Annotated in this window: 44 protein-coding genes, 1 tRNA gene and 1 pseudogene (2 of these 46 only partly in view); 25 read left to right on the top strand and 21 right to left on the bottom strand. The window is 41.7% G+C overall.

What is annotated here, in order from left to right:
- The 8 genes from HWV58_RS09995 to HWV58_RS10030 all read left to right on the top strand — a co-directional run.
- Window positions 1-392, top strand: partial view of a fasciclin domain-containing protein gene (locus tag HWV58_RS09995; RefSeq protein WP_175633967.1) — the end only. It extends 1,801 nt beyond the left edge of the window; only the last 392 of its 2,193 coding nucleotides appear in the window; its start codon lies beyond the left edge, outside the window; the stop codon is at window positions 390-392.
- A 6-nt stretch (window positions 393-398) separates the two neighbouring features.
- Entirely contained in the window at window positions 399-3,650 is a 3,252-nt protein-coding gene (locus tag HWV58_RS10000; RefSeq protein WP_175633968.1) for a SusC/RagA family TonB-linked outer membrane protein, read from the top strand.
- An 11-nt stretch (window positions 3,651-3,661) separates the two neighbouring features.
- Complete coding sequence (locus HWV58_RS10005) at window positions 3,662-5,152, top strand: RagB/SusD family nutrient uptake outer membrane protein (RefSeq protein WP_175633969.1); 1,491 nt, start codon at window positions 3,662-3,664, stop codon at window positions 5,150-5,152.
- A gap of 7 nt (window positions 5,153-5,159) precedes the next feature.
- On the top strand, window positions 5,160-6,980 hold the full coding sequence (locus tag HWV58_RS10010) for a fasciclin domain-containing protein (protein WP_175633970.1): 1,821 nt from the start codon (window positions 5,160-5,162) through the stop codon (window positions 6,978-6,980).
- Between the two features lie 63 nt (window positions 6,981-7,043).
- Window positions 7,044-8,468 carry a fasciclin domain-containing protein gene (locus HWV58_RS10015; protein ID WP_175633971.1) on the top strand — a complete coding sequence of 475 codons (1,425 nt, stop codon included), beginning with the start codon at window positions 7,044-7,046 and terminating at the stop codon, window positions 8,466-8,468.
- Between the two features lie 26 nt (window positions 8,469-8,494).
- Complete coding sequence (locus HWV58_RS10020; RefSeq protein ID WP_175633972.1) at window positions 8,495-11,758, top strand: SusC/RagA family TonB-linked outer membrane protein; 3,264 nt, start codon at window positions 8,495-8,497, stop codon at window positions 11,756-11,758.
- Window positions 11,759-11,782: 24 nt separating this feature from the next.
- The gene (locus HWV58_RS10025) at window positions 11,783-13,531 is read left to right on the top strand and encodes a RagB/SusD family nutrient uptake outer membrane protein (RefSeq protein ID WP_175633973.1); all 1,749 of its coding nucleotides are present in this window, start codon (window positions 11,783-11,785) and stop codon (window positions 13,529-13,531) included.
- Window positions 13,532-13,702: 171 nt separating this feature from the next.
- Window positions 13,703-14,119, top strand: a complete 417-nt coding sequence (locus tag HWV58_RS10030; RefSeq protein WP_175633974.1) for a DUF805 domain-containing protein — start codon at window positions 13,703-13,705, stop codon at window positions 14,117-14,119.
- Window positions 14,120-14,174: 55 nt separating this feature from the next.
- Here the strand turns inward: HWV58_RS10030 and HWV58_RS10035 are convergent, their stop codons facing one another.
- Window positions 14,175-15,836 carry a GH39 family glycosyl hydrolase gene (locus HWV58_RS10035; RefSeq protein WP_175633975.1) on the bottom strand — a complete coding sequence of 554 codons (1,662 nt, stop codon included), beginning with the start codon at window positions 15,834-15,836 and terminating at the stop codon, window positions 14,175-14,177.
- A gap of 17 nt (window positions 15,837-15,853) precedes the next feature.
- On the bottom strand, window positions 15,854-18,823 hold the full coding sequence (locus tag HWV58_RS10040) for a glycoside hydrolase family 2 protein (protein ID WP_217706972.1): 2,970 nt from the start codon (window positions 18,821-18,823) through the stop codon (window positions 15,854-15,856).
- Between the two features lie 399 nt (window positions 18,824-19,222).
- Between HWV58_RS10040 and HWV58_RS10045 the strand changes: the two are divergent.
- Window positions 19,223-20,751 (top strand): annotated as a pseudogene (locus HWV58_RS10045) (glycosyl hydrolase family 28 protein).
- Window positions 20,752-21,069: 318 nt separating this feature from the next.
- Here HWV58_RS10045 and HWV58_RS10055 read toward each other — a convergent pair.
- The 5 genes from HWV58_RS10055 to HWV58_RS10075 form a co-directional block, all read right to left on the bottom strand.
- On the bottom strand, window positions 21,070-23,067 hold the full coding sequence (locus tag HWV58_RS10055; RefSeq protein ID WP_175633977.1) for a RagB/SusD family nutrient uptake outer membrane protein: 1,998 nt from the start codon (window positions 23,065-23,067) through the stop codon (window positions 21,070-21,072).
- Between the two features lie 19 nt (window positions 23,068-23,086).
- Window positions 23,087-26,284 (bottom strand): SusC/RagA family TonB-linked outer membrane protein, encoded by a 3,198-nt coding sequence (locus HWV58_RS10060; RefSeq protein WP_217706973.1) that lies wholly within the window; start codon window positions 26,282-26,284, stop codon window positions 23,087-23,089.
- A 556-nt stretch (window positions 26,285-26,840) separates the two neighbouring features.
- Complete coding sequence (locus tag HWV58_RS10065; RefSeq protein ID WP_175633978.1) at window positions 26,841-28,484, bottom strand: protein-disulfide reductase DsbD family protein; 1,644 nt, start codon at window positions 28,482-28,484, stop codon at window positions 26,841-26,843.
- 10 nt (window positions 28,485-28,494) lie between these two features.
- Complete coding sequence (locus HWV58_RS10070) at window positions 28,495-28,944, bottom strand: protein-disulfide reductase DsbD domain-containing protein (RefSeq protein WP_175633979.1); 450 nt, start codon at window positions 28,942-28,944, stop codon at window positions 28,495-28,497.
- Between the two features lie 70 nt (window positions 28,945-29,014).
- Window positions 29,015-30,070 (bottom strand): PLP-dependent cysteine synthase family protein, encoded by a 1,056-nt coding sequence (locus HWV58_RS10075; protein ID WP_175633980.1) that lies wholly within the window; start codon window positions 30,068-30,070, stop codon window positions 29,015-29,017.
- A 193-nt stretch (window positions 30,071-30,263) separates the two neighbouring features.
- Between HWV58_RS10075 and HWV58_RS10080 the strand changes: the two genes are divergently transcribed.
- The 5 genes from HWV58_RS10080 (at window position 30,264) to HWV58_RS10100 (ending at window position 33,992) form a co-directional block, all read left to right on the top strand.
- The gene (locus HWV58_RS10080; RefSeq protein ID WP_175633981.1) at window positions 30,264-30,731 is read left to right on the top strand and encodes an Lrp/AsnC family transcriptional regulator; all 468 of its coding nucleotides are present in this window, start codon (window positions 30,264-30,266) and stop codon (window positions 30,729-30,731) included.
- 229 nt (window positions 30,732-30,960) lie between these two features.
- Window positions 30,961-31,779, top strand: a complete 819-nt coding sequence (locus HWV58_RS10085; protein WP_175633982.1) for an endonuclease/exonuclease/phosphatase family protein — start codon at window positions 30,961-30,963, stop codon at window positions 31,777-31,779.
- A gap of 115 nt (window positions 31,780-31,894) precedes the next feature.
- The gene (locus tag HWV58_RS10090) at window positions 31,895-33,124 is read left to right on the top strand and encodes a helix-turn-helix domain-containing protein (RefSeq protein WP_175633983.1); all 1,230 of its coding nucleotides are present in this window, start codon (window positions 31,895-31,897) and stop codon (window positions 33,122-33,124) included.
- A gap of 68 nt (window positions 33,125-33,192) precedes the next feature.
- Window positions 33,193-33,420, top strand: a complete 228-nt coding sequence (locus HWV58_RS10095; RefSeq protein WP_175633984.1) for a hypothetical protein — start codon at window positions 33,193-33,195, stop codon at window positions 33,418-33,420.
- A gap of 287 nt (window positions 33,421-33,707) precedes the next feature.
- The gene (locus tag HWV58_RS10100; protein WP_175633985.1) at window positions 33,708-33,992 is read left to right on the top strand and encodes a hypothetical protein; all 285 of its coding nucleotides are present in this window, start codon (window positions 33,708-33,710) and stop codon (window positions 33,990-33,992) included.
- Between the two features lie 20 nt (window positions 33,993-34,012).
- On the opposite strand, the gene HWV58_RS10105 is transcribed toward HWV58_RS10100, so the two are convergent.
- The 6 genes from HWV58_RS10105 to HWV58_RS10130 form a co-directional block, all read right to left on the bottom strand.
- A complete protein-coding gene (locus HWV58_RS10105; protein ID WP_235972696.1) occupies window positions 34,013-34,723 on the bottom strand; it encodes an alpha/beta hydrolase family esterase in 711 nt (236 codons plus the stop codon).
- A gap of 177 nt (window positions 34,724-34,900) precedes the next feature.
- Entirely contained in the window at window positions 34,901-35,491 is a 591-nt protein-coding gene (locus HWV58_RS10110) for a DUF4833 domain-containing protein (RefSeq protein WP_175633987.1), read from the bottom strand.
- 276 nt (window positions 35,492-35,767) lie between these two features.
- Window positions 35,768-36,034 carry a hypothetical protein gene (locus HWV58_RS10115; RefSeq protein WP_175633988.1) on the bottom strand — a complete coding sequence of 89 codons (267 nt, stop codon included), beginning with the start codon at window positions 36,032-36,034 and terminating at the stop codon, window positions 35,768-35,770.
- Between the two features lie 56 nt (window positions 36,035-36,090).
- Window positions 36,091-36,627, bottom strand: coding sequence for a GNAT family N-acetyltransferase (locus HWV58_RS10120; RefSeq protein ID WP_175633989.1), 537 nt, complete (start codon window positions 36,625-36,627; stop codon window positions 36,091-36,093).
- A gap of 1 nt (window position 36,628) precedes the next feature.
- Window positions 36,629-37,255, bottom strand: a complete 627-nt coding sequence (locus tag HWV58_RS10125) for an FMN-binding negative transcriptional regulator (protein WP_175633990.1) — start codon at window positions 37,253-37,255, stop codon at window positions 36,629-36,631.
- Window positions 37,256-37,283: 28 nt separating this feature from the next.
- Window positions 37,284-38,174 (bottom strand): DMT family transporter, encoded by an 891-nt coding sequence (locus tag HWV58_RS10130; protein ID WP_175633991.1) that lies wholly within the window; start codon window positions 38,172-38,174, stop codon window positions 37,284-37,286.
- A 92-nt stretch (window positions 38,175-38,266) separates the two neighbouring features.
- Here HWV58_RS10130 and HWV58_RS10135 point away from each other — a divergent pair, with 92 nt between their 5' ends.
- Window positions 38,267-39,682 (top strand): aminotransferase-like domain-containing protein, encoded by a 1,416-nt coding sequence (locus HWV58_RS10135; protein ID WP_175633992.1) that lies wholly within the window; start codon window positions 38,267-38,269, stop codon window positions 39,680-39,682.
- 228 nt (window positions 39,683-39,910) lie between these two features.
- Window positions 39,911-41,494 carry a Na+/H+ antiporter gene (locus HWV58_RS10140; protein ID WP_175633993.1) on the top strand — a complete coding sequence of 528 codons (1,584 nt, stop codon included), beginning with the start codon at window positions 39,911-39,913 and terminating at the stop codon, window positions 41,492-41,494.
- A gap of 294 nt (window positions 41,495-41,788) precedes the next feature.
- Here the strand turns inward: HWV58_RS10140 and HWV58_RS10145 are convergent, their stop codons facing one another.
- Together HWV58_RS10145 and HWV58_RS10150 are read right to left on the bottom strand one after the other, a co-directional pair.
- Complete coding sequence (locus HWV58_RS10145) at window positions 41,789-42,586, bottom strand: alpha/beta fold hydrolase (protein ID WP_175633994.1); 798 nt, start codon at window positions 42,584-42,586, stop codon at window positions 41,789-41,791.
- Between the two features lie 42 nt (window positions 42,587-42,628).
- A complete protein-coding gene (locus HWV58_RS10150) occupies window positions 42,629-43,048 on the bottom strand; it encodes an OsmC family protein (RefSeq protein ID WP_175633995.1) in 420 nt (139 codons plus the stop codon).
- Window positions 43,049-43,171: 123 nt separating this feature from the next.
- Between HWV58_RS10150 and HWV58_RS10155 the strand changes: the two genes are divergently transcribed.
- From HWV58_RS10155 to HWV58_RS10165, 3 genes are all read left to right on the top strand, one after another.
- The gene (locus HWV58_RS10155) at window positions 43,172-44,140 is read left to right on the top strand and encodes a hydrogen peroxide-inducible genes activator (protein WP_175633996.1); all 969 of its coding nucleotides are present in this window, start codon (window positions 43,172-43,174) and stop codon (window positions 44,138-44,140) included.
- Between the two features lie 367 nt (window positions 44,141-44,507).
- Window positions 44,508-44,897 (top strand): GreA/GreB family elongation factor, encoded by a 390-nt coding sequence (locus tag HWV58_RS10160; RefSeq protein WP_175633997.1) that lies wholly within the window; start codon window positions 44,508-44,510, stop codon window positions 44,895-44,897.
- Between the two features lie 141 nt (window positions 44,898-45,038).
- Entirely contained in the window at window positions 45,039-45,326 is a 288-nt protein-coding gene (locus HWV58_RS10165) for a hypothetical protein (protein ID WP_175633998.1), read from the top strand.
- Window positions 45,327-45,364: 38 nt separating this feature from the next.
- On the opposite strand, the gene HWV58_RS10170 is transcribed toward HWV58_RS10165, so the two are convergent.
- Both HWV58_RS10170 and HWV58_RS10175 read right to left on the bottom strand, forming a co-directional pair.
- Window positions 45,365-45,607, bottom strand: coding sequence for a hypothetical protein (locus tag HWV58_RS10170; RefSeq protein WP_175633999.1), 243 nt, complete (start codon window positions 45,605-45,607; stop codon window positions 45,365-45,367).
- A gap of 292 nt (window positions 45,608-45,899) precedes the next feature.
- Complete coding sequence (locus HWV58_RS10175; RefSeq protein WP_175634000.1) at window positions 45,900-47,867, bottom strand: ATP-binding protein; 1,968 nt, start codon at window positions 47,865-47,867, stop codon at window positions 45,900-45,902.
- Between the two features lie 212 nt (window positions 47,868-48,079).
- On the opposite strand from HWV58_RS10175, the gene HWV58_RS10180 reads away from it, so the two are divergent.
- On the top strand, window positions 48,080-48,979 hold the full coding sequence (locus HWV58_RS10180; protein WP_175634001.1) for a metallophosphoesterase: 900 nt from the start codon (window positions 48,080-48,082) through the stop codon (window positions 48,977-48,979).
- Between the two features lie 183 nt (window positions 48,980-49,162).
- Here HWV58_RS10180 and HWV58_RS10185 read toward each other — a convergent pair.
- Window positions 49,163-49,234, bottom strand: a tRNA-Arg gene (locus HWV58_RS10185).
- A 292-nt stretch (window positions 49,235-49,526) separates the two neighbouring features.
- Here HWV58_RS10185 and mgtE point away from each other — a divergent pair.
- Both mgtE and HWV58_RS10195 read left to right on the top strand, forming a co-directional pair.
- Complete coding sequence (gene mgtE / locus HWV58_RS10190; protein WP_124562532.1) at window positions 49,527-50,903, top strand: magnesium transporter; 1,377 nt, start codon at window positions 49,527-49,529, stop codon at window positions 50,901-50,903.
- 11 nt (window positions 50,904-50,914) lie between these two features.
- Window positions 50,915-51,529: an HAD hydrolase-like protein gene (locus tag HWV58_RS10195; protein WP_175634002.1), complete on the top strand. Its 615-nt coding sequence runs from the start codon at window positions 50,915-50,917 to the stop codon at window positions 51,527-51,529.
- A gap of 206 nt (window positions 51,530-51,735) precedes the next feature.
- On the opposite strand, the gene ychF is transcribed toward HWV58_RS10195, so the two are convergent.
- On the bottom strand, window positions 51,736-52,836 hold the full coding sequence (gene ychF / locus HWV58_RS10200) for a redox-regulated ATPase YchF (protein ID WP_175634003.1): 1,101 nt from the start codon (window positions 52,834-52,836) through the stop codon (window positions 51,736-51,738).
- Window positions 52,837-53,092: 256 nt separating this feature from the next.
- Here ychF and HWV58_RS10205 point away from each other — a divergent pair, with 256 nt between their 5' ends.
- A complete protein-coding gene (locus HWV58_RS10205; RefSeq protein ID WP_175634004.1) occupies window positions 53,093-53,554 on the top strand; it encodes a DUF5362 family protein in 462 nt (153 codons plus the stop codon).
- A 74-nt stretch (window positions 53,555-53,628) separates the two neighbouring features.
- On the opposite strand, the gene HWV58_RS10210 is transcribed toward HWV58_RS10205, so the two are convergent.
- Window positions 53,629-53,952, bottom strand: coding sequence for a DUF3276 family protein (locus HWV58_RS10210; RefSeq protein ID WP_124561329.1), 324 nt, complete (start codon window positions 53,950-53,952; stop codon window positions 53,629-53,631).
- A gap of 79 nt (window positions 53,953-54,031) precedes the next feature.
- A complete protein-coding gene (locus HWV58_RS10215; RefSeq protein WP_175634005.1) occupies window positions 54,032-55,822 on the bottom strand; it encodes an ABC transporter ATP-binding protein in 1,791 nt (596 codons plus the stop codon).
- A gap of 196 nt (window positions 55,823-56,018) precedes the next feature.
- On the opposite strand from HWV58_RS10215, the gene HWV58_RS10220 reads away from it, so the two are divergent.
- Window positions 56,019-57,107 (top strand): Glu/Leu/Phe/Val family dehydrogenase, encoded by a 1,089-nt coding sequence (locus tag HWV58_RS10220; protein ID WP_175634006.1) that lies wholly within the window; start codon window positions 56,019-56,021, stop codon window positions 57,105-57,107.
- Between the two features lie 52 nt (window positions 57,108-57,159).
- Window positions 57,160-57,671 carry the 5' portion of a transcription antitermination factor NusB gene (nusB, locus tag HWV58_RS10225; RefSeq protein ID WP_175634007.1) on the top strand. 439 nt of this gene lie beyond the right edge of the window, so 512 of the gene's 951 nt are visible here — the first part of the coding sequence; its start codon is at window positions 57,160-57,162; the stop codon falls past the right edge of the window.

A 57,671-nucleotide genomic window follows, 5' to 3' on the forward strand; every position in this document is an offset into this window, starting at 1 on the left:
TTTTAATCCCTACCAATGCGGCAATTGTGCAGGCTGTAAAAGATGGCCTATTGCCTTCAATAGGTGCGGCTTCATTAGGTGTGCCCAATTTTGCCCCTACCGATGGTTTGGATGTAACCAAAGTAAGTAAGTTTATCCAGTACCACATTGTGAATAAGAACAGTTTTGCAAGCGATGGGCAAAAAATAGGGGAGTTCGAATCCCTGCTGAAAAATGATGGTGGTGACGCTGCTAAAATAACGGTAACCATTAACACCACTACCAGCTTAATGGTAAAAGATGTAACCAACCGTACAGTTAATGTACTGTTGGGGCCAACCGACCGGAGCAATGTGCTCTCCAACCGGGCAATAATCCATCAGATCAATAATTACTTAAAATATCAATTCTAACCGGATATGACTAAAAAATATACATTAGGCTTAGGTGCTTTGCTGTGCTTTTTACTGGCATCGTTTATGGCCAATGCGCAGCAAATTAATTACGTGCGGGGGAAAATCATCGATAAAAAGGATAAGCAGCCTATTATTGGTGCTTCGGTTGTAATTGTTGATAAAGACCGCCGGGTAATCAAAGGAGTGTCATCAGATATTGATGGAAATTACACCTTACCAGTAGCCGATAAATCTTACCGCATTTCAGTTTCCTATATCGGGTACAAATCAACCGCGCCTATTGCGATTGATAAGGCAACGATTAACTTTCAGTTAGAGTCGGCCGATAACCAGATGGATGAGGTGCAGATTGTTTCGAAAGCAAAAACCGATAACGGTAGCGGTATGAGCATCGATAAGCGCGATCAGACTTCGGCCATCGGTACCATTAATGCAAAAGAGCTCGAAGATATGCAGGCGGCCTCTATTGATCAGGCTTTACAGGGCAGGCTTGCAGGTTTGGATATTGCAGCGAGTAGCGGCGATCCGGGAGCACCAATGCAGATCCGGATCAGGGGTACATCTTCTATTAACGGCGCTGTAGATCCCTTAATTGTGGTAGATGGTATGCCTTACGATATTTCCATCCCATCTGATTTCAACTTTGCTACATCGGATGAAAACAACTATGGCCAGCTGTTAAATATAGCGCCATCCGATATTAAGGATATCAGTGTATTAAAGGATGCTGCCGCAACGGCAATCTGGGGTTCGAGGGCTGCCAATGGGGTACTGGTAATTAACACCAAACGCGGGGCAATGGGGCCACCGGCCATATCCTATAATTTTAAAGGTTCTTATTCGAAACAGCCAAGTGCCATACCCATGCTGAACGGTAATCAATACTCTACGTTAATTCTGGAAGAGTTTTACAATGCCGGCCGCCAGTTTTCTACTTCAGAGTTTGCTAAAGAATTTCAATACGACCCTAACGATCCTTACAACTTCTTTAATTACAGTAACAATACCGACTGGTTAAGTGCCATCACCCGGATCGGTTACCTGCAGGATCATAACCTGTCTATTTCCGGCGGTGGTGAAAAAGCCAAGTACAGGGCTTCGGTAAACTATTTCGATCAGCAGGGTACTACCCGAGGTACCAGTTTAGGACGTTTAAGTGCGCGTGTAAATCTGGATTATCAGGTGTCGAATAAAATCAGGTTCAGTGCCGATATCGTTTATACGCACGTTGATAACCAGAATTTGTATTCCAGATATGTCAGGGATATTGCCTATCAAAAAATGCCAAATCAAGCCGTTTATGAGTATGATGAATATGGCAATTTAACTTCAAATTACTTTAGTCCGCTTGCTACTGCACAAGGCACCTATCCGGGGACCTATAATCCATTGGCAATGGCAAATGCTGCCAGTAACCACCAAATCGGAGAAAGGATTATCCCAAAATTTGCTTTGCAGTATCAGATTATTCCGGAACTTTTAAGATTAAATGCAAATTTTCAGGTTGATATTAACAACTCTAAAACCAAAACCTTCCTGCCGCAAATAGCAACAGGCAGGCTGTTTACCGATGCGGTAGTAAATTCGGCTGGTGATGTTGATGGCGACGGATTTACAATGGCCACTAATTTAACCCTGGCTTATACCCCTAAGTTGGGCGCAAAACACGATCTGATTGCTTTTGCCAGGTTTGATAGTAATGATAGCCGCAGAACAGGCCAGGGGATGTTTGCTTCCAATACTGCTTCGTCTTATCTGGATGATCCCTCTATTGATGGACGTACAAATGCCGCAGGATCTGCCTATTCATCATTTGCGCAAAGCCGTTCGGTAGGTTTGCTACTAAATGCACAATACAAATTTTTAGACCGTTATATCATTAATGCCGGTATCAGGGGAGATGGTAACTCTAAGTTTGGCCCTAATAACCGTTATGGTGTATTTCCTTCCGCATCGGTAAGGTGGAGGGTATCGGGAGAGCCTTTTATGAAACGCACCGAAAGATATATTGATGATTTGAGTTTCAGGGCCAGTTACGGTATTGTAGGTAATGCCCCACGTTACGACTATACTTACTTAAATGCCTACCAGAATTATGGTTTCAGCTATTTGGGGATGGCTGGTGTGTACTCAAGCAATCTCGAATTATCTGATTTAAGATGGGAAAAGGTAGCACAATCAAATCTTGGGGTAACACTTAATATGTTCAAAAATGCCATAAACATGGATTTTGATATCTACCGCAAGCGTACTACTGATCTTTTTTATCCGGGCATTGCCATCCCAACCTACAATGGTTACTCAGGGGTAGATATGAATGTGGGTACGATGGATAACCAGGGCTGGGAGTTTAACATCAACAGCACCTTAATCAGAAAGAAAAATTTCAGGTGGGATTTCAGCTTTAATATCTCGCACAATGAGAATATCATCCGCGAAATTTCGCCACTATACCCGAGAGAGAACAAAGGTAAAGTAACCTCGAATAATGTTTATAAGGTTTATATTCAGGAGAATAACCCGTTTGGCTCGTTTTACGGATTTAAATTTAAAGGGGTTTATAAAGATTTAAATTCAACAGTTGCTTTGGATGATAAAGGCAATCAGATTATTGGCCCCAATGGTCAGAAAGTGTACATGCGTTTTGCGTACCCTTCTATTGATTATGTTTTCCAGCCGGGCGACGCCATGTACGAAGACATTAATCACGATGGTAATATCGACTATAAGGATATTGTGTATTTAGGTAATGGTAACCCGAAACTAACTGGTGGTTTCGGAACCGGAATCACCATCAACGGAAATATCCGTTTCGGAGCCAATTTCAGTTACCGTACCGGCTACCAGATTATCAATGGTACCAAAATCACCACCACCAATATGAATGCTTTCAGTAACCAGAGTACGGCTGTATTGAGAAGATGGCGCGCAGAAGGTGATGTAACCGATATGCCAAGAGCAGTTTATTCAGTTGGTTACAATTACTTAGGATCAGACCGCTACATAGAAGATGGTTCCTACCTGCGTTTGCGCAGCATTACCCTGAAATACGATTTCAGCAAAAATTTTATGAAAAGGATTGGCATGAAAAGCTTAAGTGCCAATTTGATGATGGAGAATGTGTTAACCTTTACCAAATATACCGGTCAGGATCCTGAGGTGCCGGTAAAATTAACCGCATTTTCTACTGTAATCGATAACTCTACTACGCCACCTATTAAAACGGTGACTTTAGGTTTAACTGCAAACTTTTAATCAGCCATAAAATGAAAAAGATAATATACAGCACAGGCATAATTATGATGCTGATCATGAGTAGCTCATGTAAAAAGTGGTTGGATTTACAGCCCCGGGATGGGATTACAAGGCAAGGCTTCTGGAAAACCAAAGAAGATATTCAGGCTGCAGTAGCAGGTTGTTATGCTTCTTTACTGGCCCCGCCTCCGGGTGTTGGCGATAAAGCCCTAACCGAGTACCTGTTTATGTATGGCGAAATGCGCGCCGATATGATTTCGATAGGTCCGGGTAGTACCATCGAAGAAAAAGATATTTTCGATAACAACCTGGTATCGAGCAATACGACCATCAAGTGGGATGCCTTTTACCGCACCATCAATTACTGCAATACGGTATTGGATTTTGCTCCCGGCGTAAAACAAAACGACCCTACGCTTACCGATGCACAATTAAATGCCTACCTCAGCGAAGCATTGGCACTGCGGAGCATGATGTATTTTTACCTGGTTAGGAATTATCGCGATGTACCGCTAAAACTTACTTCTTCATCAAAAGATACCGATTTAGAGGAATTACCTAAATCATCCGCTGCAGATATTTTGAACCGGATTATTGCAGATTTAAAAAAGGCCGAAGCAGGTGTTGTAAGTACTTACGGCAATACAGTATCGGATAAGGGCAGGATAACCAAATTTAGTGTAAATGCTTTACTGGCGGATGTGTATTTATGGATGGATAATTACAGTGCTTGTATTGCCGAATGTACTAAAGTAATCAGCTCGCAAAAATTTGCCATGCAAAATGCAAGCGGAAGCTGGTACAACAATGTATTTTACAATGGCAGCTCAACCGAAACTATATTCGAATTTAACAACCAGCAGGAAACAGGTGCTGTAAGCAATATTTTTTACAATTTATTAATTCAATCGAGAAGGCGTTTTGTAGCTTCTCCATTTCTGTTAACCGATCTTTTTGTACCCGATCCGATAGATCCGGCACGTAATTACGATATCCGCGGCGATGGAACTTTTTTCAGGGGCTCCGATTCGAATATCATTAAATATGGCACAGAAAACCCTTCGTATGTAAACTGGCAGGCCTATCGCATTACTGATGTACTGATGATGGAAGCAGAGGCCATGGCGTTAACACCAGGGAGAGAGCAGGAAGCTATTGATATTTTAAATACCATTGTTACCAAACGCAATGTAGGTACTGTAACACTTCCATCTTTAAACACAAGTGATCCCGATGGTATCTGCGATTTCATACTCGAAGAACGTGCACGCGAGTTTGCTTTCGAAGGAAAACGCTGGTACGATGTACTGAGAATGTCGAAACGAGATAATTACAGAAGGATTAGCATTTTATTGGATATGGTCTCCAGAACAGTTTCCTCGGCGGTACAGCAATCGGCCATGACCAAATTCAGAGATGTTAACAGCCACTATCTGCCAATAAACGATACCGAACTCTTTGCAGATTCAAAATTAGTTCAAAATCCATTTTACACTAAATAATTAAGCCATGAAAAATAATTTCAATGTTCGCAATCTTATGGTATTGGCAATTGTTTTTGCTTTCAGTATTGCGCTTATCGGTGCGTGTAAAAGAGAATCTTATACACAAACTACCAACGATGATGTAAACATTACTGGCTACCTGGATAAATTTCCGGCCAAATTCTCCTTAATGAAACAGATTGTTGAACAATCTGGTACTGCCGGATTTTTGGGTGCTTATGGAAAATATACACTGTTTACCCCAACCAACGATGCCGTAACGGCCTGGTTAAAAACCAAGGGTAAAAATTCGGTTTCTGATTTAAGCGTAGAGGAAGCCAAAGATATCGTTAAAATCCACTTATTGGCCGATACCGTAGCCACCAATAAATTTACCGATGGTAAATTGGCGCAGATTACGCTTTATGGTCAGTATTTACAAACCGGAATCAAAAACGAGGCCGGAGAAAGCAATTACATCGTTAATAAACTGGCCAAAATAACCCAATCAAATGTAAGGGTGGGGAATGGTATTATTCACGTTATCGATCATGTGCTAACTCCTGTTACTTTATCATCAGCAGCCATGATCGAAGCCAGCGGTCGTTATAAATATTTTACCCAGGCACTGAAAGAAACTGGTTTTTACGATTCGTTAAATGTTGCGCAAGCTGCGGTTACCGATACTACACGGCGGTTTCAAACCGTTGTGCTCGAGTCTGATTCGGCTTTAGTTGCTGCTGGTTATGCCAATTACGCAGCATTTAAGGCCCGTTATTCAAAAACAGGCAACCCCAAAAGCCATGCCGATAGTTTGTGGTTATACATGGCTTATCACGTTTCAACCGGACCAAGTTATACACCTGATATTATTACCAGTCCGGCCATTTATACCCTGGCACCAAAAGAAATTATCACCACCAAATTTGCTGGTCAGAAAATTTTATTAAACGAAGATGAATACAATGGGGTAGTAGAACCCGGTGTAGAAATTAACAGGACTTTTAGTGATGTTACTACTGCTAACGGGGTATTACACGAAGTTAAAAAGCCTTTCACCATAAAAGTGCGCTTGCAGATTCCGGTTTATTTTGATGTATGCGATCAACCAGAATTAAGGGCGAACCCTAAATGGAGAGGAGTGGCGGCCGGAACGATACCATTAATTGCCAATGGCGCCAGTGTTTTGAGTGGGTTGATTTTTAACAACCCCTCAAAAACCACTACACCTGAGAACTACGACTATGTAATTGTGCCGGGCAGCACCCGTAAATACAATGCCAACGATATGTTTAACCTATCGATGGGAACCAATACAGCCAGGGCACAATGGATTGAATTAAAAACGCCGATGCTGGTAAAAGGTAAATACAAAGTGTGGATTTGTTATGCCTCTAACAGCAGTGCCTGTGCTTACCAGGTTGGTGTAGATGTAGGCAGGGCAGGTGAGCAGATCTTACCGAATATCGTCGATTTCAGACAATCACTAGGTTCATCGGGTGTTTCCAGTAGTACCGCAGGTTTGGCTTCTGCCGATCCATTAATGCTAACTAATGGTTTTAAACGATACATGGCAACTACGGCCGAAAGTGTGGTGGTAAATGGCGCAACCATTAAAGGCGGATTGCAAATTAATACCACCGGATGGGATCTGAACGTGGGCAGGCTGGCTGGTACTGTTGATATTGGCACAACCGACAGGCATTGGATCAGGTTAACGGTAATTAGTACCGGTTTGGGTTCTAATAGTTTTACCTGGCTGGATATGATCCATTTCATTCCGGTAGATGCCGACCAAAATTATCCTCGCTTTTCAACGCAAGGCTATCAGTTCCCTAAACCATAGCAAAATTTTGCCAGGTGTTTAGTCCTGGCAAACTAATTTGTTTTTAACGTTAATAACTTTTAAATGAAAAAAAACATACTCCATATCCTGTTAGTGTTAGCCACAATAATTGGGTTAAACGGTTGTAAGAATGCCGTGGATGAACATAACGAAATTGTAAATGTTGATTTTAGTACCGATCTGCTGCAGAAAATTGCAGGTCAGGCTAACCTGAGCAAGTTTACCGAATATGTGAGAAGTACAGGCTACGATAAAGTACTGAGCTCATCGCAAACCTATACCGTTTGGGCACCTACCAACGATGCATTGGCTACGCTTGATGCGGCCATTGTAAGCGATCCAGTTAAACTGAAAGATTTCGTGGCCAATCACATTGGCTTAACCGCTACGCCCGCACCAAAAAGGGTAACCGATACCGTTAAAGTATTGCTGCAAAATAAAAAATATGCCACCATGGTAGGGCCAACTTTTGAAGAAGCCGCCGTGGTAGGGAATCCTGCTTTTCTAAAGAATGGTGCTTTATATATAATTGATAAAGCGGTACCTACCAAGCTAAATGTTTGGGATTTTATGCTCGGCAGTACCGATGCGCCCCTTCAAAGTAGTTTCATTGCTAATTTATCTATACAGGTTATCGATACGGCTAATGCTTCCATCATTGGTTACAATGCTCTGGGCAACCCCATATTTGCACCCAACCCGCCAATGGTACCCCGAAACTTTTACTGGAACAGTGTAGCCGATTTAAGGGTAGAAAGTCAGCAGTATACCTTTTTTATGTTACAGGATGCTACTTACACTAGTGAGCGCAACCGTTTAGAGCCTTTTTATCCTAACGGAAGTTCATTTGTACTGGTGCGCGATCTGGTAGCTAAAGGCTTGTACACGCCAGATAAATTGCCTGACACTTTGATTTCGACAAGAGGGGTGAAAATTCCGGTTAAAAAATCGGCCATCGTAAAATCGTACCGGGCCAGTAACGGAATGGTGTATGTGATGAATGCCTTGCCTTTCAGAACCAGGGATAAAGTGCCCACCTTTAAAATAGAGGGCGAATTACCCATTGGTTTCCGATCGGATAGGTCGGGTAATACCCTGTACCGGTTAAAGCTGGATGATAAAGGCATTGCCTACAAAGATATTGAGGTATATAACCATGGTGTTGCCGAATATTACATTAACTACCTGGCCTCGGTTGCGGCCGTTAAATATAAGGTTTACGCGAGGGCCATATCGGGTGCGCAGGGCGATTCGCAAGTAGCAAATTTTACACAACGCTACTTTGTTTACAACCCAACAACATTGGTTTACGATTTATTTGCCACGCAAATTGTAACCCCTTTAAATTACGCAGAAGTGTATCTGGGCGATTATACGCCGCAACAGTTCGGAACCCTGCAACTCCGCTTAATGGCAGCCAATACCGCAACCAAAGACCAGAATACGCTCATTTTAGATTACCTGCGCTTTGAACCTATTCTTCCTTAAACCGTAATCTGATTCAAAAAAAGACTATGCATAATTTTACCATCATAAAAAAAGGAATTTCGCTTGTATTGTTTGGGCTCATGTTCTCGGCAGTGGCTTTCGCACAGCAAACCGATACCAGCAGAAAAGATTCGGCGCAGTACAGTACTGATACAACCACTGTTAGGGTGAAACAAAAAAAACTGGTTGGCCAGAAAATAACAGGTATTGTGGTAGATGGGTACACCAATAAACCCATAACCGGGGTTAAATTAACCATTACCGATTTTTCGGGTGCCTTAACCGATAACAATGGCAAGTTTACCATTATTGTTCCCGATTATAACGCAACCTTGCTGGTTAGTTTTACCAATTACCACACCAAGTTATTACCGGTGCACAAAGGAAAACTGGCCACCATTAAAATTTATCCCAGCAATTACAATTCGTTGTTTACCGAAGTGGCTTTGCCTGCAAGTACACAAAACCTGGCACGCTCATCAGCGGCTTTAAGCTATTTAAACCCGCAGGGTGGCTGGGCAGTTAATTCTGAAACCCCCGATAGTTACTTACAAGGCCGTTTGGCGGGTGTTAATGCCACCAGGCGATCGGGTACACCAGGTATTGGCGCCGATGTATTTGTACGTGGCTTTACTTCATTGTATGCTACCAACCAACCTTTGTATGTAGTAGATGGCATGCCTTATGATGCCAATTCGTATGGTACTTCGCTAACCACCGGGCATCGCAATAACCCTTTACAGTTTATTGATGTACGCGATATCGAAAACGTTACGCTTATTAAAGATGCATCGGCCGCTGCGGTTTATGGTACCAAGGCCGCAAATGGGGTAATGCTCATTACCACCAGCCATGCCAAAGACCTTGCTACGCTCATCGATTTTTCGGCTTACACCGGCGTTAACTTAAGACCTAAAAACATCAATGTAATGGGGGTCGACGATTTTCGTAGCTACCTTTCGGATGTGTTGAAAAGCCAGGGATTAAGTGCCGGTGCAATCGCAGCCCAGCCTTATATGAACGATGACCCTAACCCTGCCAACAACCCAAATTATCCGATGTACCACCAAAATACAAACTGGCAGGATAAGGTTTTTAAGAACAGCATCGATCAGAGCTATTTTTTAAAGGTTAGTGGAGGAGATAACATTGCCAAATATGCACTTTCGGCAGGTTACTCGGCCGAGAAGGGTGTGATCGATTCAACGAACAACAACAAATACTCGATGCGTTTTAACAGTGATCTGAACTTAACCAAAAAACTGACCGGTAATACCAATTTATCGTTCACTTATACCGAGCAACGGTTAAAAGACCAGGGCTTAGCGCCCAATTCTAACCCCGTATTCTTATCGCTGGTAAAAGCACCATTTTTAGCTGTTAACGAAATCAGTTCAACAGGGGCGGTTTCACCTAACCTGGCCGATGCAGATACTTTAGGGGTAAGTAATCCACGGGCGTTAATAGAAAAAGGCCTGAACCAGAAAAAAGCCTACCGCTTTTTTGGTAACATTAATTTCGATTACGCTTTTAACAAAACATTTAAACTTTCTAACCTAACCGGGGTAACTTACGATAAAACGCAGGAAACTTTATTTATTCCACGCAAAGGCGTAACCAACGAAGTTTTGCCAACTACCATTGGCGATAGTAAACTGGGCACGCAAGTAATTCGTTATTTCAGTGTTTTCGATGATTTGCGTTTGAGTTTCGACCGCAGGTTTGGCAATGGCCATACTTTACATGCTGCATTGGGTACGCGCTATACTTCGGCCAAAAGCGAGCAAGACTATGCCATTGGTTACAACTCGGCTACCGATGTACTAATCAGTATAGGCAACAGTAACGCTGCTTTACGCTATTTTGGTGGCGATATTGGCAAATGGAGCAATTTAAACAGTTATTTAACGGCCGATTACAATTACAAGGACAAATATTACTTAAGTTTTAATGCTGCGGTAGATCAGTCGTCGAGGTTCGGTAGGAGGGATATTTCTTCGTCGGTACGATACATTGGCGGTTATGGTTTAGATATCCTGGGCAATAAATCGGCTATTCTGCCAGCCATAAGCGGAGCCTGGCTAATTTCTTCCGAAAGCTTTATGCGCGATTATAAATACATCGATTTATTGAAATTCAGGTTAGGCTACGGTTTGGTTGGAAACGATGATATTGGTAATTATAACAACAGGCAGTATTACATTTCTCAGAACCTTTTGGGTTTACAAGGGGTAGTTAGGGGCAACATTGCCAATCCGGCCATCCAATGGGAAAGTGTAGCTAAATTCAATACCGGTGTTGATGCTTCATTTTTTAACGAACGTTTAAGCTTTAGCCTCGATTATTACATCCATACCACAGGTAAAATGCTGGCATACGTACCGGTTGCTTCTGTAGGTGGCATTAATTCATATATCGATAACCAGGCAGGTATGCGCACTTCGGGTTTAGACTTTGGTTTAAACGGCCGCATTTTAAATAAAACCTTTAAATGGGATCTTGGTATAAACCTGGGCACCTATAAAAATAAAGTGAACAGTTTACCGGGTAGTACCGATATTTTAACCAATTATGCCAATGGTACTTATTTAACCCGTGTGGGTCAAACGGCTAATTTGTTTTATGGTCAGCGCACCGATGGCGTATATGCCAGCACGGCTGAGGCTACTGCTGCAGGCCTGTCTATCAGGAATAGCTCAGGTGTATTGGTGCCTTTTACCGGTGGCGACACTAAATTTATCGATACCAACGGTGATAAAATCATCAGTGATGCAGACCGCATGGTAATCGGTAATCCGAATCCCGATCTTTATGGCAGTATTAACAATACTTTCAGCTATAAAAACTGGAGTTTGGATGTACTTTTCTCTTTTGTTACCGGTAACGATATTTATAACTATACCCGTTCGGTACTCGAATCAGGAAACAGCTATTACAACCAAACCGATATTATGCGTAACCGCTGGCGGGGCGAAGGTCAGGTAACCAATGTACCTAAAGCCAGCTATGGCGACCCAATGGGGAACGCACAATTTTCTGATCGCTGGATTGAAGACGGCTCATACCTGCGTTTGCGCACTTTAAATTTAACCTACAACGTACCACTTAAAGCCAGGGCAATTAAATACGCAAAACTATATGCAACAGCCAATAATGTATTTACGCTAACTAACTATTTGGGCTACGATCCGGAGCTGAGCGCAACGGGCAGCATTTTTACACAAGGTGTAGATACCACTTTGGAGCCACAGTTCAGGTCGTTCCAGTTGGGTGTTAGAATTGGTTTATAATTGATAAAGTATAAAAAGATGAAGATGGATTTTAATAAAAAAGTTATTGCCCTTTTAGCAGTAGCCCTGCTTGCAACAGGTTCATGGTCGTGCAAAAAAATTACCGACGAGGTGCCCGAAGATAAACTCGATATTACCAATGCCTATCAGAACACGGCCGATGCTGATGCTGCGGTAATTGGTATTTATGGTCAGTTTTTAGGACTCGAAAAACTCTATATTTTACAAAACGAGGTACGTGCAGATTTGGTAGATGTAACCGGCAATGCCGATGCTTATTTAAAGCAGCTGGCTAACCATACCACTACCAAAGATAATCCTTATATCGATCCAAGGCCATATTACGCAGTGATATTAAACATCAACGATGCCTTAAAAAACTTCAATATCATGGTGGCCGATCATAAAATGAGTGTTGATGATTACAACAAGCATTACTCCGATCTGGGCGCGCTACGTAGCTGGATTTACTTACAGCTTGGGGCACAATATGGAAGTGTTCCATACATTACCGATCCGGTTGAGAATGTAGAAGATGTTAAAAATTTAAATTTATATCCCCGTATTTCTTTCGATGATTTGTTAACGCGACTGATCGATTTTACCGAAAAACTACCTTATAAGGAAGTATATGCTTATCCGGCAGGAAATTCGTTAATTGTAAGTATTGATGGGCAGAACACCCAGAAAATATTCATTTGTAAACCCTTCGTGCTGGGCGATTTATATTTGTGGAAAGGTAATTATTTAAAGGCGGCAGAAAATTACGCCAAAATAATGAATATAGAGAACAACAATACCAATATCAACATTCAGTTTGATGTGTATAAAGTTGTTGGCTACCTCAGTTCGGCCTATAACGACCTTACTGTGCGTTATACCAGAGCACAAGATGAAGGTGCTTTAATTACTGATGGTGGATGGCGCAATATGTTTATACAGCCCACCAATAATACCACCTGGAATTCTGAGTTTTTCTGGGGTATTCCGTATAATCCCAATTATAAACCGGGCAATCCCATGGTCGAAGTTTGCTCTTCATTGTATGGTAAATATTTAATTAAACCATCGCAGGTGGCTATCGATAACTGGAATTCGCAAAGGCAATACAGCGGTATCCCTTACGATGCCCGTGGAAAATTATCTTACGAAAATTCGGTTGCCGGCCCGGTAATTACCAAACTCACCGATAATAATACTCCTTTAAACAGTTTCAATAAGGGCGGAAAATGGGGCATATATAGAGCTGGTTTGTTACACCTGCGTTTTGCTGAAGCTGCAAACCGTGATGGACAAGGTAAATTGGGCTGGGCTTTTATGAATATCGGTATTCAGGATACTTATTATACCGGTACCTACGTAAGTGGCGCAAAATCTCCGGTTTCTACTGCCGAGATTAATACCATGCAAACACCTTATCCAACTACTTCGCCTTATTACTTTGATGCCAGAAGCAATTCAGATTATAAATCGCCCTGGTACCGGAATACAGGCATCAGAAACCGTGCGGGGGTAAGGGCTATTGATGTGAGTTTCCAAACCGATATGCTGGGTTTAGAAGGTAAGTTAATTGATGAAGATGCTTTGGAACTGGCTTTTGAAGGTAACCGCTGGCCAGATTTGGTGCGTGTTGCCCGCAGACAAAATAATCCGGCGTTTCTTGCAGAGCGTGTTTATCAGAAATTATTAAAAGCTGGCGATCCGAATGCAAGTGCCACCAGATCGAAACTGATGACACCAGCAAACTGGTATTTGCCGTTCGACTGGAAATAAGCGTTGTAAAAAAATAGAAGTGTAGTCGTTTTTTATGTAGTCGTTTTTTGACTACATAAAAAACGACTACTTTTTTGTGACAATTTTTTGGTCACAGAGGATTTGGTCACAAAAATTTGAAAGTTTAAAAAATAACCTATTTTAGCATCCACCAAATAATCAAACGCACTCATGTTTAAATCTGTTTTTTCTTTTGAAGGTCGCATCCGTCGTACCGAGTATGCCCTTTCCCGTATTTTTTGTTTAATACTAATCGTTTTTATTGTTGCTGCTGCCGAAGGTGGTTCAGAGGCTATGGGTATATTAATGTTAATTCCAGCTTACATTTTGATCGCGCAAAGTGCTAAACGTTGTCACGACAGAGGTAATTCTGGCTGGTGGATGTTAATCCCATTTTATGGTTGGGTTTTGTTTTTTGGCGATAGCGATTACGGACCTAACGAATATGGCGATAACCCTAAGGGAGAAGGTAACGATGATCCGTATTATGGAGCTGATTTTCAAAAGCTGTTTAATGTAGCGCCTGTTACTACCAATCAGCACCCGGGAGGAGAGGATAACGGGAGCACAGTTGGTCGTGATTTGTAATCGCGACCTGACGATAGCTATCGGGTCCGCTCGAAATGACCCTAGGGGTTATGAATTACCAATCCAGCTTCAAAAACGAAACTCCTTGTCTGGGTAATAAAATTCCTATCTCCTTTAAATTGCTTTGCTTTACCGGCTTCCCAACCATTTTAAGCTGACCTGCTTTTTCGAGTAGCGCAATCTGTTTTGAATCGGGATTTTGTGGCGAGCCCATTTTTTTCCAAATTTCGTAAGCATTGCTGTTATCGCCATCTATGCGGTATTCGGTTAGGGTAACTGTTTTAAGGGGTAAGTTGTTGAGCAAAACCCTTACCGAATCCTGGGTGCCTGTTTTGTCTTCATCGTGGTAATTCCACACCAACACCGAAGCTGATTTTTCTGCTTTTGCGGCCAGTGCGCCAATATCGGTTTGTGGTTTCCTGATACTCGAATCGAGTACCGACCTGAGCGCATACATGCGGTTACTTCTGGTTTCTACACGGTTGCCTTTCATCATCCCAAACATCCTGAAAACATTCAGCACAGGTTTATCAACTCCGTTGGTGGCTAAATCTCTAAAACCGGCAAACCAGGGCTGGTTTTCGAACTCGAACGACCAGGTTACTGCGCCCAGCAGGTTAATTTTATACAGATCGGTAAGTGCATACAAGCGGGCAAACGAAGCAGCGGTGTAGCTCGAGTACATGGTGCCATTGCGGTAAGCATTTTCGGGGTTGGTGGCCATACCACAGGCTGCACAGCCTTCAGGGTCTGACTCGCCGATAATAACCGGGATATTTTTAAGTTGCGGGTATTTGGCAATTACGCGGTAGTTCGATTCCATATTGCGCAGCTGGGCCCTGATATCCATCACTACTGTGCCGTTTATCACGCGGGGCGATCCTTTGGCATGAAAAAGAACAGCATCTAAAGGCGAACCGATTTTTCCTGTTAAATAATTGGTATCGCTTAAGCAGTGTTTAATAAAGGCATCAAGGTATTTGGAAGCTCCGCCGGTAACATTTGCACCACCAATTCTGGCTGTGGGGAGCGCACGTTTCAAACCATCGGCGGCATAATCATAAAGTTTAAAAAACTCAGCCTGTGTACCTTTCCAATAGGCACCATCCGGTTCGTTCCAAACTTCCCAGTACCAGCTTTCTACTTCGGCTTTGCCATAGCGGGCTACACTGTGTTTTACCCATTCGTAAACCAGGTTGCTCCATTTTTGGTAATCTTTGGGTGGGTAGGCCCATCCGGTTTCGATCACACTGTATTTTGCTCCTGGTTTCCATTGGTGCTGATAGGGAATAGGATTGGTTGATAAAGCCTCGGGCATAAAACCAATCTGCGCCAAAGGTTTCATGCCGCGTTTAACATAAGTATCGAAAATCTGGTCAACAATTTTCCAGTTGTATACGGGGTTGCCCTGGGCATCTTCGGTGTAGGCATTGGTTGAGCCCCATTTAAGTGCCGGTGTACCATCGCCCGAGGTGAGTAAATTATGTGCCCTTACATAAACCGGTACCGGACTGAGTTTCGAAATCTCCGTAAGCAGTTTCTGGCCATCCTTCATATACGTATAATTCGGCTCATCGTAACCAAACCAGGCCCAAACGGGTTTCATTGGCGCAATTGGCTGGTTAAAATTTACCTCAATACTGGTTTTGTTTTGGGCAAAGCTTGCTGAAACCATTAGGGTTTGAAGCAGCAGAATGGATATTTTTAATGCTTTCATAATAGTCATTGCTGTTTTTATGGGGTTTCAAAAATATCGGCTTCGATAATGCTTAAGCCACCTTTTAATTTGGTTTCTGCCCGGTTAACCCCATCATCCAGTTTTTTACCGTTAACTTCTACACCAATTGCTGCATTTTCTTTTTCTTTGCCCGAACCAAGCAATTGTATGGTTACGGTTTTTCCTTTTGTGGGTTTGCAGGTAGCGGTAAAATAACCTAAACTGGTTTTAGTTTCACCGTTAAACACTTCTTTACCATCAACACTAATGCGTAGCGGATAGGTTTTAGAACGGAAGCCATTTAATTTTAAAGCCACCTGGCTAACCGTACGCTCTTTCTCCAGGGTGTATTTAATCCAGGCCGTATTGATTTTTCCATCATTAACCCAATCGCTCAGTTCGTTGTCATCGTAACTCAATTGGGCTTTATCATTATTTGCGCCTGCTTCGGCGGCGATAATTTTAATCGTTTTACGCTGTACGGTAAATGAACTGCCTTTTGGCGTTTCGCCCTTGCTTAAATTCGGTTTTAACCCATCGGCCGGAAAGCTTGTTGCCAAACCGTTTTCTACCAGTACAGGAATGGTTTCTAAACCAATCGCAGCCGGTTTTAAACCATCGGCACTGGCGCTAAGGCTAATTTTACCAGCCTGCGTTAACGATCTGATTAAAACCCGGTTTACACCACCTTCTACGGGCAATACTTTCGATAAAATGAAATTATCAGGGCCTTGTGCCAATCCACCGCGCCATTCGGCAGGTCCGCTGAGCTCAAAATTAATGGTGTTTAAAGCTGTTGGGCACCTGTTTCCGTTTATATCTACCACTTCAACCTGAACCAGCGCTACATCGGCTCCATCGGCCTTAAAGCCTGCGGGGTTTTTAATGGCCGTAAGTTTTATAGCTACTGGTTTTCCGGCAGTTTTTAATTGTGTTTCGGCAAGTTTTTTGCCGGAAGCGTTGTACGACACCGCTTTTAGTGTACCCGGCTGATAAGCGATATGGTTAAAGGTAAACAAAAAGCCATCGCTCTTTTTACCAAAGCCTAAAGATTTGTTGTTCAGGATCAGTTCTACCTTATCGCCTGCGGCCACTACGTTTATATCCTTTTTAGTGCCGTTTTGGTAATTCCAGTGACCAATGATATAAATGCCTTCCTTTTTCGCATCTACCCAGCCATCCCACATCACTTTGTGTGCAAAAAAGCCATCTTTAGGTATGCGCATGGCATCTACCTCGCCACTGCGCCTGTAGTTTTCTTCGCCCCGGTGGTGGGTATTCGAATCAGAAAATATAATGTTTACCCCACCCGAACTTAGGCGGGTGCCCGTGCCTGGCCGTTCCTGGTAATATTCGTTCCAGCGGATTACATCTTCAATGGCATGGCTATTCATATTGCGGTTATAATCGCTGGCATCGGCTCCTTTATATTGCGGACCAGCACCATTTTTATGGTAAGGAGGCGAAAATTCATCCCAGTATTTGCGGAGGGCCTCATCGCGCGAGTACTCCATCGACCACAGTGGTTTGGTTGCACTTTTGTTAATGTAAAGCATCTCGCCACCATACTCGGCTTCGGGTATATCGAGCATTTCCCTCGATCCGATGGCCCGGTTGCCGTAGGGATCGTAGCTGTCGCGAATGGCTTTCATTTCTTTCATGTGTTCGGCACTGATCGATTCGTTTCCGCACTCGTAAAACAAAATGCTGGGGTTATTTCGGTTGTAAATAATCGCATCGCGCATTACGGCTTTTCTTTGGTCCCAGCGGGTGCCGGTTACATCTTTTTCCGAGTCGCCGGCAGGCATGGCCTGTATCAAACCTACGCGGTCGCACGATTCGATATCCTGTTTCCAGGGGGTAATGTGCATCCATCGAACCAGATTGGCATTGCTTTCTACCATGAGCTGGTTGCTGTAATCGCTTAGCCACGCCGGTACCGATAAACCAATGGCTGGCCATTCGTTGCTGCTCCGTTGTGCATAACCTTTCATCATCAATACCCGGTCGTTTAAGTACACCATGCCATTTTTAAACTCGGCCTTTCTAAAACCGGTTTGGGTGTTCAGTTCGTCGATAATGGTTCCGTTAACTTTTAATCGTGAGCTAACCGTATACAAATAGCCATAACCCCAGCTCCAGAAATGGAGTCCGTTAACCAATGATTCGGCCTTCAGTATTTTGGTTTCGCCTGGGGCAAGGCTTTGTGGGGCCGTTGCAAAAGTTTTAATCGTTTTCCCTTCGGTATCTTTTAATGCTACTTCGTAAACAACCATGCTGGCCTGACCGCTTTCGTTTTTTACTTCTGACTGCGATACGATGGTGGCCGATTTTTGACTGATGTTGAAATCTTTGGCATAAATGTAATTCCCGGTAGTTTGTAAAGTGGTGTAGAGTGGAAGCGTTTGATACACTTTACCGGTAACATGCAGTTTTACATTTTTCGAAATGCCGCCATAATTGGCATTAAAGTTTTTATCGTTCCATTGGTAGCCCGAATTGGTGGCTTTTTCCCGGTAGTTCCAGGCGTTATCTATTTTTACGGCGATTACATTTTCCTTATCTGCATTAATTAAATCGCTGATGTCGAAACCGAAAGCCATTACGCCGTTTTCGTGGCGGCCAATAAATTTGCCATTCAGGTAAAACTCGCCTGCTTGCCTGATACCTTCAAATTCCAGAAAAATTTTGTAGTTCTGGCTGTTTTGCGGCAGCTTAAAATGTTTGCGGTACCAGGCTATGCCGGTTGAGTGTTCTTCAATCGATTTTTTAAAGGCTTCATCTTCGTTCCAGGCGTGGGGCAGTGTGATGGCTTTCCAGCTTTGGTCGTTAAAATCAACCGATTCTGCACCTGGTATATCGCCTACGTATAGTTTCCATCCCGGATTAAAATTGTAGCTTGTTCTAACTGGTGGGCTTTGTTGTGAAAAAGCTTGCAGGCAGAAGATTATGCAAACCATAAGGGCGAGTAATTTTTTTTGGCTCATTTTTTAATTTTGATGATGGCTAGGAGCAATACTGGAATTATAAATCTTTGTAAGCGCTGATTGCGAAAAAAAGGTTAATAATGCCAGAAATATTTGGTTAAATGATGATACGATATTAACATATAAAATCTAACGATCCATCCTGTGCTATCCTGCAAAACCGGTATTAAAAACGTTACGGGTTTTGTTGTTGTAAAGCGGTAGATTGGTGGTTAAATGATCGTTTTCCGGTTTTTAATGCAGGACACTACAGGATGATTTATCAAATGGAATAAGATACTTTCGTTTAAACCAGCGCTTTTTTAACTTGATGATGTTATCTTGCTTTTGCCCTGGGCTAACCAAATCGTTTAAAATGCATAAGCCGTAAATTTATGCCATTAATCCCCGTAAAAATTTATGAGAATCTCATTAATTATCAGCGCATTTCTAGTTGTTTTTTCCTTACAGTGTTTTGCTGCTGTAGGGGAGCCGCTTAATCCGGTAGTAGCACCGGGTACGGTTTCGGCCAATTCGGCTACACTGGTATGGAATAAACCTGTTGCGTATCTCGATGTAATCCGCTATCACCTTATTTTAAATGGAAAAGAGATCGGCATTTCGGCTAAAACGAACTATACGCTTAAAAACCTAAGTCCTTTAAAAACCTATACCTGCACCATTAAGGCCGAAAATAAGGCTGGGGAACTGTCGGCAAGTAGTGCCGTATTGAAATTTACCACCAAAGCTACAGGTAAAATTTTAGCAGTAACGGCATTTGGTGCGAAGGGCGATGGTGTAACCCTGAATACAGCGAGTATACAGCAAGCGATTGATGCCTGCCCCAAAGGTGGTACTGTACGCATACCCAAAGGTATATTTTTAAGCGGTGCACTGTTTTTGAAAAGCAACATGACGCTGGAGATTGCCAAAGATGGCGTGTTAAAAGGCAGCGGCAATACCGACGATTACCTGCCATTTTATAACAACCGCTTTGAAGGCTGGGAGATGAAAACCTATGCCAGTTTATTAAATGCCGGTGTAATGAATAATAAAGGTGGTTTTGCTGTAACGCAGTTGGCCATAAAAGGAGAGGGGGCCATTAGTGGAGGCGGTGGAGCACTGGGCAAAGCCATGATTGATAAAAACGGGATCAGAAGCCGCGGACGTTTAATCTGTTTGATGAACTGCAAGGATGTTGAAATACAGGGTTTAACGATTAAAGATTCGCCCTGCTGGACCATTCATTACATTTACAGCAAAGGCATAAGCTGCCACGATTTAAACATCAGCAGCACTGCCCGTAACGGCGACGGTTTGGATCCGGATTCATCCGACGATAGCTATATTTTAACTGTACTTTTTCAACAGGCGACGATTGTATTGCCATTAAATCGGGCAAAAACCCCGAAGGTTTTACCATCGGAAAACCTACCAGAAATGTAAACATCAGCAATTGTGTGTTTACCAGGGGGCATGGCATTTCTATCGGAAGCGAAATGTCGGGCGGGGTAAGCGATGTTTTGATACAGGATTGTACGGCTGGTGCCTTATTACATGGCATGCAGATTAAGGGCACAAAAGACCGTGGCGGCTATGTTAAAAATGTAACTGTTGCCGATTGTCAGTTACTTAAAATAACCATTTTTTCGGCCGTAAACTACAATAATGATGGTGCTGCGGCACCTGAGCCACCGGTTTTTGAGAATTTTGTGTTCCGTAACATCGATCTTTCCAATGCACAAACCAAAGAACCCGTAATCAATATCAATGGTTTTAAGGCAGCGGGCCATCAGCTTAAAAATGTTGTGTTTAACCATATTAAATTGCCTGGCAGTGCCGAAGTGTGGGTAAATGATGCTCAACAGGTAAAATTTAGTGAAATGCTTACTGATACTGGTATAAAACCTAAGTATGTGGTTAAGGATAGTGAAGATGTAACTTATTGATGGGTAGGGTTATGGCTGGGTTGGGGATTTTAAAGCGTTTTGTATTAGGATTCCCGCCTGCGCGGGAATGACGGCCCACGGTGATCGTCATTGCGAGGTACGAAGCAATCTTACTACTATGGGTCGGTAAAAGCACTAATTCAATTTCAACTAGTAATCGCTGTAAGGTTGCCCGCCTGCTGCAGGCGAATAACGCCCGATTTTAAAAACCGTCAGGAATAGCGTTAAGCTTTCAGGGAGGATGTGATTTTTCTCTATAAAAAAACGGCGTTTAGCCCATCATTTAATGAGCTAAACGCCGCTAAAGTATTTGCTAAGTTACCAGCCAGGGTTTTGCATGGCCTGCTTCTGTGCAGGTGTTAAAGGCTCTCCGTTAATCTTCAGTACATCTAAGAAACTTTGAGGAATTGGGCGCAGATAATGTTTGCCCTCAACAGGTTTAGCCTCAAGGTTAAATGCAGCTGTACGCGCCACCAGTGTTTTAGTCCGTGCCAGGTCTTCCCAACGCATCAGTTCGCCCATTAATTCCCTCGAGCGTTCGTCCAAAATAAAGGCATTAAATTTATCGGCATTAGAACTTGCCCCAACTTTATCGTAAAAGTCTTTGGTCGAGTTAAAAATATCAGCCTCACTATTCAGGTGCATTGAACTTAAAGTGTTTACCGTGGTAACCGGAATATTGTTCGATTCGAAATAAGTGTTTTTATCCGAGTACGATACAATGGCCGAAGTTACTGCCGGATTGGTTTTGTAAGCAATTCCACCATCTACATAAGCAGAACGGTCTTCGCCTTCTTTATAGGCGGCACGATCGCGCACACTGTTCAGATAAGGAATAGCTTGCGCATACTGACCTAAGCGTCCGTAAGCTTCTGCAGCAATTAAATACGTTTCGGCAAGGCGGGCTAGAATGCCATCGCGCTGGCCAAATTGCGAAGCTACCAGATTTCTTGAGCCATCCATAAATTTAGATAAGGCCACATACTGGCTAACGCCGTAATTGCCATGGCTGTTTAAATAGCTTTGTGGCTGACCAGCGAAATAGCGCACAAACATCGAAGGTTTGCGGCGCGCAATATCGGTTGGTAATGCTGGATCGGCATTTGGAACAATAGGCGTATAGCGGGTATCGCCGGCATTGTTAACAATGTATAAAGCAGCTTCTTCGCCAACTGCAAATTTTGGCTGACCCTCTTGTGCCGGGGTTGGGGCACTGCCCTTAATCCACTTCGGTATGCTGGCCGCATTGTTGGAAACGTAACGTGTTTTAAAACTTTTCCAGAACCTCGAATCGTTAACACGGTCAAAAACATCCAAAGCATAATCGGTAGATCTCAAACGCTGAAATTCCCTTCCTCCGGCAATGTCGCGGATCATTCCTGGTAAGGTTTGGTAAACAGATGGATAATAAAGATGAATCTGGTTGCCGTATCTTCCCTGTGTTGCGGTGTTATTCGAAAATTGTGCAGCTAGAATAACTTCCTTGTTGGTTTCGTTGGCACCATCAACCGTGGTGAAGTTCCACAGATCGCTATAGTTTGTAGCCAGACTGTGCTGACCGCTGCCAATTACCAAATCTGCGTATTTAATGGCATTTTGTAAATCGGCTGTTTTGGTATCGCCATTCCAGTCGTTGTTTATTTCGCTGGCACGGAAGAGATAGGCTTTGGCCAGAAAATGTGCAGCAGCCCATTTGGTAATCCTGCCTCTTTCTGCTGCTGCTGTTGGTAGCAGATTATAGGCTTGCGTAAAATCCTGGATCACCTGTTCGTAAACTTCCTTGGCTGTGTTTCGGGTAAACTCATCTTTAATTACCTCTAACGATTCGAGCTGTAAAGGCACGCCTCCATATTGTTTAACCAATTTAAAATAGTCGAAGGCACGCATAAAATAACCTTCTCCTAAACGGGTATTTTTATTGGCACCTGTATAATAAAGGGGCACGTTTTTAATTACAATATTGGCCGAATTGATATTGGTGTACATGTTGTCGAAAACAGCCTGTACATCTACATTAAAAGAATTTAAAGTCCCGTCATAAGAGTTCCACATCTGTTCGGTCCTGTCGCCGCCTACCGTAAATTCATCAACTCCGTAATTGGTGCTGGTGTAGGCCCAGGTATAGTTAAAGTGAAATTTTAAACTTTGGTACATCCCGATCACCAGGCCATCTAATCCCTCTGTTTTTTGAAAATCGGATGTATTGCGCGAGTTAATCACTTCTTCATCCAGAAAACTTTTTTTACAGGATGTTGGCAGGATCATTAGCCCACCTAGCAATGCTACACCTGATATAATATTTACAATCTTTTTCATAATCAATATTTTTAATTCCTTAGAAACTGGCGTTAATGCCAAATACAACACCTCTGTTAAATGTAGAACCGCCTAAATCGGGGTCAATCCACTTAACTTTCGAATAGATCAGACCTGGATTAATCATCTGTGCATAAACCCTGAGTCTGGAAAGTGTTAGTTTTTTAGTGATATTTTCTGCGAAATTGTAGCCTAATGATATATTTCTAACCTTAATAAATGAACCATCCTGATAGTTCATTGCACTTTTAAACTGATCGCCTGCCGCACTGCCATAATTAGGTGCCGGATAGTCGTTGGTTGGGTTGGTTGGTGTCCAGTAATCTAATACACGTTGGGCAAAACGACCCTGTAAGGCTTCTGCACCTGTAGCAATTAAGAAGTTATAACGCGCAATGATAAAAACAGAAAGGTCAAAACCCTTGTAGTTAAAGGTATTGGTAATACCGCCTGTCCAGCTTGGGGTGTAACGTCCTAACACCTGACGGTCGTTATTGGCATCGATTTTAAAATCACCGTTTAAATCCCTTATTTTAATGCTTCCGGGTAAAAAGGTTTGTCCGTTTGCACTAAACTTATCGCGTAGTATTTTGTCTTCAGGGGTATCTTGCCAGATGCCGTCTTTTACATAATCGTAAGCCACGCTAATGCCGTTTCCAATAAAGAAAAGGTCGGCAACCATGTCGCCACCGTTTAGTTTAACAATTTCATCCCTGCTGGTAGAGAAATTCAGGGTAGATTCCCAGCTGAAATCTTTCGACCTCACGTTAACCGTATTGATGGTTAAATCGAGTCCTTTGTTTTTTGTCGAGCCAATGTTATCAAAAGAAGTAGGGTAACCATTAATGATGTTGATCTTTTTAAGCAGGATCAAATCAGTTGTTTTAGATTTATAGAGGTCTAATGAACCGCTGATTCTTCCTTTCAGCAGGTCGAAATCCAAACCCAGGTTATATTGCTGTGTTTTTTCCCAGCCCAACAATTTGTTCGGGAAAGAAATTGGATTGGCCAGAGAAGCGTCGGAAGCCACATAACCGATCTGAGCAGCGCTGCCAAAAGTATAGGTTAGCGGTTGTAAAAGCCCCAGGGTACTGCCAATATCTACTGAAGAGTTACCAGTACTACCCACACCAAGGCGCAATTTCAACTGATTTACCCATTTGATGTTTTTCATGAAATCTTCCTGATCTATACGCCAGGCTAAGGCTGCTGAAGGGAAGAAATCCCATTTGTTGCCTTCTGCCAATTGTGATGCCCCATCTGAACGGAGCGATGCAGTTAACAGGTACTTGTTATCAAAGCTATAGTTTACCCTCGCCATGTACGATTCGAGTGTAGATTTTCTAAAATCGGTATCAAATCCATCCAAAGCGGTAATACTTCCGGCCCTTAATCCGTACCAAAGTGGAGCAATTAAATTGATTTTACTGCCCGTTAATGATGAAGATTCGTCCTGAAACAGCGATGAACTTTGTAACAGGGTTACGCCAAAGCTGTGTTTATTAATGGTTTTATCGTAATATAATAAATGATCGAGTGTGTAGGCAAACTTGTTGCTCTGGTTTAGCTGTGCATAGTTGTTAACCGAACCAGGTATGCCTGCATCGCGGTTTACCGATTTGGCATCCTGGTATTTTCCGTTATAGAAATTTGAAAAATCGGGGCCGAAGTTGATGCGGTATTTTAATCCTTTTAAAATGTTAACTTCAGCAAAAGCCGAACCCAGGGTTCTTAGCGTTTTACGTAAATTGATGTTATAATCGGCTTCGAGAATCGGGTTTTGTATATTGATATCGCCACCGGGCAAATTAATCCGGTTGCCGCTCGGATCGTAAGGGATCGCCATTGGCAACATGCCCCTTGCGGCCGCATAGATATTGCCCGCCCCCGAAGCACTTGCCGCAACAAAACCATAGTTTTGCAAGCCATAGGTTGCGGTTACATTAAGTCCCATTTTAAACCACTTAACCGGGTTAATTTCTACACTTAATTTACCACTGTACCTTTCAAAATCCTGGCCCAGTTGTGTGCCGGTTTGGTTGAGGTAACCAAATGATCCGTAAGCCTTTATTTTATCGGTTCCTCCACTTACACTCAATACGTGATCCTGGGTAATTCCGGTCCGGGTTACCAGATCTCCCCAATCGGTAGTTGGAACTAAACTGCCATCGTACACACCATTTACCCATCCTTTTTCTATATTTTCAAGCACGTATGGGTCTCCGGCAAAAATTTCCCTGTCTTTCGCTAAAGTGGCTACAGCCGGGTATTTCCTAACATCTGTTGTTGGTAAGGCCCTGAATGCATCGCGACGAAACTCGATATATTGTGCCGAATTCATCATGTCCATCCTGTCGTTTAAGGTTTCTATGGTTGCAGTACCTACATAATCCATCGTTAACCTGCCGGTTTTACCTTTTTTAGTGGTTACCAGTACCACACCGTTTGCACCACGCGAGCCGTAAATGGCTGTTGCCGATGCATCTTTTAACACATCGATGTTTTCGATGTCGTTAGGGTTAATGGCATCAATACCACCGGCCTGCAACGGAATTCCATCCACTACAAATAATGGCGAATTGCTGGCTTTTAATGAACGGAGACCACGGATTTTAATATCGCCAACCTGGCCAGGCCGCTCATTTGAAGTAATATCTACCCCCGCCGCTTTGCCTTGCATGGCCTGCAGGGCATTGGTTACCGGCCTCGATCTGATTTCTTTTGCACCCACGCTTACTACTGCACCGGTTAAATCGCTCTTTTTAACGGTATTGTAGCCTACAACCACCACTTCTTCCAAATCGTTGGTCGAGCTTTTTAGCTGAATGCTGATTGTTGTTTTTCCGCCTACGGGTACTTCTTGTGTGGTATAGCCAATATACGAAACTTCTAAAACCGGGTTGCTCACCGATGAAGGTATCGTAATTGAAAAGGCACCATTGGCATCGGTACTGGTTACCAGGCTTGTGCCTTTTACCTTAATGCTCACGCCCACTAAAGTTTCGCCCTTTTCATCCACAATTTTTCCTTTAATGGTGGTATCCCATTTCCTGATCGAAGTATTAATGTGAGTTGCTGCATTAAAAGCATTGGCCTTTGCATTTAGCGGTTCGGCAATGCAGAATAGGGTTAATGCCGACATCCCGGTTATCAGCAATTTCCTGCAGGAAGTGCCTCGCTGCCGCTGTGGGTTTTCTGGATAAAGATTAAGATCCATAATTGATTTGGTTTTATAAATATTTGGTTATTTGTCCAGATAGCTTGTTTTGATGTACAGGCTACCTGTTTTCGAGTGCTTTGATTTAGACGGACCACGCAACAGCCTTGCCCGACCGCTACTGGTGATTTTTTTAATGAAGAATTTTGTTAGTTTATTGATTTGGTATTGAAGTTTTTACAAAAAAAAAGCGGTGGCTATACTTTAAAAAGCGTTAAGCAGACGTGTATTTGTGTAATCGGTTGCATTGGGAGGTTGTTGTTTTGTTTGCTCATAGCTGTTCATATTTAATGGTGATGTACTTTTTACTGTAAGCAGGAGGGAAAATCCTGCGAAAGATTATACTTGGTTATACGAGGGTAGCGCTTTTATTTGGGTAATCTGTCCTGTCCCGTCCTGCAAGCGCCAATAGCCGGGCGGCTAAAGTGGGGAGGGGAAGCTAAACTGAGTGGATAAGGACTGAAAAAAATAAGGGCATACTATCCAGTACTGCCCTTACTATCATTAACTAAAATTAAAATCACGGTGGTAGCTCCTAACTTCTACCACCGGTTTGCTATTTAAAAGCGTTTAAGCCGCTTTCGAGAAATTTTTTGTAATTGGCCACTTCGTAATCTGCCCCCTGTGGCTGTGCAAGTAAGCTTTCAGTTTTAGGATCGAGCAGTACATAAAAAGGCTGCGAATTAGACTGGAATTTTCTGGCCTGCAAATCGCTCCATTTTTTGCCTATGGTATTTAACTTTTTTCCTTCAGGGGTAGTTACCACGTCAGCAGGAGCCAGTTCCGATTTATCATCTACATATAGCTGAATCAGGATGTAATCTTCACTGATCATTTTTAAAACATCGCGGTTGGGCCAAACATTGGCTTCCATTTTTCTGCAGTTTACGCAGGCATGTCCGGTAAAATCGATTAATACAGGCTTGTTTTGTTTTTTAGCCTGTGCCAAGCCTTCCTCATAATCGAAGTAGGCATTCAGTTTTAACGGAGCATGAAATTTATCGGCATATTTATGTGGGCCATCGTTTGTGGCTGACTTTCCAGTTAGTAAACCTGAAGTGTACAAATCGAAATCCTGGGTTTCCTGTGGTGGCAGAAAGGCCGAAACACTACGCAATGGCGCACCCCACATCCCCGGGATTAAATACACAGTAAAGGCCAGTACAATGGTGGCCAGGAAAAGCCGTGGCACCGAAATGGAATTTAAAGGGCTATCGTGCGAAAATTTAAGTTTGCCCAACAGGTAAATGCCCATCATACCGAAAATAACGATCCACAAGGCTAAAAATATTTCGCGGTCAAACCATTCCCAATGGTAAGCCAAATCTACATTGCTTAAAAACTTTAGGGCAAAGGCCAGTTCGAGGAAACCCAAAACTACTTTTACGCTGTTTAACCAGCCGCCTGATTTGGGTAGCTTTTGCATCGCCGATGGAAATAAGGCAAATAAGGCAAAAGGAATAGCCAGCGCCAGCGAAAAGCCAAACATGCCAATTGCAGGGCCTAAAAGTGCACCTGTGGTTGCCGCCTGTACCAATAAAGTGCCAATAATCGGACCGGTACAGGAGAAAGAAACCAGCGCCAGGGTGCCAGCCATAAAAAACAATCCGGCTACACCACCTTTATCCGAATTGGCATCCATTTTATTTACCCAGCTCGATGGCAGTGTAATTTCGAAAGCGCCTAAAAACGAAGCTGCGAAAACCACCAGGAGCAAAAAGAAAAAGAAATTGAAGATGCCGTTTGTAGAAAGGTTATTTAATGCATCGGCACCAAAAATTACGGTAACCAAAAGGCCCAGTACTACGTAAATCAGAATGATAAAGAAGCCATACAGCGCTGCCCGCCCAAAGGCTTTTCCCTTTTCCGATCCTTTGGTGAAAAAGCTCACCGTTAACGGAAGCATGGGGAAGATGCAAGGCATAAGCAGAGCCGCTAAACCGCCCACAAAACCTGCAATAAAAATACCCCAGAGGGTTTTCTGCGCTTCAGGCTGCGGGGCAATCGTTTTTGAAACCGTTGTAGTGCTATCGGCAACTTTACTAATCGTTTCAGTAGATTTAACTATTGTATCGGTTGTTTCCGGTTTAATTTCTGTAAAAGTCAGGTCGTCGGTACTGGTGCTGTCCTGTGCATATCCGGTTAGGGATACAGCACAGAAAAACAGCAATCCGAGACAGATTTTTTTAAAGGATATCATCTGCTACTATTTATTTTACAGGGATACTGAAATCTACTTGCTCTGGTGGCAGACACTGTTTATCGTCGCATACCATAAACTCTACACTACCTTTTACTACAGCATTTTTGCCGTTCAGCTTAACTTTTTGCTGAAAAACTACCGAGTTTTCAAAATAGCTTACGTCCATTTTAAAAGTTGCTTCATACTTGGTAACTGCCTTTGGTTCGATGGTTTTACCTACTAAAGTGAAATCTTTTGCAGCAGGAAAGGTAAAAGTGGTTTTAACCGGCCCGCCATCTTTAACAAATTGAGAGTACAGGTGCCAGCCTTGATCAACAGTTGCTTTAATAAATACCGTAGCAGTTGTTGGACTTGTTTTCTTTGCTGCGTAACTCCAGGTTACGGGTTTTAAAATCTGGCTGTAACTGCTTAAGCTGATTAAGCAAACGAAACAGCATAATAAGGCGATTTTTTTCATTTGGTTGTATTGGGTTTAATATTGATTTAGGGTTTGTTGATTTGCATGAGAAATGATCAGCCGTGGCCTGCTAACCGTTTAGTCTGCTAAAAGCCTGATAATCGAGAAATTCTACATCTGGTGTGATATAGCCCGCTTTTACCGGTTCTTCGCGCATTAAATCGGTGCTTAAATATTTTTTATTGCTATCCGAAAATATGGTTACCACACAGCTATCTGTGCCCATTTCCTGCTGTTTTTTTATCGCGCCGATTACATTCGCACCTGATGAGATACCTACGGCAAGCCCTAGTTTTTGGGCAAGTTTCTGGGCCATCAATATGGCATCGCCGTCGTTTACCTGTACAATTTCATCCAGCTGGTTTAGCTTCACAATTTCGGGGATAAATTCATCAGAAATCCCCTGAATCCTATGGCTACCCACTTTATATCCGGTGGTTAAGGTTGGCGATTCTGCAGGCTCAAGCGGATGGATTTTTACTGTAGTTTTTTGCTTTTTAAGGAAATTTCCAACGCCCATAATGGTGCCACCGGTACCTACGCCAGCTACAAAGGCATCGGGACAAAGGCTTTTCAGCTGCAGTTGTTCCCAGATTTCTTTACCTGTGGTGTATTCGTGTGCTTCGGGGTTGGCTATATTTTCGAATTGTTTAGGCAAAAATACATTGGGGTTGTTTGCCGCCATGTATTCGGCCAGTTTAATGCTGCCAATAAAGCCACCCTCTTCTTTGCTAACCAAAATAATCTCCGCGCCCAGACTTTTGATAATGTCCATACGCTCCTTACTTAGCCAGTTGGGCATAATAATCGTAACCGGATGCCCCAGGGCTTTACCAATTGCAGCAAATGCAATTCCGGTATTGCCACTGGTTGCCTCAACAATTTTATCCCCGGGTTTAATTTTACCCTCAGCATAGGCTTTCTTTAAAGTGTAAAGCGCCATCCTGTCTTTAATGCTACCCGTTAGGTTGTAATGTTCGCACTTTACATAAATTTTACCTGGTTTACCATTAAGGCTATAGGTTAATTCTAACATTGGGGTGTTGCCAACCAAAAGCGATAAATGTTCAAATTTCGCATTCAAAGCTGCAGTTATTTCGTTTTTTATTAGCGTTGTTGTAGGCATATTTTTAAACCTTTTATAATTGTTTAAGCAATCGATTATAATTTCGGTAAAATTCTGTATTGTGTTCTTTTTTGTCAATACATGTTGTTTTTTACGTAAATTTTCTGCTTTTTTGATCTGTTTTTAATTTTTATTTCGGTTTTGAATGTTTTTTCAAAGCTGCATTATGTTTTTTTTCGATTCAGAATAGCTTATGACACACGGAGATTTAGACCAGGTTGATGTAGAAATATTGAAATTACTGCAACGCGATGCATCTTTAACGAATAAAGAGGTGTCGCTGATGCTGCATAAATCTATTGCAACCATTCACGAAAGGATTAGAAGGTTAAAGGAACAAGGCTACATAAAAAGGGTAGTGGCCATTCTCGACCGGAAGAAAATCAACAGAAACCTGATTGCCTTTTCACATGTTTTGCTTAAGGAGCATACTGCCAAAACCCTGGTCGAATTTGAAACGGAAGTATCGAAATTTGGCGAAGTAATGGAATGTTTACAAATGACCGGCGCACACGATTTTATCCTCCGAATCGCCACAAAAGATATGGATGCCTATCATGAATTTTTAAGGCACAAACTGGCAACCTTGCCCAATATTACCACTGTTCAGAGCTATTTTGTATTGTCGGAGCCTAAGAGTGAAACTGCATATCCTTTGTAGCTCATTGGTTCAGTAGTTCATTTGTTCATTGGTCAGTAGTTTATTAGTCAATAGTTTATAGCCTAATCCAATTGAAAACTGAGAACTGATTTGTTCATTGGGTCGATAGTTGATGGCTTGTAGTTCATAGCAGTAATCCAACTGAAAACTGATAATTGCAAACTGAAAACTGACAAGTGCAAACTGAAAATTAGATTTGTTTATTACAGAAACTTTGTATTTTGGGGCTATGAAAAACTTATATCTGCCATTTCTAATTGTTGCTTTGTTTTTTAGCGGCTGCTCGCCTAAAATTGGTGCAGGGTCTGCGACAAAAAGTACAAACCGTTTAAGGGTAATGAGTTACAACATTCATCACTGTAACCCACCTACAAAGGAAAAAGAGGGAACCATTGATGTAAATGCCATTGCCAAAGCCATTTCACTTCAGCATCCTGATTTGGTTGCCTTGCAGGAAGTTGATGTAAATACCAAGCGTTCGGGTAATATTAATCAGGCTGTTTTGCTTGCTCAAAAATTAAAAATGAATTTCTATTTTGGTAAAGCTATCGACCACGATGGGGGAGATTATGGTGTAGCCATTCTCTCGCGGTTTCCGCTTTCTGCACAAAAAACCTATAAACTACCTAAAAACAATAGCGCCCGTGCCGAGCAGCGTGTGCTTGCTATTGCCACGGTTGAAATCGCCAATGGAAAATTTATCCGCTTTGCTTCTACTCATTTAGATGCCGAGCGTGCTGAAGAAAACAGGGTAATGCAGGTGAAAGAAATCGTAAAGCTAGCAGCAGCTGAAACCTTGCCAATGCTCATTGCAGGCGATTTGAATGCAGAACCAGGCTCAGAAACCATTAAGTTATTTGATGCGGCATTTAATCGGAGCTGCAGCAGTTGCGGTTTTACTATTCCGGTAATTAACCCTAAAACAACTATCGATCACATTGCCTTTAAAAAAGGAAATCCATTTAATGTAATTTATCACGAAGTGGTAAAAGAAAGATACGCATCCGATCATTTACCCATTCTGTCGGTAATTGATTTAAAAGATTAACTTTAAGCAGGTGCCGGCAATTTTTCGTGATCCGATTAAGTTTCCGGTACCTGTTTAACTGGCTTTTCTGCCAAATCCCTGCGGGAATACCTTTTCTGCAAAAAGCATATTAATTATGCTTAATTTTGGCATTCTTATTAAAATTAAACCTTTGCATCCCATTTTCCTCACCGTTATCGGTGCAATTTTTATTCTTTCGGTAGTTATTGTAAAATTGCTGCTGTATGGTCGTGATAAGTTTTACCTCAATTTTTTGCTGTCGCTGGCCATTGCAGGTATAGCCTGGTACGGCCTCATATACCTTCTGACCAATTCGGGGCAGATCAAAAATTACCCCTTCCTGTTTAATAAAGGATTACCTTTTTATTACACGGTTGCCCCTTGTTTATTCCTCTACTTCAGGGGCTCTTTAAGTAAGGAACATGCGGTATTTAAGCCAGCGCACCTGCTCCATTTTCTCATTGCCATTCCGGCAATAATTTCGATCATTCCATATAATATGCTGAGTTATGCCGCACAGCACGAAGTGGTAAGCAGGGTAGTAGCCGATGTGGAGTTTGCATTTTCGGATAGCGAATATATTGTAGAACCCTGGCATTGGTATGCTTTTCCTTTTTCGGCGCTCATTTACACCGTTTTACAGATGCAACTTGCTTATCGTGCTTCAAAACAGCAGGGGCAAAACAGGCAAACAATTAACTGGATCTATTTTTTTAGCGCGGTGTGCTTCGTAATTTTTGCCGGTATGCTGGTTATTAATGTCTCCATTTTGCAAAACAGGAGTAATATCTGGTCTATTTTGCACGAAGGTTCGGTTGTTATATTTTTATGTTTTTGCCTGCTGGTATTGAGTTTTATGTTTTTTTTAAACCCTGAACTGATTTATGGTTTAACCAAAAAAACAGTTTTGCCTGAGGTAAAAGTAGAAACCGATTTGGTACACCTGGCCGACGAGAAAGCAAAGCCTAAAACAGTAGATACAAACTTAGCCGAACAGGTAGCGCAGACGATTAAGGAAAAAGAACTTTTCAGGCGGCCCGGACTTAACCTGAGTGAACTGGCTTCGGCTTTGGAAATTCAGAACCATAAACTTTCCGAACTTTTCAACAACCATTACCAACTTAATTTCAGTACTTACATCAATAACCTCCGCATCGAATACATTAAAGCCAGATTAGACCAGGGCGATTGGAAACAATTTACCCTCGAAGCCATTGCCCTGGATGCAGGTTTCTCTTCGCGAAATACTTTTTTTAATGCCTTCAAAAAAGTGATGCACACCACACCATCTGTTTACCTTTCGGCATTAAAGGACGATAAAAACCCACAAAATGTAACGGTTTAAGAAATCGATACATCTTCATGGCTGCCAGTTAACATTAAAAAATAACGTTTTGGCCAAATTTGCCATGCATGCCTAAAACCAAATCAGGCTTGCGCAAATTTGAAGATGCTATGAAAAAAAGAGAAAGTAGATCAGTAATGATTTTTACCCTTGCGGCAAGGAAATTTAACGAACTGGTGAATTTTATTGATCACGATGCCAAATCGCTTACAGTACTAACTGCGGTAGAAACAGTTTCAAGTGGTGCCATTTTTCAGCAGGAAGCTGGTACCGAAGTTTATCACGAGGGACAATAATTTCAGTTTGCAGTTAACAGTTTTCAGTTGTGTTGTGGCTATAAACCACCAACCATTAACCAATGACTAATGAACGAACGTACTGCCCTTCGACTCCGCTCAGGGTGACCATCGCATTTGAGCTGGGACTGGGTTAAGCTATGGGGTGGCCCTAATGAACGAATGACTAATGAACTAATATTGTTTACAGTTTTAAGTTGGACCATGGCTATAAACCACCAACTATGGACTAATAAACCAATGACTACTGAACCAATAAACCAGTGAACCAATAATCTAAATTAACTATGCCCTTACTTTTAACCCCTAATCTTGATATTCTGGATGCGATAAAGCAGCTGGACAAGTTGTTGAGAACGCTGAACATTGTGCCGGTGCTGGAATATCAAAAAATCCGTTACAAGCTCGATAAAGACAACATGCTCTTTATGACGATTTTGCTTACGGCAAACTACATTAGTTACGAGAAATTGTACCTGCCAGAAAATAATGAAAAATTCAATGCGGTCTTCAATCGGATCGAAGCATTGATTTTTTCGTTAAGGCGGGAGGAAATTTTACAGGCAAGTTAGTGTTTGAGTAGCTCGCCTGTTTAAGGTTTTTGTATGCTTTTGAAGAATTTTATCACAACCTTATCGGCATCAGCAGGGTAAACATGACCTCCCGGATGGATATACAAAACTACTGGTGTTTGTGTGTTCGAAGGATATAAAGTTGCATACTGATCATAAGGTTGACCTTTATTACTACAGCCATTTATCTGCAATACTTTATTGTACATGGCTTTTTGCCAGGCAGGTTTTACCAGGTTATCTTGTTCGCCCATAATATGCATGGCGGGTTTGGGTTTGAGCAGATTTGCAACCTTTGCGGCTACTGCTGACGAAGGGGCGAAAGCAGCAAATATATCTCCGCGTGTAGCCCAGAGCAGGTAAGTAAAGCCGCCACCATTGGAATGCCCAGTGGCATAAATGCGTTTATTGTCGACCTTGTAATCTTGTCTGAGTGTTTTTAACATCGCATCAAAAAAGTGCAAATCCCGGTCGCCCATATCGCCAGGGGCTTTTTGCCATCCAGGTAAAAGGCCATTGGGATCGGTTAACTGTCCGGGGGTGTTGAGTCCTTGCGGGTAAACAATAATGGCCTCTGGCCAAAGCTTTTCAAAGCTGCGGCTCCTGAGCATGTTATCCATTGTGCCACCATGACCATGAAAAACAAAAAATACCGGGCTATCTTTGGTTTTTGCACTTGCAGGTACGTAAACCATAGCTTCTCTAACCGTATCGCCAACCGTCCATTTCATGATTTTAGCAGGTGGGACCTGCGCTTGTGAAATAACAGCCCAAAAGGTTATTAAAAAGTATAGAAAACATTTGCCTGAAAAGCGGATCACTGATTTGTTTATCATTGCTTTTTGACCGCAGCGGGAGGTTTTGGTTTAATGTAAAACTTTATTCACCAACATTTATCTCCCAACAGTTTATTTAACGGCGATTCTTTCGGTAATGGCTTTACCTGTAGTTAGTTCAGTACCCTCGATTGATGCATATTTTACGTTTGGTAGCCAAAAAGATCCGCCCTCAATTCTGATAAAAAGACGGTTAATTTTGATTTTTTTATCATTTAAGGTTACCGATACATAATATTTTTGGTCGTTGGCCGATCGAAGTAAGTAAAAAGACAGTTTTTTGTGCGATACAAAGCGAAGTTCGAAGCGGTCTTTGCTTAACTCTTTAGTCAATATGCCGTAAGCAAATTTACGCTGTATGTAGCCCAGGTCTTTCTTTTCTCCTTTCTCTGCATACCGTAGCCAATACACAGAAACAGGTTGCGACCGGTTAATCTCTCCATCTTTTTCGAGGTTTAGGCTATAAATCAGGGTATTGGTATTCGGATCGCGCTGAAGATAAAACAACATGTTATCGATGTTTTTTGGCGTAGGGAAGTTAAGCGGCGAAGGGTTGGCATTTTGCGCCCAAATGGAATTGCTGTAAATTATGATTAATGCAAAGGTTATGCTGATAATTTTTAATGCGCCTTGGTTTGTATATCGGTTTTTTGTTTTCTGCATCTGCTGGTATTTGTATTAAATATTGGTTTTGATTTTTGCCTGGCTTAGGCGCTATCCGTTAGCTTAGCATGTAGATAGGATAAAGTTAGTTTTACAGCAGCAACACATCGTTTTAAAATATTAGTATATAAAAAAGATAGATTTAGTAGTTGTTTTTACAAACGTAACATTTTTTTTATACGATGAAACATTATCGGCTATTTTTTTAGCATTTCGGAGGGACTGGTTTCTTCCCATTTGAGTGGGCTGATCGATCTAAATGTAACCTATTTTAGCCTATAACTGGTTATGTAAACCCTTGTTAAGTGCTACTTTCAGGTTGAAATCTTCTATGGTAATTTTACCCTTTCTTAGCTGACTTAGGTATTTTAGAACAGTTAAGCGATCTATTTCGGTGCGGTAGCTTTCGCGTTCTTCGGGTGTTTGCGGGTTGTTCTGCAGTTTTATCCGGATCGAATAACGCAGTATTTCTTCCTCCAGTTTATCCAGCGGACAATTGGTGAATTCATCAAAGCTTAATTTAGAAAAACTGATGCGAACCATAGGGTAATAATAAGCGACTAGTATTACCCCAGGTTAAGTTGCATGTTAAATGATTGTTATATCTGCTTGTTTAGAAACTCAGGTTCATCTATTGTCAATTCGAACAGGGTTACAGCTGCATTGTGGTAATGCGCGGGTAACTGATCGGTATTTTTGAGGTCAAAAAGCCCCAGATAATTAAAGCCCGATTTTTGGTAGTGCTTAATTAATCCCTGGTTTTCGCCTACCGTATCGAGGCGTACAAATTTTTTCTCGTTTTCTTTTGCATAAGCTTTTGCCCAGTTTACAATAGTAGTAACAAGGTTTTGCCCCCTGAAATCAGGATTAGTGGCAATCCGGTGAATATAAACGGCCGGATCGTCGTTTTTATCTTCCCATATTTGTGGATCGCTAAAGGTAGTAGCCCAAACACAGGCCACCTGGCCGTCTATAATCAGTTTCCACTGCCTTAGCTCGGCAATTTCTTTTTCAATCAGGGTACGTTCAAATTGAGGCCATTGCACAATAAACTTCGATTTTTGAAAATCGGTAGCCACTTTGTAAAGCCCGAAAATCTGGTCTATATCGTTTGCTGTACTGTTTAATATCTGCATTTTATTTTGCTTTATCGTTTAACGTTTTTTGTATATATCCGGCCAGATCGTGTTCTGCTGTATTGTTGCTTTTTTCGAGTTGCGCAATAATACTTTCGCGCTCTGCCTTCGATTTGTTCTGGCTTAATTTTTTTTGTCCCTGCAGGTCGGTTACCTCCAGCTCAAAAGCCACAATTCCCTTAACCATTCTGTGCTTAAAGGTATCGGTAAGGCTATTCCACTGTGCTAAATAACCTTCCTCGTAAAAATTGATCATCTGCTCCAGTGCCTTTAGTTTTAAAGCCTCATCCGTAATAAGGCTTGCCTTTCCATAAGCATGTACAGCGATATAATCCCAGGTGGGTACACTTTCGTGCTTAGTGTAATGCGTAGGGGAGATATAAGCGTGTGGCTCGGTAAATATAATTAAGGAGGTGTGCTGCTCAATGTATTTGGCCTGCTCGTTGGCAATGCCAAAATGCGCGCTTAATACCAGTTTACCTGAACGCTGCTCAATTACAAAAGGCAATTGGGTAGCTAAAGGAATTTGCTGATTGTTGTTGGTAATGATGGTAGCAAAGCTATAACGCTGCATAAACGCAATTTTTTCTGCTTCGCTTTCAAATTGATAACCATTGGGTACAAACATTTTTTTTTCTTTTAGTAAAGTGTGAATGTTATTTAGCAAACTTTTTGGAGCCGGCCACGCATAGAATTACACCCACAGTAACGGCCAGCATGCCTAAACTTACATTTTCGTGTAGCAGGGTAGCCGCAAGACCTAAGCCGAAAAAAGGCTGAAGCAACTGCAACTGACCAACCGAGGCAATACCTCCCTGCGCCAAACCGCGGTACCAGAATATAAAGCCAATAAACATACTGAATAAGGCGATATAAGCCAAACTAAGCCAGGCACCTGTACTTACGGTTGAAAATGAACTGGGCTGATAGATAAGCATCAGAGGTAGCATGATGGGAAGCGAAATAACCAGTGCCCACGATATTACCTGCCAGCCGCCCAGGGTTTTCGAAAGCCGGGCACCTTCGGCATAGCCAAGTCCGCAAAGTACAATGCCTGCAAGCATCAGCATATCGCCAATGGGAGAGGCAGTAAGACCCTGATAAATGGCATAGCCAATAACGAGCAAACTGCCCATAACAGAAAACAACCAAAATACCGGGCGTGGGCGTTCACCACCACGTAACACTGCGAATGAAGCCGTTACAATGGGTAGCAAGCCTAAAAATACAAGCGAATGTGCCGATGTAATGTGCTTTAAAGCGAGGGCGCTTAACAATGGAAAACCAATAACCGCACCTAAAGCAACAATGGCAATAGGGAAATACAAAGTCTTTGCGGGTCGTTTTTCCTTAAAAAGGATAAGTACCGCAAGCGCCAGTAACCCCGCAATTGAGGCACGTGCAACGGTTACAAATACCGGATTGAGATCTATTACTGCCATTCGGGTTGCCGGCATCGAGCCACTAAAAATAAGCACGCCAATAAAGCCGTTAAGCCAGCCCTTCGAAACGTTTTCTGTAGATCGTGTTATACTGTCGTCTTTCATGTCCTAAAAATTGATACACAAAAGTGCAAAGCCAAAATTGATAAATACAGTATCAGTTTTGTATATTTGTATGGGTACAGTTGTTTTTGATTATGGAAAAGCTTTTTAGGTACAATGAAATTGCGAATGGTATTGCAACGCAGATCAGGGGTGGGATTTTAAAGGCCGGCGACCGGCTGCCCTCGGTGCGGATGTTATGCAAAGAGCACAGCATAGGCATGAATACGGCCAAAAGGGTGTTTTTAGAGCTCGAAGCACAATCGTTAATTGAGGTGAAGCCGCAATCGGGCTTTTTTGTTAATAAGCTCGATTACCTGAGGCTGCCACTCCCGGAGGTAAGTAATCCATCGCTAAAAGCCAACCTCAACGAACCGAATGAACTGATTACCAAAGTCTATTCCAATATTGGGCGTGCTGATCTTACCCTCTTTTCTATCGGTGTGCCTTCGGGTAATCTGTTGCCTCTGGCTAAACTAAAAAAAGAAGTTTTGTACGCTACGCGGGCCCTAAAAGAAGGTGGAACGGAATACGAGCCATTGCAGGGTAATGTTAAACTCAGGCGGATGATTGCTGTACGCTCGCTGGCCTGGGGTGGTAATTTAAGCGAAGATGATATCATTACCAGTAACGGGGGGATGAATGCCTTGTCTTTTTGCTTGATGGCCCTGGGAAAAGCCGGCGATACGGTTGCCGTAGAAAGCCCTTGTTATCCGGGCATATTTCAACTGGTAATTAGTTTGGGTTTTAAAGTACTCGAACTGCCAACACATCCTGTTACCGGTATTGAGGTAGATGCATTAAAGAAAGTACTGCCTAAAATTAACATCTGCCTGCTGGTACCCAATTTTAATACGCCAATGGGGAGTTGCATGCCCGACGAGCATAAAAAAGAAGTGGTTAAGCTGTTGGCTGAAAGAAATATTCCGCTAATTGAAGACGATATATATGGCGATATTTATTTCGGCACACAGCGGCCGAAATGCTGCAAGGCATTTGATACCGAAGGCAATGTGCTGTTGTGCAGTGCATTTTCTAAAACCCTGGCGCCAGGCTATCGAGTAGGCTGGATGGCTCCTGGTAAGTATAAGGATAAATTGCTCAGGTTAAAACTGGTGCATTCCTTGTCTTCGCCATCAATTATTCAGGAAGCTGTGGGTAATTTCCTTAAAACAGGTCGGTACGATGTGCATTTGCATCAACTCCGGCGTACCTTACAGCACAATTATCAAAATTATGTTCAGGCCATTGCCGATTATTTTCCCGAAGGCACAAAAACCAGCAGGCCACAGGGAGGTCTTGCCCTCTGGGTCGAATTTGATAAAAAGGTAGATACCGTGAAACTGTACGATCTGGCCATTAAAAAGCAAATCAGTATCGCTCCCGGCCGTATGTTTACCTTGCAGGATCAATTTGAAAACTGTATCAGGCTTTGCATAGGCTTACCCTGGTCTGATGAACTGAAGTTTAAACTGAAACAATTGGGTAACCTGGCCAAAATGATTTCATAATCAGTAACCCTGTTGCTGGGAAAGAATTATATTATTTTCCGGCTGATAACGCAAATTTCGCTGATTGATGTGTTTGTTTTTATAATTAAAAGAAACCAGTAAACCTATTTTTAATCTGTGTTTATCTCCTTAAATCTGCGGGAGAATTATATTGGTTTCCGGCTGATAACGCAAATTTCGCTAATTGATATCTTTGTTTTTACTATTTTTAAAATAAAACAGTGAGATATGCATGAACAACTACCCTTTATGCTGGCTTTGGTTGCCGCAATAGTACTTATCGAAATGCTGGCTACCAAATTGCGTATTGCCTATCCGGTATTGTTAGTGGTTGCAGGTTTACTCATCAGTTTTGTGCCTGGATTGCCTAAAGTTCAGGTAGATCCGAACATGATTTTCTTTATTTTTTTACCACCACTTTTATTCGAAGCCTCGTGGAGTATTTCATTTAAAGAGATGAAAAAATGGTGGCGCATTATTGGCAGTTTTGCATTTTTAGTGGTTTTGTTTTCTGCACTTGCAGTTGCTGTGCTTACCAATTACCTCATCCCGGGCTTTACCTTAGCGCTGGGCTTCTTACTTGGCGGAATCGTATCTCCGCCTGATGCGGTAAGTACAGGGGCCATCATGAAATTTGTAAAAATACCTAAATCAACCGCTGCAGTGCTCGAAGGCGAAAGTTTGCTTAACGATGCCTCTTCCTTAATTATTTTCAGATTTGCATTGGTTGCAGTGGGTACCGGGCAGTTTATCCTTCAGGATGCCCTCCTTAGTTTTTCCTGGATGATTGTAGGCGGAATTGGCATCGGGCTTTTGTTTGGTTGGCTGTTTATACAGGCGCATAAGCGATTGCCTACCGATACCTCATCCGACATTGTATTTACCTTTATCGAACCCTATTTTTTGTATTGGATAGCTGAACAGGTGCACAGCTCAGGCGTACTGGCAGTAGTGTCGGGCGGTTTGTTTTTATCAGTAAGGCGACTTACTTTTTTAACCAGTGCCAGTAGGATAAGGGGTTACAGTGTTTGGGAAGCCATGATTTTTGTGCTGAACGGAATAGTATTTATGCTCATTGGCCTTGAGCTCCCGGAAGTAATAGCCGGGCTTCGTGCCGATGGTATTCCTTTAACACAGGCCATTATTTATGGTGTTGCAGTTACCGGTATACTGATTGTGGCCCGAATTATTAGCTCGTACAGTGCTATGGTGGCTACCCTAATATTCAGGCCTAACGTAGCTCCTTTAAGAAACAACAGGCGCAGAATGTGGCGTTTACCACTATTGTTAGGGTGGACAGGTATGCGTGGTGTGGTATCGCTTGCAGCGGCACTGGCTATTCCGCTGACACTTAAAAGCGGCGAAGCCTTTCCTCACCGCAACCTTATATTATTCATCACCTTTACGGTTATCCTCCTTACTTTGTTGATCCAGGGACTTACCCTGCCGTATATTATTGAGCGGTCCCATATTTTTGATCAGGCAGCTGAAATGGAGGATGAGGAAGCAAAACACCGGGTGAAAAAACAATTGATTTCCGAAACGGTTAGGTTGCTAAAAGCCAGACAGGAAGGAATGGCTGAGGAAGATGTACATTTGCAACGGATGATAGCGCAATGGGAGCATAAAATAAACAATCCTGAGCAGGTTAAAATGAGTGAAAGCACTAAGCTGGCTTATTTGGAGTTGCTGGAAGGACAACGATTATTTTTATCAGACCTAAACCGTAACGATGCTGAGGTACATGATGAGGTTATCAGACTGCATATTTACCAGATCGATTTAGAAGAAGAGCGGGTTAGGCTTTTGTAAATCAACTTAGATCGTTTTATAAATAGCAAAGGAGCGGGATCATAATTTAGGTTGTTTATTAGTTTGTCACGTTGAGCTTGTCGAAACGCCTCAGATGTGTTTTGATAGTCCTTCGACAGGCTCAGGATTGACAATTCTATAATTATGATACCACCTCTTTTGAAAAAAATACATTAATTACTTAGAAACTGTTTTAATTTCTATAAAATATCAAATGGGCGGTGGAGACACCGCCCAGTAGTAATGCTAGAGGTGGGTGTCTCCACCCACCTGATAGACTTGTCAATTTTTTAGTTAATTTTTAACCGCAATTTCTTTCGATGCTGCAATAATCACCTCAGCAACTGCTTTGGGTTGAGAGATGAAAACCACATGGCTGCCTTTAATTTCGGTAGCTTTGGTATTGGAGCGTTTATACATAGCGCGTTGGATATCAGGATTGATGCTTTTATCCTCAGTTGCAATTACTGCATAGGCAGGTTTGTCTCTCCAGGCAGCTTTAGTAATTGGCGCTAAGAAACCTTTAGCATGAAAAGCACCTTGCGAAGCATACATAAAGTCGGCTTGTGTTTTGCTGATATCGGCACAAAAACCTGCATGGAATTTTGCTTTATCGTAATAAATAATGCCTTTATCGTCAGCATTTAAAACGCCATTTTCTGGTGCCGGAGGGGCAGTTTGTAACCATTGCAACGAGGTTTCGCCATTATCGGGTTGTAAAGCGGCCACATAAACCAAACCTGCAACTTTAGGGTGGTTACCGGCTTGTGTAATCACTGTTCCGCCCCACGAGTGGCCAACAAGAATAGTTGGACCGTCTTGTTTATCGAGCACTGCATTTGTGGCTGCAACATCGTCTTCAAGCGAGGTTAAGGGGTTTTGTACGACGGTTACCTGATAACCTTTTTGGGTTAGTACTTCGTATAAGGATCTCCATCCCGAACCATCGGCGAAGGCACCATGTACCAGTACAACGTTTTTAATTGGGGCTTTGCTTTGTGCAGCTACATCAGCTGTTGAAAATAAAGCAGCGAAAAATAGGATGGCGAACATGAAAAATGCATTCAATTGTCCTTTTATTATTGTTTTCATTTTGTTTAAAATTATAGGGTTTACTAATTGTGTTTTTTTGAGTTAGGCTACCAGTGAAACTGATAAGGTGATTTCGGTATTCAATAATTTTGATACTGGGCAAATTTCTTTTGCTTTAAGTGCAAAAACTTTAAATTCTTCTTCATCGATTCCTGCAACACTACCGGCTAATTCGAGGTGGATTAAGGTAATGGTGCCGTTTTCAAAAGTTACATTGGCTTTGGTATCCAGGTTTTCAGGTACAAGGCCTGCTTCGCTTAACAGGAAGCTCAGTTGCATGGTGAAACAACCAGAATGTGCTGCGGCAATCAGTTCTTCAGGGTTGGTGCCAACGCCTTCTGCAAAGCGGGTTCTAAATGATAATTGTGCCTGGTCTAATGTGGTGCTTTGTGTACTGATGGTTCCTTTTCCTTCCATTCCTGTACCTTTCCAATTGGCGTTTGCTGTTCTTGTAAATTTCATGGTCTTAATTTTTTAAATTGTTATTTATAATGATTTGATCTTTTTTGTTGGAACAAATTTATTGCGGCTACGATCATAAATCAAATTGATAATTTTGTATCTTTATAAATAAAATTTATAATCATGACTATTCAGCAGTTGAAATACGTAGTGGCTTTGGATGAAGAACGTCATTTTGCAAGGGCAGCAGATGTTTGTATGGTAACACAGCCTGGCCTCACCATACAACTCAAAAACCTGGAGGAGGAAATCGGTATTAAAATTTTCGATCGCAATAAGGTGCCGTTAACGCCTACGGTACTGGGCAAAGAGATTATTAACCGGGCTAGGAAAATTTTGCGCGAAACAGATGAAATCCGGGATTTTGTAATTAACCAGAAAAACCTGCTTGAAGGAGAATTGAAGCTGGGGATTATTTCGACCTTATCACCTTACCTCATTCCCTTATTTATCAGTGCGATGAAAACCATTGCACCCAAAGTACATTTTGTAATTAAAGAGGCTAATACCGGGCAACTGATGCAAGATGTAGAAACAGGTGCTATCGATGTTGCCATCATGGCTACGCCAACAGGTCACCCGAATTTGGTTGAGCATGCTATTTTTAAAGAACCTTTCGTGGCTTACCTAAATGAAAACCACCCCATGGCCAACGATGATTTTTACGAATTGCAGCCCGATGATAAACCAGAACTGTTGCTGCTACAGAACGAATATTGCTACAATGCCCAGCTGTTGGATATTTGTGGGATTAAAGAACCCGGTAAAATAAAAGAACAGTTCAGTTACGATATATCTTCGATCGAAACCTTGAAAAACCTGGTGCGCGCTAAGCTTGGTTTTGCCATCATTCCGGCACTATCGATTATTAATGAAAAAGAAACGGCGCTTTTCAAAACCTTTAAAGATCCCAAACCGGTAAGGGAAATCAGTTTTGTGGTATCTGATACATTTTCGAAGAAATTATTGCTCGAAAAAATGAGTGAAGCGGTATGGGATTGTCTGCCTGATGCACTAAAAAAGGATTTCAGTTACAAAAAAATAAAATGGAACGATTCGCCTTACTTCATCAGTTCGGTAAGTAAGCTTTAGCAGGAGTTTTCGCAAGGCAAAACCTTCAAAACTTGTAAGCTTACCGGATATAAGTTATATTTGGATAAATTGAAACACTGCATTAACCATATCGCCCCAAATGATAATGCTATTGCCTTAGTCGGCAGTAGGATAGGTTTGTGCACGTTACGAAAGTTAAAACAAGGCAATTTTCAGCGCAGCCTTTTCTATATTCCTTGCTTCAAGGATTTTGATCATTTTACCCCAGGCCTGTAACACCCTATCCCTGGTTTGGGGTTAATCACAACTCAACAGTACCTTATTTAAAAATACAGGTCCGTGATGGTGCGGTATATCGCTGCGCATCTGTGTTTTTTCAATTTGAAATCCATTTAAAACAATAAATATGAATCCAAACGAGAGCAATCCGGTGATCATCACCCAGGAGGATTATAACCTCCTTAAGCCCTATTTTAGTAAACAAAATTCTGGTAGCGATGAAATGTCGCTTTCAGCAGAACTGAGCCGGGCAATCATTATTAAAAAAGAGGCATTTCCCGCACATGGCATCCGGTTAAACGCCCGGGTATGGATTACGGATGAAGCAAGCGGCGAAACTAGCGAGCTAACGATTGTGTTGCCGCAACATGCCAACATTAAAGAAAAAAAGATTTCAGTTACTACACCCATTGCTGCAGCATTAATTGGTTTCAGAAAAGGCGATACTGTACAATGGAAAGTGCCGGCCGGCTTAAAAGTCTTTAAAATCACAGATGTGGTGCCACCAAACGAATAGCATCTATAAAGCCAAACCGCTTAAACAATGGCGAGGCTTTGTTTTTTACCGGCAGTTGCATGCAATTACCTATTTTTTATATTTGTAAGCAGCGAGCTGGTGATATAGGAGTGAGCAGCGTAATTAAATTATTATAACGATATGGCAAAAATTACAGCAAACGAGCTGGCTGCGGTGGCAAAGAAAATAATGGGATTGGTGGCACAGTTTGATATTGAGGTAAAGGTAAGCGAACCCAATATAATTGCATTGTTAATTCCTGCCGATATGTCGTTTAATGATCAGGCAGCCATGACCGAGTTTGCCCGGCAGGTATTGCTAACTGTTGGCGTACATATTTATGCCGACCTGGAGTTTGTATTCTTCAGGGCAGATGTGGTTTTAGGTAATGTGGTGATCCATGGATTGCCCCGCGAGCAACTCAATTAAATACAGAAAAGCCCCGCATTTTGCAGGGCTTTTGTTTTTTATGCAGCCGGAGGAATCACATTTACCTCGAAAGCCCTGTAAGCGAGCATTCCGGCATGGTGTACTACCATTAAGTTGAGCTTCATGCTTTCGATAAGCGCTCTGGCCTGGGTAATATTTTTGGGCAAATCGTTAATGCCCCTGATCTCAATTCCCTTGGTCATGAGTTTGAATTTAGCTGGTTCAAATTTATCGATGAATTTTTGCAGGTCGGTACTGATCGTATTTGCCGTTTTTTCCATACTGATTTTTGTATTTCTTAATGTTGCTGCAAAATAAAGGAGGCTGTTTTAACTCATTGCTGTTGTAATGTTATGTTTTTGTGCGGTTTATTACAGTTAATAATCACTTAATATCTGCTTAATGCAGGCGCATTAGCTTTGCAGCATAAATATTTGGTTAGTATTTATAAAGTTTAGGTTAGTTGATGAAAGCCACGATGGATGTCGTGGCTTTTTTTATGGGATACTGAAAAAGGTTATGGTTTCCCAATTCGCATTTAAAGATTTTTTTGTGAAACAGACGAGGGCATGGTTATTTTAATGGCAATAGAAAATAAAATGTCGATCCCTTGCCTGGCTCGCTAGTTACACCGATTTCTCCGTTGTGCCTTGCAATAATTTCTGCACAGAGATAAAGACCAATACCAAAGCCTGGTACCGTATGTGATTCAGCTCCGCCAACACGGTAAAAGCGTTCAAATAGCCTTTCCCTGTCCTGGGCTTTAATCCCCGGACCTTCATCTTTTACCATTACCCTTGCAAAACGGTCCTGCGTATCGCAGCTGATTTCGATCTGGCTGCCTAGGGGAGAATATTTGATGGCATTGCCCAAAAGATTGGAAATTACCGAACCAATCTTATCCCTGTCCGCCTGCACCATTATTCGTTCGTTAGCGATAATACCGATTAAATGGGTAGTGGAGATCATTTTGAGTTCTTCCTCTACTTCTTCGATTATCTCGCGGAGGTCGACTGTTTTGAGATCGATGCTGATTTTACCCGCTTCCAGACGCGAAACATTCAGAAATCCATTAATCAGCTGACTCATTTTGCCGATTTGGATGTCGGCCTTAGAAAGCGCATTGATTGCGAAATTATCCGCATTGATTTTTGCTTTATGGTTAAGGATCTGGATATATCCCTTAAGAGAAGTTAAGGGCGTTTTCAGCTCGTGGCTAACCATGCCAATGAAATCGTTTTTCCTCAGCTCATCTGTTTTCTGTTCTGTGATATCCAAAACACTGCCGATAAAACGAGAGGGTATTCCTGATGCATCGAAGTAGGTTTTGCCCTTGGCACGCACCCATCTTACCCGGCCATCTTCAGCGCCTACAGTTCTATACTCTACATCGTACTTCCCATCTGTTTTAGCCTTGTCAAAAACATCCTCGATTATATTCAGTATTCGTGCGCGATCGTCAGGGTGAAGACCATTCACGAAATCCCGTTCGTAGGAAACCTCATCGTGGTGGCTAATTCCAAATAACTCCCGGCAGCGGTCATCCCATTCTAGTGTGCCCTGTATTAAATCCATGTCGAAAGTTCCCAGCTGGGCGGCAATTTTAGAAAGCCGGGACTGGTCTAGCGCTAGTTCGAGCCCATGGTGAACATCCTTTAACTGTTTTAAGGCATCGCGTTCCTTGGTAATATCCTGAAGGGTACCGCTGAAACGCACAACTTCCTTTTCCTGATTAAAAATAGCTTTTCCAACGGCCCTCACCAATCGCGGTTGAGGGTTTAAAGGGTTGAGTATGGTATATTCGATATCGTAGTCATCTGACCCAAACTGCATGGCTTTTGCAATTGATTCGATAACCCTTTCGCGGTCTTGTTCAATAATCACCTCTGTGGCACTCGAAAGTGCTATTTCAGCATCTTCTTCGAGGCCAAACCAGCTTTTAAGCCTTTCGTTGCCGATAAAGCGGTTGGTTAGGGGATTAAGATCCCAGGTGCCAAGATTGGCTGCGTTGATTGCAAATTCAAGCTCCTGCTTAGCGCTATTTACTTCCCGTAAAGCGGTAATCTGTTTGGTCGTTTCTGTACAGGTAACCAGTACACCTGCAATCGCTCCCTGTTCATCAAGCAGTTTGCTATAGCTAAAAGTCCAGTACACATCTTCGAGCCTGTTGTTGCGGTAAATTGGGATCAGCTGATCTTCGCTCCAGGTACTTTCGCCTCCAGAGAGCACCTGATCGATAAGCGGCTTTATTACTGGCCAGATTTCCTGCCAGCAATCCTCACCACGCTGCCCCAGGGCTGCCGGATGCTTCCCCTGGTTTCCTAAACTTGGCCTGTAAGCATCGTTATAGAACTGAATAAGATCATTTCCCCACCAAATAAACATCGGAAACCTGGAGTTTAGCACAATACTTACAGCCGTAAGCAGGCTATGCGGCCAGGTGTCGGGCCTGCCGAGTGGGGTCGATGCCCAGTCGAATTCCCTGGTTAGCTTGCCCATTTCGCCACCACCATTAAGATATTGAAGGTAATTGTTGATCATTTCAAAAGGAGAATATCTGCCAGGTTTTGAGCTTTAAAATTAAATATAAAATACTGAAAATGCCTGTAAGATCATAAAAAGGATATAAATACCCGCGAAAAATAGCAAAGGGTTGTGAAGATAATCCTGAAGAATAAAAAAGGATTGAAAATTGTATTTAGCAGTACGAACTACATTTAGGAATTTTATACATTTAAGCTTTCCTATTTTAAATGATGCGTAAACTAACCCATTTTTTGACAGTTCTGGCCGTTGCTACAAGCTTAATGGCACAGGCGCAACCGCTAAAACCAATTTTACGGATTGGCCTCATGGCAGATATTCAGTATGCAGATGCGCAGACCAGGGGTAGCCGGTACTATAAAAATTCATTAAACAAGCTTAGTGATTGTGTGGCGGATCTGAATAAAGAACGTGTACAATTTTCCCTAAATCTGGGCGATATTACAGACCGGAATCCCAAAGATCTGGATTCAGTGCTTACCATTTTAAATGGTTTAAAAAAGACAGTTTACAATACTACAGGGAACCATGATTACCATGGAATAACCGAAAATAAAGCTTTGTTTAAAAAGCTTGGTATGCCTGCAGAATACTACTTCGTTAAACAAAAGGGCTGGGTGTTTATTATGCTCAATACCAATGAAGTGGCTTCGTATGCCAATGTTGGCGGCACATGGAAAGAACCGGAACTAAAGAAAATGCTGGATAGCATTAGTATAGCAAAAGGTGTAAATGCAGAAGAATATAATGGGGGGATGAGTAGCCGACAGGTAAGGTGGCTCGATAGCCTGTTGGCCAAAGCACAAAGCAACCACGAGCGGGTAATGCTCTTTTCTCATCATCCGCTCGATTTTTCACCAGGCTTTACAGCACTTAACAGCCGGGAAATACTGAATGTAATTGCTAAATATAATTGCGTGAAAGCTATTTTTGCTGGCCATCATCATAGCGGTGATTTCGGTTACCATTCAAAAATCCCCTGTATAACACTCGAGGGGATGGTAGAAACTCCCAATCAAAATGCCTACGGTATACTGGAGATTTATCCAAATAGCTTTGAACTTAAAGGTAGAGGCCGCACTACTTCGCGTAAGTTTTTGATTGAATAACGAATAAGTAATGCCCATATTACAAGCCTGATGGTCCTGAAAAATCTAAAACTACAGTATTCAGCTATTGGTATTGAGAGCAAGAAGCCTGGGCGCGTTTTTTTATGGAAATTAGAATAGGCACTCAGATCAACAGGCAAAAAAAACGAGACAAACAGCTTCAAAACTGATTTGTCTCGCTTGTGCTCCCGACGAGATTCGAACTCATATCGATGGTACCGGAAACCATAATTCTATCCATTGAACTACGGGAGCAAGGCTGCAAATATAGAAAAATCATAATCATTAAGTAAAAATATATCGGCTATTTTTAGTCATTAAATACAAAAGCAGCTGAGCCTTTGGACCTAAGGATGTATTTTACGTTAAAAAATAATTAAATCATTGCTCCTGTTTTCAATAGTTAGTGTTTATGCCCGTTTATTTTCCAATTAAGCGCCATCCTTAGCGATTTTTAAAGCGTCGGCATTGGCTTTTTTAGAAATAAAAATGCACCTTTGCGAACCGTTAATAGAGGTTTAGGCATGTAACAAAAAAATAGTTGTTTATGGAAGAAATGGTTGTAGAAGAGATTCAGGAACTGCTTGAAAAGGAAAACGATAAAGCTTTAAAGCAATATCTCGACCAACTGAACATTTCGGATGTTGAACAACTCATTGATGAACTGCCCCAGTATGCGGCCAAGTTTATCGAAACCCTATCCATAAACCGGGCTGTAAATGTTTTTCGCATTCTTGATTTCCCAACCCAGGAACGTATCATTAAAAAACTTTCAGGCAATAAACTGAACCAGATCATTAAAGATCTGCCACCTGATGACCGTACTGCACTTTTTAGTGAACTGAAAGGTGATGTGGTAAAAAAGATGATTACCCTGCTGCCTGCCGAAGAACGCAAAGAATCGCTCGCCCTTTTGGGTTATAAAGAAGATAGTATCGGGCGTTTAATGACACCCGATTACATTGCAGTAAAGCCCGAATGGTCAATTACCAGGGTGCTGGCGCACATCAGGCGTTATGGTAAAAACTCCGAAACCATTGATGTGGTGTATGTGATTGATAAGGAAGGTGTATTGCTCGACGACATCAGGATCAGGGAGGTTTTATTGGCCGATCCGGAGGCGATTATTGGCGAGCTGACCGATAAACGTTTTATTGCCCTAAAAGCCAACGATCCGCAGGAAGATGCCATCAATATCTTCAGGATGAATAATCGCGTAGCCTTGCCGGTAGTGGATGAGAACAACATCCTTTTGGGGATTGTAACCGTTGATGATATTTTGTGGATTGCCAACGAAGAATATACCGAAGATATGCATAAAATAGGGGGTACCGAGGCATTGGATGAGCCCTACCTCGATATGCCGATTTTAAAGCTGGTAAAAAAACGCGCAGGCTGGTTAATTGTGCTCTTTTTGGGTGAAATGTTAACCGCAACCGCGATGCAACATTTCGAAATCGAACTCGAAAAGGCAGTTGTGCTATCGCTTTTTATACCTTTAATTATGAGCAGCGGCGGTAATAGCGGCTCTCAGGCTTCCACTTTAATTATACAGGCCATGGCGCTTGGCGAAGTAACCATTGCCGAGTGGTGGCGAGTAATGCGCAGGGAATTGGTTTCCGGAGCATTACTGGGCATCATTTTAGGTACAATTGGCTTTATTCGTATTATAACCTGGCAAGAGCTGCATTTATATAACTATGGGCCGCACTGGTTTTTAATTGCCACAACAATATTTTTTACGCTGGTAGGTATTGTGCTCTGGGGCAGTTTAATTGGTTCGATGATGCCAATTATTCTAAAAAAACTAAAGCTCGATCCGGCTACCTCATCGGCACCTTTTGTGGCTACAATGGTAGATGTTACCGGAATTGTGATTTATTTTAGTGTTGCAGTTTTAATTTTAAAAGGCGTATTACTTTAATTCTCTAAATAATGCAAAAGAAAATTACTACCCTCTTTACCGATATTGGCGGCGTTTTATTAACCAATGGCTGGGACAGGAAAGCCAGGGGCGAAGCCTCTGTTTTGTTTAACCTCGATTCAGTTGATCTGGAAGAACGTCACCACCTTACTTTTGACACCTACGAAGTGGGTAAACTAACTTTAGATGAATACTTGGAGCGTATTGTTTTCTTTGAAGAGCGCAGTTTCAGTTACGATGATTTTAAAGAATTTATGTTCAAAAAGTCGTTGGCTTATCCCGAAATGATAGAGCTGATTTGCGAGTTAAAAAAGAAATATAACCTAAAAGTGGCCGTAATCAGCAATGAAGGTCGTGAACTTAATCAATACCGCATCAATACCTTTAAACTGAACGAATTTGTAGATTTCTTTGTTTCGTCAAGCTTTGTGCACTTCCGCAAACCCGATGCCGATATCTTTAAAGTTGCTATTGATATTTCGCAGAGCGACGTTGAAACCAGTTTGTATATAGATGATCGTATGCTGTTTGTTCAAGTAGCTGAACAATTGGGCCTGAAAGGCATTCATCATACTGATTATGAAGATACCAAAGCACAACTGGCTGCTTATGGTTTGGAAGTTTAATAGAGAAAACGTCATTGCGAGGAGGAACGACGAAGCAATCTTTTCTGCTTGCAATCATTATCAGAAAGATTGCTTGGTCGGCTGAAAAAGCCTTCCCGCAATGACGAATTTTAGTTCCGTGTTTTCTATACCTCCGTGGCTAAAGAGCCTAGCAAACAAAAAAGCCACTCTTTTTGAGTGGCTCTATATAATTTATTCTTTAGTACTTAAACATTAAACCTGAAGTGCATGATGTCGCCATCTTCCACTACATAGGTCTTTCCTTCTACACCCAGTTTACCTGCATCTTTACATGCATTTTCAGAACCTAAGGTTACGAAATCAATGTATTTAATCACTTCGGCACGGATGAAACCTTTTTCAAAATCGGTATGGATAACACCAGCTGCCTGTGGCGCTGTAAAGCCTTTGGTGATGGTCCAGGCACGTACTTCCTGTACACCAGCAGTAAAATAGGTGTAAAGGTTTAATAATTTATAAGCTGCACGGATCAGTTTGTTTACACCCGATTCGGTTAAACCTAAATCAGCTAAAAACTCCTGACGCTCTTCGTAGCTTTCCAGTTCTGCAATTTCCGACTCGATTTTTGCCGAAATCACCAAAACCTCCGCATTTTCATCAGCTACATTGGCTTTAACCAGATCAACATATTTGTTGCCGGTAACTACCGATGCCTCATCCACATTACAAACATACATTACCGGTTTTTGCGTAAGCAAACCTAAATCTTCAATAAAATCGAAATCCTCCTGAGCTAAAGGCGCAGTACGAACTGATTTTCCACTCTCCAGGTGAGATTTTACTACTGTTAAAATTTCGTAAGTGCGTTTTGCATCCTTATCTCCACCTGTTTTAGCCATTTTTTCAACCTTTTGAATGCGTTTATCCACGGTATCCAAATCTTTAAGCTGCAATTCGGTATCAATAATTTCCCTGTCGCGAATCGGATCAACAGAACCATCAACGTGGATCACGTTACCATCATCAAAGCAACGTAAAACGTGGATAATCGCATTTGTAGCGCGGATGTTTCCTAAAAACTGGTTTCCCAAGCCTTCACCTTTCGATGCACCTTTTACTAAACCGGCAATATCTACAATCTCGATGGTATTTGGCTGTACCTTGTTGGGTTTAACCAGTTCAGCAAGTTTAGTCAATCTGTCGTCAGGTACCGTAATTACGCCAACATTGGGCTCAATAGTACAAAAGGGAAAGTTTGCTGCCTGCGCTTTTGCGTTTGATAAACAGTTAAAAAGAGTCGATTTACCAACATTTGGTAAACCCACTATACCACATTGTAATGCCATTTATATTTTAGTATTTATTTTATAGTCAATAGTTTTTTAGCTGATGGTTCATAGTTCATAGTCAAATGTCTAGGTCCCATGCTTCAGCTTTTAGTCTTTAGTCTTTAGTCTTTAGTCTTTAGTCTTTAGTCTTTAGTCTTTAGTCTTTAGTCTAAAAATCGGGCAAAGATAAGCTTTTATAACCTTTAATTAAAGGCAGTAATTTGTGGCAGATGGATATTTTATCTAAGTTTAACAAAAATTACAGATAACACACATGGAAGATTTAGAACAAGAAGTGCCGCAGGAGGTAAAATTAATCGTTACCGAAGAAATGCGGAGCTACCTTTACGATATTACGAAATGGGCCAAATTCTTATCAATTGTCGGTTTTGTATTCGCTGCTTTCATTATTTTGGCTGCATTAAGTATACCATCAATTATTTCGAGCAATCCGGGCTTGGCAAAACAGTTTGCGCCATTGGGGCAGGGAGGTGCAACCATTGTAACCGTGGTTTATTTGCTGCTGGGTTTGTTTTATTTCTATCCAAGCATATTATTGTTCAGACTGGCCAATAAAGGCAAACAAGGCGTATTGTTTGGAGATCAGGAAAGTTTAGATACCGCAATACTGAGTTTAAAATCCCTTTTTAAGTTTTGGGGAATTATGACCATTGCCATAATTGTAGGCTACTTTTTATTGGTATTTGTTGTAGGTGCGGGTATGGCTATACGCTAGAGCGAGGAGCACAGCAATAAAAAAGCCTTTGCAATTTTAATTATGCAAAGGCTTTTTTTGTGAAATTATATTACTTAGAAAGAAAAATCATCGCCTGGTCTGCTGCTATGTTCTCCGTTTTCTGAATATTCGTAACGTTTTTCAACCACATCCTGATGGGTTTTGATATAATCAACAGTTTCGTTTAAGCCTTCAGCGAATTTTTCGAAATCTTCTTTGTATAAAAAGATTTTATGTTTTACAAATACACCGTCTTCTAATCTTTTCTTGCTTTCGGTAACTGTTAAATAATAATCACCCGATCTCGTAGCCTTCACGTCGAAGAAATAAGTTCTCTTACCTGCTCTAACTTTCTTTGAAAAAACTTCTTCTCTTTCCTTGTTGTCGAATTCTCCCATGGTTGGTATTGATGTTGGTTTTTGGTTTCGGTAAATATAAAGCAAATATTTAAAGTTCAAAATACAATTTTGATACAATTTAAATAGTACGGCTTTCTTCCTCTAAAAGTTGGTTGTTATAAAGCTCGGTATAACTGCCATTTTTACTAAGTAATTCATTGTGTGTGCCTTGTTCAATGATTTTTCCATCATCGAGTACTAAAATTTTATCTGCATTTTTAATTGTAGAAATTCTGTGCGCAATTAAAATACTGGTCTTTCCAAGCATAATTTTACCCAGGTTTTGTAATATTTCCTCCTCTGTTTTCGTATCAACCGCCGAAAGGCAATCGTCAAATATTAAAATTTTAGGTGATTTGATCAGGGCGCGGGCTATAGAAACACGCTGTTTTTGTCCGCCAGAGAGCGTAATGCCACGTTCGCCCAGCATGGTTTCGAACTTTTCTTCAAAATCGATAATGTTGTTATACACCGATGCATTTTTGGCGGCCGTATGCACTTCTTCATCGGTAACGCTATCTAAACCAAAGGCAATGTTGTTTTTAATGGTATCCGAAAACAGGAAAACTTCCTGTGGTACAAAGCCAATTTGTCCCCGGTAATCTTTCAGGTTAAGCGCCTTAATGTTTTTACTATCTACATCAATCCTGCCATTTTCTACATCGTACATCCGCATAATCAGGTTGGCTAATGTAGATTTGCCTGAGCCGGTTTTGCCTATTATGGCTACAAATTCGCCGCTTTTAATTTCAAAACTCACATCTTTCAAAGCCTCTATTCCAGTGTCAGGGTATGTAAAACTTACCCGGTCAAACTTAATATTGCCCGCTAAAACCCGTTCCTGTGTTTCTTTGGACTGGATATCAGATGGGATATCTAAAAATTCATTTATCCGCTTTTGCGATGCAGCTGCCCTTTGGATTAGTGAAGTTACCCAACCCAGCATGGTTACCGGAAAAGTTAACTGGTTAATGTAAATGATAAATTCGGCGATATTCCCGGCAGTAATACTGCCATTCATTACCTGTATGCCTCCTACATAAATGGTTAAAATGGTACTTAAGCCAATTAATAGCAACATAGTGGGGTAAAATAAGGCCGAGACCCTTACTAACCCCATCGAATCCTTTTTGTATGCGTTGCTCTGTATTTCGAACATATTGCGCGTATAATCTTCGCGCACATACGATTTGATAATCCTGATCCCCGAAAAGCGCTCCTGTACAAAACTCGATAAATCTGATAAACGCTCCTGTATCTTTCCGCTCTTTTTAAATATAAGTGTGTTTACATAATAAATAATGATAACCAGAAAGGGCAGAGGAAGCAGACAGTAAATGGCCAGTTTGGAGTTTACATCAAACATCGACCAGATAATGAGTACCGATAATACAAATGTATTGATGGTGTACATAATGGCCGGGCCCACATACATCCGCACACGGTTTACATCTTCAGTAGCGCGGTTCATTAAATCGCCGGTATTATTGCGGCGATAAAAGCCTAAGCTCAACTCCTGGTAATGCTGGTAAATGTCGTTTTTCATGTCAAATTCGATATGCCTCGACATTAAAATAATCGTTTGGCGCATGAAGAATAAAAACAGTCCGCGCAATAAATAAAGGGCAATAACCAGTAAACCAAAATACAGCAGGTTACTGCTAAAAATATCGTAAATAATGCCTTGACGATTGAAACCTCTAAACAAGTTAAAAATCTGGATGTTTTCGGTGATCAGGTCAACTGCGTAGCCAATTACCTGGGCGGGTACTACGCCAAAAATATTCGATATTACGACGAAAATACTCCCCGGAATAATCCACCACTTGTATTTTAGAAAGTACTTGTTTAATCGGCTCAGATGTTTCATGTTGTACAAACTTAGATAAATTTGTTATTCCATAAGGCATAATTAGTGGTTAAGGATTAAGCTTTAAATAATAATGACACATTTTCTATGCCTTCAGGGTGAGTAGAGTTGTCAATAATTTTTGTTATAGTTTCGTTAAATACATGTAATAATCGTTTTTTATTCTAATTTTGCAGCAGGTTATCCGAACGTTCATATGCCAGCAAATTCGCAGACAGATTTTTCCATTTTAGATCAATTAAGTGCTTACGGGCATAAAAAGTTGGTTTTTTGCAATGATCCCGATACAGGTTTAAAAGCAATTATTGCTATACATGATACTACATTAGGCCCGGCTCTGGGTGGTACACGCATGTGGAGTTATGCTACTGAAGGCGAAGCCTTAGAAGATGCCCTTCGTTTATCGCGCGGAATGACCTACAAAGCTGCCATTACAGGTTTAAACCTGGGCGGGGGTAAAGGAGTAATCATTGGCGATTCGAGAAAAGACAAAACAGAAACTTTAATGCGTAGCTATGGCAGGTTTATTAAAAACCTCAATGGCGAATTTATTACTGCTGAGGAAATGGGTACAAACACGCGTGATATGGAATATATCCGCATGGAAACCAATTATGTTACCGGCGTTCCAGAATCAATTGGCGGCGCAGGCAATCCGGCACCATTTACTGCACAAGGTGTATACTTAGGTATTAAAGCCAGCGTTAAAGAAGTTTTCGGAACCGATATGCTGGCCGGAAGAACTATAGTTGTACAAGGAATTGGTAATGTAGGCGAACATTTGGTAGCACTTTTGAGGAAAGAAAATGCCGAAGTTTTGATTAGCGATATCAACCAGGAGCAATTAACTTACGTAGCCCGTAAATACAAGGCAAAACCGATTGAAGCCGATAAAATTTTTACCACCGAGGCCGATGTTTATGCACCATGTGCAATGGGGGCGACGGTGAACAACAAAACTATTGAAAAAATGAAGTTTTCAATTATTGCAGGTTCGGCAAACAATCAGTTAAAAGATGAGGTTTTAGATAGCGAATTGCTGTTGAAAAAAGGAATTTTATTTGCACCTGATTATTTAATCAACGCAGGGGGCTTAATTTCGTGTTATTCAGAACTGACTGGTTTTGGTAAAAAACGAACCGTACAACTTACCGAGAATATCTACGATGCCACGCGTAGTGTGATTAAACTAAGCAAGGCCGAAAATATCTCAACTAACATTGCTGCAAACCGCATTGCCGAAAAACGGATTGCAGATATTAAAAAAATTAAATCGTCATATTAAATCAATAATTATTAAAAACAGGTTTTAAAAAACCGCACTCGTTCTTACATTCATGTTAAACAGAAGGCACTTAAGAATCAAAGCTTTGCAAAACATTTTTGCATGGCACATGGCAGACAAAAAAGACATTAAAGGTGATTTGAAAACTTTAATGCAAAGCATCGATAGCGTGTACGAAATGTACATCTGGATGTTGTCTTTAATGGTAGAAGTTACCGAATTTACTGCTAACGACGCTGCAGAGCGTCAGAACAAGTTTATCAAAACAGCTGAGGATATTAATCCGAACATGAAATTGCTGCACAATAAATTTAGTGTTTTATTGCAGCAAAACCCTGATTATGTGGCTGCTGTTAAAAAGTACAAGGTAGACTGGGGCTTCGATCCTGAAATCCGTAAAACAGTTTATAATGCCTTAAAAGCATCAAAAGAATATGCCGATTATCTGGCCGATCCGAACGAAAGTTTAGAATCATCAAAAGATATCATCAAATACATTTTCCGTAAAATTATCCTAAAAAGCCAGGCAATTATTCAGGTTTTCGAAGAGAAATTTATCAACTG

The sequence above is a fragment of the Pedobacter ghigonis genome (assembly GCF_903166585.1).
Lineage (GTDB): Bacteria > Bacteroidota > Bacteroidia > Sphingobacteriales > Sphingobacteriaceae > Pedobacter > Pedobacter ghigonis.

What these genes read in the sequence shown, in the direction of transcription:
- HWV58_RS10000 (WP_175633968.1), top strand. Translation starts at nt 399, where the DNA reads ATGACTAAAAAATATACATTAGGCTTAGGTGCTTTGCTGTGCTTTTTA.
- HWV58_RS10005 (WP_175633969.1), top strand. Translation starts at nt 3,662, where the DNA reads ATGAAAAAGATAATATACAGCACAGGCATAATTATGATGCTGATCATG.
- HWV58_RS10010 (WP_175633970.1), top strand. Translation starts at nt 5,160, where the DNA reads ATGAAAAATAATTTCAATGTTCGCAATCTTATGGTATTGGCAATTGTT.
- HWV58_RS10015 (WP_175633971.1), top strand. Translation starts at nt 7,044, where the DNA reads ATGAAAAAAAACATACTCCATATCCTGTTAGTGTTAGCCACAATAATT.
- HWV58_RS10020 (WP_175633972.1), top strand. Translation starts at nt 8,495, where the DNA reads ATGCATAATTTTACCATCATAAAAAAAGGAATTTCGCTTGTATTGTTT.
- HWV58_RS10025 (WP_175633973.1), top strand. Translation starts at nt 11,783, where the DNA reads ATGGATTTTAATAAAAAAGTTATTGCCCTTTTAGCAGTAGCCCTGCTT.
- HWV58_RS10030 (WP_175633974.1), top strand. Translation starts at nt 13,703, where the DNA reads ATGTTTAAATCTGTTTTTTCTTTTGAAGGTCGCATCCGTCGTACCGAG.
- HWV58_RS10035 (WP_175633975.1), bottom strand. Translation starts at nt 15,836, where the DNA reads ATGAAAGCATTAAAAATATCCATTCTGCTGCTTCAAACCCTAATGGTT.
- HWV58_RS10040 (WP_217706972.1), bottom strand. Translation starts at nt 18,823, where the DNA reads ATGAGCCAAAAAAAATTACTCGCCCTTATGGTTTGCATAATCTTCTGC.
- HWV58_RS10055 (WP_175633977.1), bottom strand. Translation starts at nt 23,067, where the DNA reads ATGAAAAAGATTGTAAATATTATATCAGGTGTAGCATTGCTAGGTGGG.
- HWV58_RS10060 (WP_217706973.1), bottom strand. Translation starts at nt 26,284, where the DNA reads ATGGATCTTAATCTTTATCCAGAAAACCCACAGCGGCAGCGAGGCACT.
- HWV58_RS10065 (WP_175633978.1), bottom strand. Translation starts at nt 28,484, where the DNA reads ATGATATCCTTTAAAAAAATCTGTCTCGGATTGCTGTTTTTCTGTGCT.
- HWV58_RS10070 (WP_175633979.1), bottom strand. Translation starts at nt 28,944, where the DNA reads ATGAAAAAAATCGCCTTATTATGCTGTTTCGTTTGCTTAATCAGCTTA.
- HWV58_RS10075 (WP_175633980.1), bottom strand. Translation starts at nt 30,070, where the DNA reads ATGCCTACAACAACGCTAATAAAAAACGAAATAACTGCAGCTTTGAAT.
- HWV58_RS10080 (WP_175633981.1), top strand. Translation starts at nt 30,264, where the DNA reads ATGACACACGGAGATTTAGACCAGGTTGATGTAGAAATATTGAAATTA.
- HWV58_RS10085 (WP_175633982.1), top strand. Translation starts at nt 30,961, where the DNA reads ATGAAAAACTTATATCTGCCATTTCTAATTGTTGCTTTGTTTTTTAGC.
- HWV58_RS10090 (WP_175633983.1), top strand. Translation starts at nt 31,895, where the DNA reads ATGCTTAATTTTGGCATTCTTATTAAAATTAAACCTTTGCATCCCATT.
- HWV58_RS10095 (WP_175633984.1), top strand. Translation starts at nt 33,193, where the DNA reads ATGCCTAAAACCAAATCAGGCTTGCGCAAATTTGAAGATGCTATGAAA.
- HWV58_RS10100 (WP_175633985.1), top strand. Translation starts at nt 33,708, where the DNA reads ATGCCCTTACTTTTAACCCCTAATCTTGATATTCTGGATGCGATAAAG.
- HWV58_RS10105 (WP_235972696.1), bottom strand. Translation starts at nt 34,723, where the DNA reads ATGAAATGGACGGTTGGCGATACGGTTAGAGAAGCTATGGTTTACGTA.
- HWV58_RS10110 (WP_175633987.1), bottom strand. Translation starts at nt 35,491, where the DNA reads ATGCAGAAAACAAAAAACCGATATACAAACCAAGGCGCATTAAAAATT.
- HWV58_RS10115 (WP_175633988.1), bottom strand. Translation starts at nt 36,034, where the DNA reads ATGGTTCGCATCAGTTTTTCTAAATTAAGCTTTGATGAATTCACCAAT.
- HWV58_RS10120 (WP_175633989.1), bottom strand. Translation starts at nt 36,627, where the DNA reads ATGCAGATATTAAACAGTACAGCAAACGATATAGACCAGATTTTCGGG.
- HWV58_RS10125 (WP_175633990.1), bottom strand. Translation starts at nt 37,255, where the DNA reads ATGTTTGTACCCAATGGTTATCAATTTGAAAGCGAAGCAGAAAAAATT.
- HWV58_RS10130 (WP_175633991.1), bottom strand. Translation starts at nt 38,174, where the DNA reads ATGAAAGACGACAGTATAACACGATCTACAGAAAACGTTTCGAAGGGC.
- HWV58_RS10135 (WP_175633992.1), top strand. Translation starts at nt 38,267, where the DNA reads ATGGAAAAGCTTTTTAGGTACAATGAAATTGCGAATGGTATTGCAACG.
- HWV58_RS10140 (WP_175633993.1), top strand. Translation starts at nt 39,911, where the DNA reads ATGCATGAACAACTACCCTTTATGCTGGCTTTGGTTGCCGCAATAGTA.
- HWV58_RS10145 (WP_175633994.1), bottom strand. Translation starts at nt 42,586, where the DNA reads ATGAAAACAATAATAAAAGGACAATTGAATGCATTTTTCATGTTCGCC.
- HWV58_RS10150 (WP_175633995.1), bottom strand. Translation starts at nt 43,048, where the DNA reads ATGAAATTTACAAGAACAGCAAACGCCAATTGGAAAGGTACAGGAATG.
- HWV58_RS10155 (WP_175633996.1), top strand. Translation starts at nt 43,172, where the DNA reads ATGACTATTCAGCAGTTGAAATACGTAGTGGCTTTGGATGAAGAACGT.
- HWV58_RS10160 (WP_175633997.1), top strand. Translation starts at nt 44,508, where the DNA reads ATGAATCCAAACGAGAGCAATCCGGTGATCATCACCCAGGAGGATTAT.
- HWV58_RS10165 (WP_175633998.1), top strand. Translation starts at nt 45,039, where the DNA reads ATGGCAAAAATTACAGCAAACGAGCTGGCTGCGGTGGCAAAGAAAATA.
- HWV58_RS10170 (WP_175633999.1), bottom strand. Translation starts at nt 45,607, where the DNA reads ATGGAAAAAACGGCAAATACGATCAGTACCGACCTGCAAAAATTCATC.
- HWV58_RS10175 (WP_175634000.1), bottom strand. Translation starts at nt 47,867, where the DNA reads ATGATCAACAATTACCTTCAATATCTTAATGGTGGTGGCGAAATGGGC.
- HWV58_RS10180 (WP_175634001.1), top strand. Translation starts at nt 48,080, where the DNA reads ATGATGCGTAAACTAACCCATTTTTTGACAGTTCTGGCCGTTGCTACA.
- mgtE (WP_124562532.1), top strand. Translation starts at nt 49,527, where the DNA reads ATGGAAGAAATGGTTGTAGAAGAGATTCAGGAACTGCTTGAAAAGGAA.
- HWV58_RS10195 (WP_175634002.1), top strand. Translation starts at nt 50,915, where the DNA reads ATGCAAAAGAAAATTACTACCCTCTTTACCGATATTGGCGGCGTTTTA.
- ychF (WP_175634003.1), bottom strand. Translation starts at nt 52,836, where the DNA reads ATGGCATTACAATGTGGTATAGTGGGTTTACCAAATGTTGGTAAATCG.
- HWV58_RS10205 (WP_175634004.1), top strand. Translation starts at nt 53,093, where the DNA reads ATGGAAGATTTAGAACAAGAAGTGCCGCAGGAGGTAAAATTAATCGTT.
- HWV58_RS10210 (WP_124561329.1), bottom strand. Translation starts at nt 53,952, where the DNA reads ATGGGAGAATTCGACAACAAGGAAAGAGAAGAAGTTTTTTCAAAGAAA.
- HWV58_RS10215 (WP_175634005.1), bottom strand. Translation starts at nt 55,822, where the DNA reads ATGAAACATCTGAGCCGATTAAACAAGTACTTTCTAAAATACAAGTGG.
- HWV58_RS10220 (WP_175634006.1), top strand. Translation starts at nt 56,019, where the DNA reads ATGCCAGCAAATTCGCAGACAGATTTTTCCATTTTAGATCAATTAAGT.